Consider the following 53,606-nt stretch of genomic DNA (forward strand, 5'->3'; position numbering starts at 1 on the left):
AGAGGAGCAACTTTGTGGAGTTACTTGATGAGATTGCTTCGTTCCTCGCAATGACTAGCTTTGTGGTAAAAATCAGAAAGTTCTAATGGTTTTATTTGTTATAACTTTCTTGTTTTTTACAAAAACCTTCTAAACTTCTGTTCATTTGCTCTTTTTTCTTCCCTCTTTTCTCTAATTTCCTCAAAATTCCTTACTTTCGCACCTCGTTTAAGAAAAGGATAAAATGAGCACAAAATTTACTGAGTACAAAGGACTTGACTTGCCAACAGTAGCGTCGGAAGTTCTGGATTTTTGGAAGAAAGAAAATATATTTGAAAAGAGTGTAACTACTCGCGAAGGTGCTGAGCCTTACGTGTTTTTTGAAGGGCCACCTTCGGCAAACGGATTACCGGGAATTCACCACGTGATGGCACGTGCCATTAAAGATATTTTTTGCAGGTATAAAACCCAAAAAGGTTTTCAGGTAAAGCGTAAAGCAGGTTGGGATACTCATGGTTTGCCAGTAGAATTAGGTACTGAGAAGGAATTAGGAATTACCAAAGAAGATATCGGGAAAACCATTTCGGTAGAAGAATATAACGAAGCCTGTAAAAAAACAGTAATGCGTTATACGGACGTATGGAATGATTTGACCGAAAAAATGGGATATTGGGTAGATATGGAAGATCCGTATGTGACTTACAAACCCAAATATATGGAATCGGTTTGGTGGCTTTTGAAACAAATCTACGATAAAGGTTTGTTGTACAAAGGATATACAATTCAGCCCTATTCTCCAAAAGCAGGAACAGGATTATCTTCTCACGAAGTAAACCAGCCAGGAGCTTACAGAGATGTTACAGATACTACAATTGTAGCGCAGTTTAAAACTTTGCCAGAAACGCTTCCGGGTTTTTTACAAGGATTTGGAGATATTCATATTTTGGCCTGGACGACAACACCTTGGACATTACCTTCGAATACAGCGTTGACAGTTGGGCCAAAAATCGATTACGTTTTAGTGAAAACTTTCAATCAATATACATTCGAAGCTGTAAATGTTGTTTTGGCTAAAAATCTAGTTGGAAAACAATTCGGAAAAGGATTTTTCGCAAGCGAAGATGATGCTGATTTTGACAAAGTAAAAAATGGCGACAAACAACTTCCGTACAAAATATTGGCAGAAGCAAAAGGAGCAGATTTAGTTGATATTCGTTATGAGCAATTATTGCCATACGCTTTACCATACCAAAATCCTGAAAACGCATTTAGAGTAATTACAGGAGATTTCGTTACCACCGAAGACGGAACGGGAGTGGTACATACCGCACCCACTTTTGGTGCTGATGATGCTAAAGTAGCAAAAGAAGCTAAGCCGGAAGTGCCACCAATGTTGGTTTTAGACGAAAATGGAACTGCAGTTCCATTGGTAGATTTACAAGGAAAATTCACTTCTCACATGGGAGAATTGGCTGGTAAATATGTTAAAAACGAATATTATGATGCTGGACAAGCGCCAGAGCGTTCTGTTGATGTTGAAATTGCTATTCGATTAAAAGAAGAAAATAAGGCTTTTAAAGTTGAAAAATACGTACACAGTTACCCACACAGCTGGAGAACTGATGAGCCGTTATTGTATTATCCGTTAGATTCCTGGTTCATCAAAGTAACTGATGTAAAAGATAGAATGTTCGATTTGAACGAAACTATCAATTGGAAACCAAAATCTACTGGTGAAGGACGTTTTGGGAATTGGTTAAAAAATGCCAATGACTGGAACTTATCCCGTTCTAGATATTGGGGGATTCCGTTGCCAATTTGGAGAACGGAGGACAAAAAAGAAGAAGTGCTGATTGGTTCTGTTGAAGAATTGTACAATGCGATCGAAAAATCTATCGAAGCTGGTTTTCAAAAAGAAAACCCATTCAAAGGTTTTGAAATCGGAAATATGGAGGAATCTAACTATGATTTAATCGATTTGCATAAAAATGTAGTGGATGAAATCACTTTAGTTTCGGCTTCAGGACAGCCCATGAAACGCGAAAGTGATTTAATTGATGTTTGGTTTGATTCCGGAGCAATGCCGTATGCACAATGGCATTATCCTTTTGAAAACAAAGATAAAATTGACGAGAACAAAGATTTCCCTGCGAATTTCATCGCCGAAGGTGTCGATCAAACCCGTGGATGGTTTTATACATTACACGCTATCGGAACGTTAGTTTTTGATAAAGTAGCTTATAAAAATGTAGTTTCGAATGGTTTGGTTTTGGATAAAAACGGACAAAAAATGTCGAAACGTTTAGGAAACGCGACAGATCCTTTTGAAACCATTGCTGAATACGGTCCAGATGCCACGCGTTGGTACATGATTTCGAATGCAAATCCTTGGGATAACCTGAAATTTGACATTGAAGGAATTGCTGAGGTGCGTCGTAAATTCTTTGGAACTTTATACAACACTTATTCTTTCTTTTCATTGTATGCTAATATCGACGGATTCAAATATGATGAAGCCGAAGTGCCTTTGAATGAAAGACCAGAAATTGACCGTTGGATTTTATCCGAATTACATACTTTAATCAAATTAGTTGATGAAGCTTATGCGGATTATGAGCCTACGAGAGCTGCTCGTGCCATTTCTGATTTCGTTCAGGAAAACCTGAGCAACTGGTACGTTCGTTTGTGTCGCCGTCGTTTTTGGAAAGGTGAATATGCTCAGGATAAAATCGCTGCTTACCAAACTTTATATACTTGCTTGTTAACGATAAGTAAATTGAGTGCTCCGATAGCTCCGTTCTTTATGGACAAGCTTTACAGAGACTTAACTTTGGCAACACAATCGGAAAAATTTGATAGTGTACATTTGGCGAAATTTCCAAAATACGTTGAAAACTTTGTTGATAAATCGTTAGAGAGCAAAATGCAGAAAGCACAGACCATTTCATCACTAGTTTTATCACTGCGTAAGAAGGAGATGATTAAGGTGCGTCAACCGTTGAAAAAGGTAATGATTCCAGTACTTGACGAGAAACAAAGAGTTGAAATTGAAGCCGTTTCTGAGCTAATAAAAGCAGAGGTAAACGTGAAAGAAATCGAACTTTTAGACGATGCTTCGGGAGTATTGGTGAAACAAATTAAGCCTAATTTTAAAGCACTTGGGCCGCGTTTTGGTAAAGATATGGGATTGATTTCCAAAGAGATACAATCTTTTTCTCCAGACCAAATTAATCAATTGGATAAGGAAGGAAGTATAAATATTGTTATTGCAGGAAAAGACGTAACTTTATCATTAGCCGATGTAGAGATAACTTCTCAGGATATTGAGGGTTGGCTTGTTGCCAATTCTAATGGAATTACCGTTGCGCTTGACATCACAATTTCGGAAGAATTGAAAAAAGAAGGAATTGCAAGAGAGTTGGTAAACCGAATTCAGAACATCAGAAAAGATTCTGGATTTGAAGTAACCGATAAGATTAAAGTCTATTTGCAAAACAATGCTGTTTTAGAAGCAGCTGTTAATGAGAATAACGCTTACATTAAATCAGAAACCTTAACGGAAGAGTTAGTTTTTGAGGAAAAAATGGAAAGTGGCACAGAAATTGAATTTGATGACATTAAAACTAAAATAACGATTACTAAATAACATTGATTATGGTAGATGAAGCAACACGATACTCAGACGCCGACTTGGCAGAGTTCAAAGAGATAATCCAAAAGAAAATTGAAAAAGCACAAGCTGATTTAGATTTGATAAAAAGCGCTTATATGAATGATTTGAACAATGGTACCGATGATACATCACCAACATTCAAAGCTTTTGAAGAAGGTAGCGAAACCATGTCTAAAGAAGCGAACTCTCAATTAGCTATTCGTCAGGAAAAATTCATACGCGATTTAAAGAATGCTTTATTCCGTGTAGAGAACAAAACGTACGGGATTTGTAAAGTAACAGGTAAATTAATTGGTAAAGAAAGATTAAAAATTGTTCCTCATGCTACAATGAGTATCGAGGCTAAAAATCTTCAACGATAATAATTAAAATTTCAATCTTTAAATTCCAAATTCCAATCTTAATTTTAAAATTATTGGAATTTGGAATTTAATTTTTTATAAATTACCTATTTTTGCGCACTTAAATTTTTTAAAATGTCATTAACAAAAGCCTATCTGCTTATCTTCATTGTATTACTAGTAGATCAGATTTCTAAAATATACGTAAAAACTAATTTTATATTAGGAGAGGAAGTTGAGGTTTTCAATTGGTTTAAAATTCATTTTATTGAAAATGAAGGAATGGCTTGGGGAACACAAATTCCAGGAACTTACGGAAAATTGTTTCTTACCTTGTTTCGATTAGTGGCTGTGGGTGGAATTGGATATTGGTTGTGGGATTCTATAGAAAGAAAACACAGTTCTAATTATTTAATTGTAGCCATCGCTTTAATTCTGGCAGGAGCATTCGGAAACATTATTGACTCGGTTTTTTATGGGGTAATTTTTGACGATAGTAGTTCGCAATTAGCCACCTTGTTTTCAGATCAGCCTTACGGCAAATATTTTCATGGAAAAGTAGTCGATATGTTTTACTTCCCATTTTGGCATGGAAACCTTCCTAGTTGGTTACCTGTTTGGGGCGGAAGAGATTTTACTTTTTTTAATGCTATTTTTAATGTTGCCGATATGGCTATTTCAACAGGAGTTGGGATTTTAATTGTTTTCAACAAGCAAGCGTTTCATAATAAAGAGGCATAAATTTAGTTATACAAAACATAAAAAAGAAAGACCTATTTCGTCGTGAAATAGGTCTTTCTTTTTTTAGGATTACTTGTTTTGTCCTGGAGCATAACGTTTGGCGCTTTTTGCACCAGTAATTTTTTTGGCTTGTCCTGGTGGAAGTGCTTTTGATTTAGAATTTGTACTTCTGGTTCCAATTCCGACAGCGCAATTGGATAAAGAGATAGAAAATATGGCAATCAAAATAATTGTAATACATCTTGGATTTTGAATCTTTTTCATAACTATTATGGGGTTTTGTGTGCTACGAAGGTATAGATTTAAATTGAGATTAATTTTTAAGTTTAAAAATGATAAATTTTATTCGGTGTAACGCAATAATCCAATTGCATATCGCCTTCGTGAACATCATCTATTATTTCTTCGGCTTCAAAGAAGGAAAGCCCTATTTTAATCGTTTCGACCTGGCATTCGCTTAAAAATTTATCATAAAAACCTTTGCCATAACCCACGCGATGCCCTTTTTTATCAAAGGCTAAAAGAGGAACAAAAACTACTTCTATTTTTTTTGATGGCACTTCTATTCCGTCCACGGGTTCAGGAATATTGTATTGGTTTTTTTTAATTTTGGTATTATCGGTTAAAAGATAATGCGTCATTTCCCGCGTTTCAAAATTAGATTTCGAAATGAGAATTTCTTTGTCTTTTCCTGAAAGAAGATGTAAAATTAATTCGGTGTCTACTTCCTGGTATTCTTCAATGGGTAAAAAGATATGAAAGTAGTTTTTGTCCCAAATATCGAGTTGTAGCAGTTGGTTGCTTATACCTAAACTCATTTCTTCTCTTTCATTTTCTGAAAGTTGCTTTCGCAGTGTTTTGTATTTTAGGCGTAATTCTTTTTTAGTGTTGCTCATTAACTAAGGTGTTTGAAATATGATAAATAGCATCTCCTTGGTAAACAATAGGCGAATGATTGGCATTAATAATATAGCCGTCATTTGGTGCTTTTACTTTTCGTTCAAATTTACCAAACGGATCAGTAATAGTAGCGAGTACCATTCCTTTTTTGACAAATGTGCCAATGCTATTCGAATTGTGTAATAAACCCGAATGGTTGGCTCTAATCCAGGTTGATCTTGTGATATAGATGCTATTTTCTTTGCTTTTAGTTGCGGTGTGTTTGGGATTAAGCATGTCCAGATGTTCTAAAAAACGTTTTACACCTTCTAGACCAATATTTGCAATTTCATTATTAATGTCCAATGATTTTCCTCCTTCAAAAAGCAACATTTTCACATTGGATTTTTGACAGGCATTTCTAAACGAACCCGCAATGTTTTTAGAATATAAAGTAAAAGGAGCATTAAAAACATCGGCTAAGGTCTTAAGCGCTTCATTGTTGGGTTCAAGGCGTATTTGCGGAGCATTAAATCGACTGGCTCCTCCGGCATGAAAATCGACTGCGTAATCAACAATAGGCATTATTTCAGTTAAGATGTGATGTGCAAATTGGCTAGCGAGCGAACCTTTTTTACTTCCTGGAAAAACCCGGTTTAAATCTCTGCCGTCTGGAAACTCTCTGGATTTATTAATAAAACCAAACATATTAATAATAGGAATACAAATGATAGTTCCTTTTTTAGGTTTATTAATCTTCTTAGTGATGATTTGGCGTACAATTTCCGTTCCGTTGATTTCATCGCCATGAATTCCTGCTGAAAATAATACTACAGGACCATCAATTTTAGAACGCTGAATGATTATTGGGATTTTTAACTTGGCAGAGTTGTGCAGCTTAGCAATTTCCATATCAATGGTTTTGCTTTCGCCAGCTAAAATAGTCTCTCCTAGAATTGTAATTGGTTTTGTGTTTCGCATTGCAGAATTAAAAAGCTAAAAGTAGAAATTAAATTGCTGCATCATTTTAAAAATTGCTAATTATTTCAAACTCTTTAGTTTTATCTTTTTTCTCAGAAACTGAATTTAAAAACTGCTCTAACTCCAGAGTCAATGGCAATTGATTTTGATTGTTCCAAAAATCTTTAGAATAAGGGAATTTAGCTCTAAAAATATCGTTATAGATTACAAAATTAGACTTTATTTTTTCGTTTGTGGGGCTGTTTGTAGCAAAGAAATCCATAGTGAAATCATAATAGATATTCTTTTTAGATTCTTTATAGACTAACATTTCCACTTGATTATCAATTTTTATATTGCTGGGATAATATTTGTTGGATTTTGAATCTTTAGTAAATTGGGTAAATTTTGTCCATTTGGTTGTTCTGTATTCCTCTTTTGAAAGCAGTATTTTTTTATAAGGAATTTTTTCAGGATCATCGATTAATGTGAGTGAATATTCTACTACTGCATAATCTTTACGGTTAATAATAAAATAGCCTGTCCAAATTTGACCTGATTGGACTCTTTCATTCGTTTTAAATATTATTTTCTTAAAATTGTTATCATTAAAAGGTATTTCTACAAAATTGCATTTTTCAATTTGAGGAACGATGATGTGGAATAAACCATCAAAATCTGGAAATTGAAAATGAATTTTATCCTTTTTTTCAAAAAGACTCGTTTTTCTCATATTCAAAATTTCAATAGTTAAATTGTTTTTTAGACTTGCATTTTTGTTTTTTCGAGCATAAATATCTTGTAAAAGAATGTTGACTTGGTCTTTTTTAAATACGTTTCTTAAAAAAAAGTTTAGAGTATAATTTTGAAGAAGATTATCTTGAAATTTGTCATATACCTTTTTCATAAATGCTTCCGTATTGCTTATCACTACTTCTCGCAATTCAAAGGTTTTAATTTCCATGAAAATAGTATCTTTCTCATTCTTTAGTTTTTCAAAGGTGGTTTTAATCTTATTATAACCCAATAGGTTCAAATTGATTTCATTTTGTTGAGAAACAAAAAGAAATTTCCCTTCTGAGTTTGTTATTGAGTTGTCATTTTCATTAGAAATTATTACATTTTCTAAGGGCGCTTTAGTGTTTTTATCGACAACTAGTTTCTGAATTTGAAAGTTTTGTGCGTACGAAAATGAGCAAATAAAAATGATTTGCAATGCTATTATATATTTCATGGTTTTATCATCAGTATTAAAAATAGCTTTTAGTTTTTTTGCTAATATATCAATTTTTCTTGTTAAAATAATAAATAATGAAATAGCTGTTTACGTTTTGTCTTCTAATTTCTTTTACCATAAAGGCATAAAAATCATTTTGGTTTAGGAGAGTGTTATGACATTAGTTATTCTGTTTTATCCCAATCGTTTAGATATAACGTCACTTTATATTTGATTTGATTTAATTTTTATTGAGTTAGTATGGGATAAAAGACGGTATTATTTGTAAATTTGGAAAAATGAAAAATTAGTATTTATTTACTGCAACAGACTAATTTTCAGAAGATTTTTTAAAATGATTAAGCCAAATTTAGATCTGCAAATACAAACGCTCCCCGATGGTCCCGGAGTTTATCAATATTATGATAAGGAAGGTAAAATCTTGTATGTAGGTAAAGCCAAGAATTTAAAAAAACGAGTTTCGTCTTATTTTAATAAAATTCATGATACGGCCAAAACTAATGTGCTGGTTAAGAAAATTGTAACCATAAAACACATTGTGGTTCCTACGGAGACTGATGCACTTTTGTTAGAAAATAATTTGATAAAAACACTTCAGCCGCGCTACAATGTATTGTTGCGGGATGATAAAAGTTATCCCTGGATTTGTATTAAGAAAGAACCTTTTTCGAGAATATTTTCTACCCGAAGAATGGTCAAAGATGGTTCGGAATATTTTGGACCTTATACCAGTTTTAAAACGGTTCATACTATTTTAGATTTAATTAAAGAATTGTATCCGCTTCGAACTTGTAATTATGATTTAAGCGAATCCAATATTGAAAGTGGCAAGTTTAAGGTTTGTCTCGAATTTCATATTGGAAACTGTAAAGGCCCTTGTGAAGGCTACGAATCATTAGAAGAATATCAAAAACAAGTCAACGCCATCCGAGAAATTCTGAAAGGAAATTTCAAAGAAAGTATGAAGGATTTCAAGAAATTGATGATGGATTTGGCACAGCAAATGCATTTTGAAGAAGCGCAAAAAATAAAAGAAAAAATAGAAGTTTTAGAAAATTACCAATCGCGTTCTACGATTGTAAATCCTAAAATCACCAATATTGATGTGTTTTCTATTGTTTCTGACGAAAGTGCTGCTTATGTCAATTTTTTACAAATTTCTCACGGTTCGATTATTCGTTCGCATACTATGGAAATCAAGAAAAAATTAGACGAAACGGATGAAGAATTATTAGAATTAGCGGTAATAGAATTGAGAGAACGATTCCAGTTATTATCGAAAGAAGTCATTGTGCCTTTTGCAGTTGATTTAGGTGAAAATATAAAAGTCACCGTTCCGCAATTAGGCGATAAAAAGCAAATTTTGGATTTGTCTGTTCGAAATGCAAAATTTTATCGCATCGAACAATTGAAACAATTACAAATTGTAGATCCTGATAGACATACTAATAGAATTATGGCACAAATGCAAAAAGATTTGCGTTTGCCTGTGGAGCCAAGGCATATTGAGTGTTTTGATAATTCGAATATTCAGGGAACCAATCCAGTTTCGGCCTGTGTGGTTTTTAAAGATGGAAAACCAAGTAAGAAAGATTACCGTCACTTTAATATAAAAACGGTAGAAGGTCCTGATGATTTTGCGTCGATGGAAGAAGTAGTGTATCGTCGTTACAAACGCTTGTTAGACGAAGAACAGCCTTTACCGCAATTAATTATTATTGATGGAGGAAAAGGGCAATTGTCATCGGCATTGAAAAGTATTGATGAGTTAGGTTTGCGAGGGAAAATTAGCATTATTGGTATTGCCAAAAGATTAGAAGAATTATTTTATCCGGGTGATTCGGTTCCGTTATATCTGGACAAAAAATCAGAAACGTTGAAAGTAATTCAGCAATTGCGAAATGAAGCGCATCGTTTCGGAATTACACATCATAGGGATAAAAGAAGCAAAGCTGCATTGAATTCTTCGATAGAATCCATTCCGGGAATTGGCGAAAAAACCATGTTGACTTTAATTCAGCATTTTAAAAGTGTTAAAAGATTGAAATTGGCAACAGAAAAAGAGATTTCGGACGTTGTAGGAGTATCAAAAGCCAAAAAAATTACCGATTTTTACAAAGCCACAACACATTGATTTGATTGTAAGCATTTAATGTTTAAAATGAAGACTATTTTATGAAAAAATATATCCTTTTTTTACTTGTTTTTTTTAGTGGCTTGACTGTGTTTTCCCAGAAAAAAGACAGACCAAAAATTGGATTGGTTTTAAGTGGTGGCGGTGCAAAAGGTTTTGCTCATATTGGTGTTCTTAAAGTTATTGAAGAGGCTGGAATTAAGATTGATTACATCGGCGGAACCAGTATGGGAGCGGTAGTGGGTGGTTTGTATGCTTCGGGTTATAATGCAGCACAGCTAGATTCTATTTTTAATGAAACCGATTTTGATGAACTTTTAAGTGATTATATTCCGAGGGAAACAAAGAATTTTTATGAAAAAAGAAACGATGAGGTTTATGCACTCGTTTTGCCTTTCAACAAATACAAAATCGGAATTCCTGATGCGCTTTCTAAGGGTTTGTATAACTTTAATTTATTAAGCCGAATTACCAGAAATGTTAGGCATGTGAGCGATTTTAATAAACTCCCTATTCCGTTTTTATGTATTGGTTCAGATATTGAAACTGGAGAACAAGTGGTTCTAAACAAAGGAAATTTGGCTCGAGCCATGATTGCAAGTTCTGCTTTTCCATCGTTATTTTCTCCTGTAGAATATCAAGATCGGTTTTTAGTTGATGGAGGAGTGGTTAATAATTACCCAATCGACGAAATAAGAAAACTAGGTGCTGATATTATTATTGGTGTCGATGTGCAAAATGATTTATTGGACAGAAAAGGACTTAATGATGCTACAAAAATTTTAGTCCAAATTACCAATCTTCATTCTATTGATAAAATGAAGGAGAATGTTTTAAAAACGGATATTTACATTCGACCGGATATTAAAAATTATGGGGTAATGTCTTTTGATAAAGGCAAGGAAATTGTGGCTAAGGGAGAAGAAGCTGCTTTTTCGGTTTTTGAACGATTGAAACAACTGGGAGTTAAATCTAATAATTATAAAAAGCCAAGACTTAAAAATCCTGTAGATAGTTTACAAATTGTGAATATCAATTGCAATAGACTAAACAATTATACTAAGGATTATATCTATGGAAAACTGCAGTTTAAACCCGATACTAAAATTAGTTATGGGCAATTGCAAAAAGGAATCAATAATTTAAATGCAACAGAGAATTTTAGCGCAATTGATTATTATTTTGAAAAAAATGATGAAAATGTCGATTTGAATTTGAATTTAAAAGAGAATCCTACGGATACTTATTTAAAATTCGGGTTGCATTATGACGGACTTTATAAGAGCGCTGTCTTAGTCAATATGACGCACAAGAAGAATTTTTTTAAAAATGATGTGGCTTCTCTGGATGTTATTTTAGGGGATAATTTCAGGTATAATTTTGATTATTACATTGAAAACGGTTATAATATTAGCCTTGGATTTAAATCCTATTTGAATAAGTTTAACCGAAATGTTCAGGGACAAATAACTAATTTGGATTTTGAAGATTTAGGAGTTAATACCTTAAATGTAGATTTGTTTGATTTGACTAATGAAATGTATTTTCAAACCATGTTTGCACACCGTTTCTTAATTGGTGGTGGTTTAGAATATAAATATTTGAACATTAAATCGAGTACTTTGGCTAATGCCGATCCTATTATAGACAAAAGTGACTATGTAAGTATTTTTGCCCGCTTGAATTATGATTCTATGGATGATAAATTTTTCCCTAGAAAAGGCTGGTATTTTTCTGGAGATATTCACTCCTATTTGTATTCTTCAGATTATACTAAGGAATTTGAACCGTTTTCAATTGCTAAGGCTAATTTTGGAGTGGCATTTCAATTATTCAAATCAGCAACAGTAAAACTGCAATCTGAAGCTGGATTTTCAATGGGTGAGAAAAGTGTACCTTTTTTTAATTTTATTCTGGGAGGATTTGGATATAATGTTTCCAATAATTTCAGTCATTTTTATGGTTATGATTTTCTGAGTATAGGAGGTAATAGTTACATCAAGTCTTCGATAAATCTGGATTACGAAATTTTCAAAAAGAATCATATTAATATTACGGCTAATTATGCGAATATTGGAGAAGATATTTTTCAAACTATAGATTGGATTTCAATTCCTAAATTTTCTGGTTATGCAGTGGGTTATGGATTAGAAACTGCGATAGGTCCAATTGAAATAAAACGCAGTTGGTCTCCAGAAACGCATAGTGGCTATACTTGGTTTAGTGTAGGATTTCCGTTCTAATTTTCGAAAAAAATAAAAGAAATAAAAATTTTTTAAAGTTAAAAAGGAGCTATTTTTTAGAAAAATTCAAGCGATTTTAATGTTAAAAAAAGTCTTTCAGTCAAAAATGAAAGACTTTTTTATTTTTCAAATAAAACGAAAATTATCACTTTAATTTTTTATCACTACTTTTTTTATGATATGTAAAAAAAAACACGTTTTCTTCAGAATCTTATTTTAAAATTTTGTTAAACTGCATTTTTACTATAGAAATCGCATTTTCTTGCCGTATCTTTGTCATATCAAAACAAAAGGGGTGGTTTCCTTTTGGTTTTATATAAATTTAATAATTTATAATTTTTTGGTTGGTTAATAGCATAAAAACTCAGTCATTATTTGACTGAGTTTTTTTGTTTTAATATATTTGGAACAAAATTTGCAAGTTTGAATCAATAAAACAATTAAAGTAAATTATGAAAAAAATAATCCTACTCTTATTATTGATTTTAACCGTAAGTTTCGACTCTTCTCAAGAAGATGCTTATGATGTAGGCGAATGGTTTAAATTTCGAATTCACTACGGATTTGTTAATGCTGGATATGCTACACTTGAAGTTAAAGATGCAACCTTACATAATAAAAAAGTTTTTCACGTTGTAGGTAAAGGTTACACTACTGGTGTGTCTCGCTTTTTTTTCAAAGTAGTTGATGTTTATGAAAGTTATATTGATAAAAATTCTGGTAATCCTTATCAATTTGTTCGAAATATAAACGAGGGAGGTTATACTAAAAATCAAGAAGGTTTCTTTAATCAATCATCAAATAGAATTACGGTAAAAGATCATAAAAGAAAAACCGAAAAAACTTTTGTAATTCCTGATAATACTCAGGACATCTTGTCCACTTTCTATTATCTTCGAAATCATCCTACAATTGATAAAATTAAGCCAGGAGAATATATCACTATTGATATGTTTTTTGATGACGAAACCACAAAATTTAAGTTAAAGTTTATGGGACGCGAGAATATTACAACTAAATTTGGCGTCGTGTCTACAATGATTTTTAGACCTTTAGTACAATCAGGACGTGTTTTTAAAGAACAAGAGAGTTTAACCGTTTGGGTTTCAGACGATGAAAACAGATTGCCAATACGCATCAAGGCCGATTTAGCTGTAGGTTCACTCAAGGCCGATTTGGATGCTTTCAAAGGATTGAAAGGTCCATTTAAAATAAAAAAGAAGTAATGAATATTAATGAGAATACAGCAGGTATTTTAAAAGAAATAGAGCAAAAATACGAATCCATCAATCAAAAAACGGATACGCAATTAGAAGGCTTACTTTGGTCAAAACCCACTACTTATTGGGATTATATCCAAACTGATGCGTTGTTGAATTTACAAATTCAAAGAACCGTATTGCCTGATGAAATGGTCTTTATTCTCTATCATCAAACTAACGAATTAATATTCAAAATGATACTTTGGGAGATGAACCAAATTTCCAGTTCCCAAAATATTCAAGCCGATTTTTTCATCGACAGACTTACACGCGTTAGTCGTTATTTTGATATGCTTACTACTTCATTTACCATTATGGAGAATGGTATGGATGTAGATCAGTACATGAAATTTAGAAATACACTTACTCCAGCCAGCGGTTTTCAAAGTGCACAATACCGTTTAATTGAATTTTGTGCTACCGATTTAGTTAATTTAATTGATAGTCGTTTTAGAGCTTCTTTTGATTATACTATTTCGAATGAAAATGCGTTTGAAATTTTGTATTGGCAAGCAGCTGGGAAAGATTATCAAACTGGAAAAAAATCGTATACCTTAGAGGTTTTCGAAAAAAAATACAAAGCCACTTTTTTAAATTATATGGAAGAGTATAAAACCATCAATATTTGGCAAAAATACAAACAACTTCCTGTTCAAGATCAAGAGACTCCAGCTTTAAGAGAAGCTATGCGTCATTTTGATTACACTGTAAATATCACTTGGGTAATGCAGCATCTAAATGTTGCCATTAAGTATATTGATCAAAGCGGTATGGGCGATGGTGAAGCAACAGGCGGAAGCGATTGGCGTAAATACATGCATCCAAAATATCAAAAAAGAATATTTTTTCCAGAATTATGGAGTGCAGCTGAATTGGCTAATTGGGGACAAGAATAATAAAAAATAAAGTAGAATTGAAAAATAGATAAAGTTTGAAGTACCTATTAACGTTTATAATTGCATTAACCTTAGTAATTTCCTGTAAAGATTCCGACAAAGAGCCTGTAAAAAAAGCAGTCGTTAAGAAAATAAATCCTAAGAAAGATCATTCTGATTTTGGATTTAATTTTGCCGACTATAATGTGGTTCAGGATACCGTTAAAAGAGGGGATACTTTTGGAACAATTTTAAACAAACAAAATATTGGAGATCGAAAAATTCATGAAATTGTAAACAGTATTAGAGATACGTTTGATGTACGCAGTATTCGACCAAATAGGACTTTTACAATGTTACGTTCTAAAAATAAAACCAATAAGCTTCAGGTTTTTATTTATCAACCCAATGATTTAAGTTATTATATTTTTGACCTTCGCGATTCGGCGGTAGTGGCTCGTAAAAAAGTAAGACCAGTTACAATTAAACGAAGAGTAATTACAGGAGTTTTAAAAGGATCCTTATCAGAAACTTTATCAAATTCAGGTGTTGAACCTAATCTGGCCAATAGAATTACAAAAATTTATTCCTGGTCCATTGACTTTTTTAAATTAAAAAAAGGAGATCGATTTGGTATTGCTTTTAATGAACGTTATATCAATGATTCGATTTATAATGGAGTTGCTGATATTGAAGGCGCTTTTTTTGAATACAAAGGTAAAATTATGTATGCTTTTCCATTTGTACAAAACCAATCTTCAGGAAAAGTAGAATATTATGATGAAGAGGGAAAAACAATGAAAAACCTTTTCTTGAAATCGCCTATTAAATTTAGCCGAATTACTTCCCGATTTACTGCCAGTAGATTTCATCCAGTACAACATAAATGGAAAGCACACAAAGGAACTGATTATGCAGCTCCCACCGGAACACCTATTATGACTACGGCTACTGGAGTTGTGGAAAGAACAGGTTATACTGCGGGTAATGGAAACTATGTAAAAGTAAAACACAACGGAACTTATTCTACACAATATTTACACATGTCAAAAATTCTGGTTAGACGTGGTCAGCATGTAAATCAAGGAGATGTCATTGGTCGGGTAGGAAGCACAGGTTTAGCTACAGGACCTCATGTTTGTTATCGTTTTTGGAAAAATGGTGTTCAGGTAGATGCCTTAAGATTAAAACTGCCAACGGGAACAACTATGGAAAGTAGCAACAAGTCAAAATTCCTAAAGAAAATAGAGCCTTTAAAACGAGAATTAGACAGCATCGGAAATTTATAATCAAAAAAATAAGGCGTTTTTAATTCGAAATAAAACAGGAAAAGCAATAGGATTCCCATTGTTTTTCCTGTTTTATTATTGAGATATAGCTCATATCTCTTCTGCTTTTACAACTAATTTCATTATTTTTACGACCAAATCTTAAAATACTAAAAACAAAAATATAAATGGCTTTAAGTACTCTAAACCCAACGGAAACAGCTTCTTGGAAGAAGCTCGAAAAACATTTTGACCAATTGCAAAATGTTTCTATGCAGGAAATGTTTAAGCAAGACGCTTCAAGAGCAGAAAAATTCAGCATTTTGTGGAATGATTTTTTAATTGATTATTCTAAAAATATAGTGAATCAGGAAACAATGACTTTGTTGCTTGAGTTAGCTAATGAAATGGGATTGAAAGATGGAATTCAGGATTATTTTGGGGGAGGAATAATCAATCAAACAGAAAACAGAGCAGTGCTTCATACGGCATTAAGAGCTATGGAATCGGCTGTGATTAATGTAAACGGAGTGAATGTAATTCCAGAAGTTTATGAAGTAAAAAATAAAATTAAAGGTTTTACTAATGAGGTTACTTCAGGAAAAAGAACGGGTTATACTGGAAAAGCTTTTACTGATGTAGTTAATATTGGTATTGGCGGTTCTGATTTAGGACCAGCAATGGTTGTAGAAGCTTTGCAATATTATAAAAACAATTTGAATGTTCATTTTGTTTCTAATGTTGATGGAGATCATGTGAATGAAATCATTAAAAAACTAAATCCGGAAACGACTCTTTTTGTAATTGTTTCCAAAACTTTTACGACTCAGGAGACTTTAACCAATTCTGAAACTATTAGAAAATGGTTTTTACAGTCGGCATCGCAGGAAGATGTAGCCAAGCATTTTGTGGCAGTTTCTACTAATTTACAAAAAGTAACTGAATTCGGAATCAATCCTGACAATGTTTTTCCAATGTGGGACTGGGTTGGAGGACGTTTTTCGCTTTGGAGTGCCGTAGGTTTGTCTATCAGTTTGGCTGTTGGTTTTGATAATTTTGAAGAATTATTAAATGGAGCAAATGAAATGGATGAACATTTTAAAACAGCTGATTTTAATCAAAACATTCCAGTAGTTTTAGCTTTATTAAGCGTTTGGTATAATAATTTCTTTGGAGCGGAGAGTGAAGCTTTAATTCCGTATACTCAATATTTACAAAAATTAGCACCTTACTTACAACAAGGAACAATGGAAAGTAATGGTAAAAGTGTAGGTCGTGACGGTAAAGCGGTCAATTATCAAACGGGAACAATTATTTGGGGAGAACCAGGAACCAATGCACAACATGCTTTTTTTCAATTAATTCACCAAGGAACGAAATTGATTCCAACTGATTTTATTGGTTACGTTCAACCTTTGTATGGCGATAATAACCATCATGATAAGTTGATGTCTAACTTTTTTGCACAAACAGAAGCTTTATTGAACGGAAAAGAAGAAACTAAAGTTCAGGCAGAATTTGACAAACAAGGATTATCGGCTGAAGCGGCTGCGTTTCTTTTGCCATTTAAAGTTTTTGCTGGAAACAAACCTACAAATACGTTCTTGATTCAAAAATTAACACCTAAATCTTTGGGTTCATTGATTGCTGCATACGAACACAAGATTTTTGTTCAAGGATTTATCTGGAATATTTTTAGTTACGATCAATGGGGAGTGGAACTTGGAAAACAATTAGCTAATTCTATTCTGGACGAAATCAACTCGAATGAAGTGAAAAATCACGACAGTTCTACGGCTTCTTTATTGGGTCATTTTTTAAGAAATAAATAACATTTTGCTGTTTTTAGTTAAGTATTTGATTTTCAATTGCTATTAAAAACTATATTGATTCTAAATTACGAAAACCTCATTTGCTGTTAGCATTATGAGGTTTTTTTTATGGCTTTTTTGTTTATATTTGTTAAAAAAACACCAAAAAACATGTACGCATTTATTCAAAAATTTCATTCAGGTTGGGCTTATATAGCACTTTTATTATTAGTGATTGCGGTAGTTAATTCCATCATTGGGTTGGCTTCAAAAAAAGAGTTTACAGCTAAAGATAGAAAAATTGCCATTTTTGGATTAATAGGTACACATACTCAGTTATTAATCGGTTTGATTTTATACTTTGTTTCTCCACTTGGCTTTGGTTCTTTAGGGCAAATGTCAGAGAAAATGTTACGTTTAACTTCATTAGAACATCCGTTAATTAATCTTATTGCGATTACTTTAATTACTATTGGATGGTCAAAACATAAAAAATTAACCACCAGCGAATCAAAATTTAAAACTTTCTCCATTTTTTACGGATTAGGATTAGTACTTATACTAAGTAGAATACCTTGGTCGTTATGGTTTAAATAAAAACGCAAAAAGTCCTTTTTCAGGACTTTTTTTATCTAGGTATAGTTTTTGTTTTTATAAAGATTCGAACTAAAAAGTTAATATGAAAAAATCAATTACACTATTTCTTTTATTTGTTACTGTTGTTTTTACAATTGCTCAAAGTAAAATTTCTGAAAACCCAAAGACACTTGTATCAAAGCCTTCTGTTCAAAACCTTGATACACTTCAAAAAAAATTCACTTTAACCAATAATAAACGGGGAGTTGTAAAAGACACTCTTCATGATGAAGTTGTTGGTAAATTAAAAGTGTATAAAAAGAGTGTTCATGCTTCTTATTATGCAGATAAATTTAACGGGAGGCGTACAGCCAGCGGCATAAAATTCAGTAACAGTGATTATACTGCAGCGCACAAAAAATTTCCTTTTGGGACTATGTTAAAAGTCACCAATGAAGTTAACGGAAAATCAATTTATGTAGAAGTTATTGATCGGGGACCTTTTGTAAAATCAAGAGAAATTGATTTAACCAAAAGAGCTTTTATGGAGATTGCATCAAATAAAAACTCAGGTTCAATGAAGGTAACTATCGAAGAAGTAGTCAAATAAATTTCCAGTTTTTAAAAGGATTTTTGCTTAAATAAGAGTTGTAATAGCGTTTATCATTAGTTACTTCATCTCCCAGCCAATCTGGTTTTTTAAATAATTCTGTTTCCGATTGTAGTTCAATTTCGGCCATTTCTAAACCTTCATTCTCTCCGTAGAATTCGTCTATTTCATAGATGTGTTTGCCCACTTTTACTTCAAAACGCGTTTTATCTATTACGCCTTTTTCGCAAAGCAATAATAAATTTTGGGCTTCTTCAACTGAGATTTCTTTTTCCCATTCAAAACGAGACATACCTGAAGCATTTGAAATGCCTTTTACGGTCAAATACCCTTTGTTTTCTTTTATTCGAACACGAACTGTGCGTTCAGGATTAGAATTCAAATAACCTTGAGTAATCCTTTTTTTAGAAAAAGCTTCTTTTTTATAAGAATCTGAAGTGATTAAAAATTTTCTTTCTATTTCTAACATTTTCTATTGACTTTCTGGTTTTGTTTAAATCAGACCTATTTTGGATAAAGGTATTATTTTTTTCTGTTTTCCAAATTCAATAATAAAAGGAATCTTTTTTCAATGAATTAACTTACATTAGATCGATTTTGAAAATGATTAGGGCTAAAATATTTTTGTTTTTCAGTTATTTTTTTGTGAATAATTTGATTGTATTTCATTGTCGGATTTGTATTTTTACACCAATAGAATAGATTCATTATGCCATTTTTCAAAGTAAAAACTAAGCCATCCATAACGGAACTATTAAAAAATTTTTTTAAAGGTAGTTCGTCTTGGCGTGATGAAGAAAATAATTTAGAACCCCTAGTCGAATTAATCCAGCTGATTAGACCTTTAAAAATTAAAAATTTACAAACCGTAAATTTGCATGAGCTGATTTCTTTTTTGAGAGAAAATCAATCTTACCGAAAAGAACTTTCCATATATCTTAAGGAGATTTTAAAAAACAGAAAATTCAATAAGATTTTTTCGGATGCTGCCATTTTGCGTGATGTGGATTTTTTCTTTGAAGTTAAAAAAAGAATTTTAGCTAAAATTTTACCTTATCAGCCACAAAAAGAGACTTTAGAGTATGTTTTAAATCAGGTTTTTTATTTAGCTACTGACAGTGTTTGGGTTAATAAAATTCCAATGGATCAGCTGGAAGAATTGTACGATCTTTTAGAGTTCGAATCAATTTACGAAAACGTCGAACCTAATTCAAGTTTATCTGAACTATTAATTGCAATGCATTTAATCACACAGCGAATTAGTGGTCGTGCGATGGAAACAGATGTAATCAAGATGGTTCCTGAATTTGACGATTTAGAAAGTCCTTTTTCTGCATTCGAGAAGGAATTGTTCTTGATCGAAGACGAAATTAGAAATTCGGAAAAACATTATATTCTGTCAGATGATTTGTCTTTGGCTCAATTGTTAGTCTTGCTCAAGCATTGTGAAGGTTTTGTAGAAAAAGCTTTTCGAAACAGCTCTAAATACGGGATTTCGCTTCGGGTGAATCAGAATTTATTAAAAATTAAACAGCAATTAGAAAGACTTAGATTTCTTATTTCATTACTAAAAGTGGAAAATGAAAAGGATGAAAAGAATAACGGAATTGTGATGGCTTTGCAATTGATAGAATTCAATTGTTATAAAAATAATGTTCGAAAGTTTATTGCTCAAAGCATTCAGTTGATTTCTTATGAAATTACCCAACATACTGCAAAAACAGGTGAAAAATACATTACCGAAAACCGAAATGAATATTTTAAAATGTTCTGGAATGCCCTGGGAGGTGGTTTTATTGTGGGTATTATGTGTATCATTAAAATTTTCCTTTCAAAAATTGATACTAGTATTTTTGGTCATGCATTTCTTTATAGTATGAACTATGCTTTTGGATTCATTACTATTTATATTTTAGGATGTGCTTTAGCTACAAAACAGCCAGCTATGACAGCTTCAGCTTTGATAAAAGCTATTGAGGAAGGAATGTCAAAACAAGGAAATAATACCCAGAAATACAATGCTTTTGCTATTCTTTTTGCAAGGGTTTTTCGTTCTCAGTTTATAGCGTTTGTGGGGAATGTGATTATGGCTTTTCCAGTATCTTTATTTGGAATTTGGCTAATTGATTATGCTTTTCATTATAATATCGCTGCTACTAAATGGGAAAGATTACTTACTGATACAAGTCCGATACACTCTTTGGCAATTTTTCATGCAGCCATTGCGGGAGTATTTTTGTTTATGTCTGGAATCATTTCAGGAAGTGTTGCCAATAGAGACAAACACAATCAGGTTTATTTCCGTATTGCCGAACATCCTTTGTTAAAAAAGAGTATTGGAAAAGTTAGAACATTAAAATTATCTGCTTGGTATGAAAAAAAATGGGCTGGTATTGTTTCTAATTTCTGGTTTGGAGTTTTCATGGGTAGTACGGCTTCCATAGGTTTGTTTTTAGGGCTAAATTTAGATATTCGACATATTACTTTTGTGAGCGGAAATTTAGCGTTAGGATTGTACGGAGCAAATTTTGAGGTTACTGATTCTATGTTGGTTTGGGGTATTGTTGGAATTGGAGTTGTTGGATTGGTTAACTTTATGGTTAGTTTTAGTCTTTCTTTAGGATTGGCTTTTCGTTCCCGGGCGATTTCTTTGTTTGAATTGCGTTTTGTAACGGCTGCTATCTGGAATCATTTCAAAGCAAATCCGTTTAGTTTCTTTTTTCCAACAGAAAGAAAATCAAAATCAGAAGTGGTTGAAAATTATCTACACACCGAAAAAGATAAATAAGGTATCAGGTACACTTGTTTAAGATGCTAGAATTAAATCCAAATAGAAAAATTATACACGTAGACATGGATGCTTTCTATGCTTCAGTTGAGCAAATGGATAATCCTGAACTTCGCGGAAAACCCATAGCTGTAGGTGGTTCAGAAAGCCGAGGTGTTGTGGCCGCTGCCAGTTATGAGGCTAGAAAATTTGGAGTTCGTTCGGCAATTAGTGGTGTTTTGGCAAAGAAAAATTGTCCCGAATTGATTTTTGTTCGTCCAAGATTTGAGCGATACAAGGAAATTTCGAATCAAATTCATAAGATTTTCCGAGATTATACAGATCTGATAGAACCTCTCTCTTTAGACGAAGCTTATTTGGATGTGACTCAAAATAAAAAGGGAAATCCGAGTGCTAGTCTTTTGGCACAAGAGATTCGGAGTCGTATTTTTAATGAAGTGGGATTGACGGCTTCGGCGGGAATTTCGATTAATAAATTTGTTGCCAAAATTGCCAGTGATTACAATAAACCTAATGGGCAAAAAACAGTTACTCCAGAAGAAGTGATTCCGTTTTTAGAAGTTTTACCCATCCGAAAGTTCTATGGTGTAGGGAAAGTTACCACCGAAAAAATGTATCAATTGGGTATTTTTACTGGATTGGAATTAAAAAGTAAATCTTTGGAATTTTTGGAGAAGTATTTTGGTAAATCTGGAAGTTATTATTACCAAGTAGTTCGCGGAATTCACAATAGCGAAGTAAAATCCAGTAGGATTGCAAAATCAGTTGCTGCCGAACATACTTTTGAAGTCAATCTTTCTTCGGAAATTTTTATGCTGGAACAACTAGAAATTATTGCCAATAGTTTAGAACGAAGGCTTAAAAAACATAATGTTTCAGGGAAAACAGTAACTTTAAAAATAAAATACAGCGATTTTACCCAGCAAACCCGCAGTAAGACTTTGCCTTATTTTATTGCTGATAAAGGATTGATTCTGGAAGAGGTAAAAGAATTATTGTATCAGGAACGAATGAAAGATTCGGTTCGTTTACTTGGAATTTCGATGAGTAATTTGAATACCGAAGAGAAGAAATCAGTTGTTGCAGTTCAGTTAAAATTTGATTTTTAGAAAAAGAAAACCCTTCTTTTTGGGAAGGGTTTGAAATTTTTATATTCGTTTAAACTAGTCTTTACTTGAAAGTTTAGACAGCAATCTTAGAAACTCGATATACAACCAAACTAGAGTAATCATCAATCCCATGGCACCAAACCATTCCATGTATTTTGGCATTCTTTGTTGCACTCCTTGTTCGATACGATCAAAATCCAAGAATAAATTTAATGCAGCAATTACAATTACAAAAACACTAATTCCAATACTCCACATCGAATTTCCATAATGTACTGGCTGGTAACCAGAAAACATAGAAAATAACCAAGAGATTAGGTAATAAGTAGCAATAGCTAATGTTGCTGCTATAACAACTGATTTGAATTGCTCTGTAACTTTTACAATTTTAAATTTATATAATCCTAAACAAACGGCAAATGTTACAAAAGTAGCACCTACAGCCTGAATGACAATTCCAGGATATTGAACTTCAAAAATGGCCGAAATTCCTCCAATAAACAAACCTTCAAACAAGGCGTAACCAGGAGCTAAATAACCTGAATATTGAGGTTTGAAAGCGGATATTACAACTAAAATTAATCCAATGATTGCACCACCAATAGCTGGAACAATTGGATTCATACCATTAAAAGCCAACCACCAAATTACCATTGCCGACGCTGTGAGCAATAAGAATAGTAAAACGGTTTTGTTAATAGTTCCCGAAAGGGTCATGTCTTGGTCGTAACCAATTACAGTAGCTTGGTGAACTTGCTCTACTCTGGATGTTGGAGAGAAGCTTTTATTGTTTAAGAATGGGTTTTTAGATTTAAAGTTCATAACAATACATTTTATGTTGGCCAAATATAATTCAAATTTTTTAGGATAGTTGTTTAATTCTTCTTAATTTTTTTGAAAGCATGTTCGTTGAAATTATCAAAAAGAACTAGATTATGGTAGAAGTTTTAGTGTTATTTATTGAAATAGTCAACTACTAAGTTAGCTGAAAATCAGACATAAAAAATCTTGATTAAGAAACTTGAGTTATTTCCTTAATTTGTAATTTTACTGCATCATTTTATTTTAAATACCCCCACATATTATAATGTTTCAAATTTTGCCGTTAGACCCAAAAACAGTGTTCCAACTTTATTTTTTGGGCAACTTTTTTGTTTGTATTCTTATTTTTGGTTATTCGTTTTCTTATGCTACTGTCGATAATAGGAAGATATTAAAATGGTTTGGCTATGGGAAATTATTACTAACCATTGGTTGGATTTTCCTTTTTTTAAGAAACGTCATTCCTGATTTTATTTCGATCAATATTGCTAATATGATTGTTTTTTCGGCCTGTTGTTTTGAAACGATAGCAATATTAACATTACTTAAATCCAAATCGAATAAAGCGTATCGCTTACAAATAAAAATCACTATTGTTGCCATGTTAGTTTTCAATATAGCAACAGTATTAAATAGTACCATCAATACTCGAGTTTTAATTGCGTCATTGGGATTGTTTGCTATTTATTTACCACCAACTATTAGTTATTTTTCTGAAAAAGGACATAATTTTTTTCGAATTTCCTACGGAATTTGTTATGCTGCCTTTGAAGTTTTGATTGTTATTCGAGTTGTTTTTAACTACTTGAATCCACAAAAGGATTTTTTTTCATACACAATTTTTGATAGTCTGTACAATATTGCTTTGTTTTTGCTTTCGCTAATTAGTACGGTTGGATTTTTATTATTGGTAAAAGAAAAGCAAGATCTTAAAATTCAGAAACTTTTAAAAGATAGAAATCAGTTCTTTTCTATCATAGCTCATGATTTAAGAGGACCATTAGGAGCATCGGTTGGGCTTTCAGAAATATTAGCCGAAAATATTGAGGAATGCAGTCATGAAGAAATTAAGGAAATTACCGAAATGCTTCATCAATCGAATAAAAACAGTTACAAATTATTAGAAAATCTCTTAGATTGGTCTCAGGTACAAACTGGAATGATAGAATACAATCCGAAAAAAGTAGCTTTAAGCGAATTGATTAAAGAAAATATCGAACTGAACAAAAATGCGGCATTAAATAAGAATATTGCTCTTTCATTTGAATCAACTGAATTTATTGAAGTCGAAGCAGACAAAAACATGATTGATACCATTGTACGTAACTTGCTCACTAATGCTATTAAATTCACCAATAAAAACGGAGAAATAAAGGTAAAAATGTACAAAGAATCTAAAAAAGCTGTTGTTTCGATTACGGATAGCGGAATTGGAATTCCAGATGATATTAAAGAAAAATTGTTTAAAACCAACGGAAAAGTAACTCAAAAAGGAACTGAAGACGAATTGGGAACCGGACTTGGATTGTTACTTTGTAGTGAATTTGTTAAAAAACATAAAGGAGAAATTTGGGCAGAAAGCGAACCTGGAAAAGGCAGTACTTTTAAATTTACTTTGCCATTGGAAATAAAGAAAAACTAGTTTTTTATAAAGCAAAAAATCCGTCTCGTTAAGAACAAGACGGATTTTGTATTTTGCTAAATAGCTATTAGATAATTTCAGAAACTCTCATAGTGTTTACCATTCCTTTTTCTGTAATAGGCATAGATGCTAAATTGATGATATAATCACCTGGTGCAACATGTCCTTTTTCTTTAGCGATTCTGTTAATGTCAATTACTGTAGTATCTGTACTTTCTTCTTTGTCATAGAAATAAGTTCTAACTCCCCAAAGTAAACTTAACTGAGTAAGGATTCTTTTGTTTGAAGTAAAAACTAAAATTTCAGCGGTATTAGGTCTCCAAGCAGATAATTGGAAAGCAGTATATCCACTATTAGTCATTGTGGAAATAGCTTTTGCTTCAATAGAATTAGCCATAACTGCAGCCTGACGACAAATAGTTTTAGTGATAAAACGTTTTGTTTTAATTTGTGGTGTATTTTGTGGTACTTGAATTAATGCAGAGTTTTCTACAGCCTCACAAATTTGAGTCATTTTTTGGATTACTTGTACTGGGTAATTTCCAGCAGCAGTTTCTCCAGAAAGCATTACTGCATCAGCACCATCCATTACTGAATTTGCTACGTCATTCACTTCAGCACGTGTAGGTGTTAAGCTAGTAATCATCGTTTCCATCATTTGTGTTGCAACAATAACTGGAATACGGGCTATTTTAGCTCTACGGATTAGGTCTTTTTGTACCAATGGTACTTCGTGAGCAGGAAGTTCAACTCCTAAATCTCCACGAGCAACCATTAAAGCATCACAATAAGCTACAATTTTATCCATGTTCTCTAATGCTTCTGGCATTTCGATTTTGGCAATAATTGGAATTTTGTTTTCAGCGTGCTCAGCAATTAAGTCTTGAAGATCTTTTAAATCTTGAGGTGTTTTTACAAAAGAAAGTGCAATCCAATCTACTTTTTGCCCAATAGCAAAAATAGCATCAGCAATATCTTTTTCAGTCAAAGCTGGAAGAGAAATTTTGGTATTTGGTAAGTTAACTCCTTTTTTAGATTTTAACTCTCCACCTTGAATTACTCTTGCAACAACTTCAGTATTTTTATCAGTTGAAACGATTTCGAAAATTAATTTTCCGTCATCTAATAAGATTCTTTCACCAGGATTTACATCATTAGGAAAGTTTTTATATTTCATGAAAACTCTTTCGGCAGTACCTAGAATGTCTTCAGCTGTAGTAAATGTGATGATATCACCATCATTAACAACAACACCTTCGGTCATCATTCCAACACGAAGTTTTGGACCTTGTAAGTCGGCAAGTATTGCAGTAGTATAACCGAATTCTTCATTAAGTTCTCTGATGATTTTAATTCTGTTTTCTACATCGGCATAATCAGCATGAGAGAAATTAATTCTAAATACGTTTACACCAGCTTCAACCATGTCCTTTATGATTTCTCTTGTGCTGCAAGCAGGCCCAAGGGTAGCCACAATTTTAGTTTTCTTGTTTGTAGTAATCATTTGCATTAAAAAATTAGATTGTTTTTAGATTTTATTTGTTTTGTTTCAACAGTATATACGGTTGTTATGTTTTCTATAGTGTTTAATATCATTTTTATTTGATGGGCATCAATGCTGTCATCGGTATTGTCTATTTTTAAAAAATAATCAGCTTTTTTAAATTCAGGCAATAAATACACTTTTGTCGAAATGCCTTCAGTCGAATTTGAAAATAAGTCTTGAACTTGTTTGTTTTGTTCTTGAATAACCTCGTTTTTATTCTGAACTAAGTTCCATGCTACCGTATTTTCTTCGTCATAAAAATAAAATCTCGAAAATTTTGTTTCTCCTTCTTTGATATTTATTTGAACTTCATCAGCACTCTTTGCTAGATTTATAGGAAGTTTTTGATTGATAAAATATGCCAATCGGTAATCTTCTAAAGAAGTATGAATTGCGATTAGATTGTAATCAATCTCATCAAATTCGTCAAGACTTAATTTATGAATAGCCATCTTCATTAAAAATAAAGATGTAAATATACTATTTCTGTCGAAGTATAAGTGTTGAAAATATAATGATTTCGTTAAATTTAAAACGAAAACGTTGTAGTTTTGAGGAATTTAGTATTATTTTTTGTTCATTTTTTCCTGAAATGCAAAATAGGCACGTTGAGACGCTTTTTCTTCGGCTTTCTTTTTTGAAGTTGCTCGTGCTTTTGCAATCACTTTTTCATCGATGCTTAATTTAACCCCAAACAGGCGTTGTCCGTCTATAGCATTGTCTTCAAAGATGTCATAATGAAAATGCCTTTTCTCTTTTTGACACCATTCAATAATCAAACTTTTGTAGCTTATTACCTTTCCTTCAAGTCTGGAAATATCAACATAAGGAATGATTACTTTTTGCTGAATGAATTTTTCGCAAAAAGGATATCCTTTGTCCAGATAAATTGCTCCAATCAAGGATTCGAAAATATTGCCATGTATGTTTTCGCCAAAATGCTGTACAGGAACTTTGCTTTCTACAAACCGAATTAAATCCAAATCTTTCCCTAATTCATTCAAGTGTTCTCTACTTACAATTTTAGAACGCATCTTAGTAAGATAACCTTCATCTCCGTATGGTGCTTCGTTAAATAAATGCGCAGCAATAACCGAACTTAACATAGCGTCACCTAAAAACTCTAAACGTTCGTAACTAATAGGGTTTCCAGTAGCATCCATTTTGCTTGAAGAGCGATGAGTAAAGGCTTTTTTATAGTGATTCAAGTCGCCAGGAGGAAAGCCAAGTATTTTTTGGATAGTATCAAAAAAAATCCCGTCTTCTTGAGAACGACGGGATTTTGTAAATATTTTTTTGAATATACTCATAGTATAAAATTAGAATCCTAATTTTTTTACTAATACACAAGCATTGTGACCTCCAAAACCAAAAGTATTACTCATAACAACGTTCATCTCTCTTTTTTGAGCTACATTGAAAGTGAAGTTTAACTTAGGGTCAATTTTTTCATCATCTGTAAAATGATTAATCGTAGGAGGAACTATTCCATGTTTTATAGAAAGAATAGCAGAAATTGTTTCAATTGCTCCAGCAGCTCCTAATAAGTGACCTGTCATAGATTTTGTTGAATTCAAGTTCATGGTATAAGCATGTTCTCCAAAAACTTGTTCGATTGCTTTACTCTCAGCCATATCTCCAAGAGGAGTTGACGTTCCGTGCATGTTTACTCCATCAACATCAGTTGGTTTTAAACCAGCGTCTCTCAAACAGTTTAGCATAACATTTTTTGCCCCTAATCCTTCTGGATGTGGAGCTGTAATATGGTGTGCATCTGCGGACATTCCTCCACCACCAATTTCGCAATAAATAGTTGCTCCACGGGCTATGGCATGTTCGTATTCTTCTAATATTAAAGCACCAGCACCTTCGCCTAAAACAAAACCGTCACGGTCTTTGTCCATAGGTCTGGAAGCAGTTTTTGGATCGTCATTTCGTGTCGAAAGGGCGTGCATTGCATTAAATCCTCCCATTCCGGCAATTGTTACTGCAGCTTCAGAACCACCAGTTACCATGACATCGGCATGACCTAATCTAATGTAATTGAAAGCGTCAATAATAGCATTTGTTGATGAAGCACAAGCAGAAACAGTTGTGAAATTTGGTCCTCTAAAACCGTATTTAATAGAAATGTGACCACCAGCTATATCGGCAATCATTTTTGGTATAAAGAAAGGATTGAATTTTGGAGTACCATCGCCAGCTGCATAGTTAAGAACTTCTATTTGAAAAGTTTCTAAACCTCCAATTCCTGAACCCCAGATAACACCAGCTCTATCTTTGTCTAATTTTTCAAAATTAAAACCAGCATCTTGTACGGCTTCATCTGCTGCAACCAATGCATATTGTGCATAACGGTCCATTTTTCGAGCTTCTTTTCGGTCTATAAAGTCTTCAACATTGAAGTTTTTTACTTCGCAGGCAAAATGGGTTCTAAATTTTGAAGCATCATAATATGTTATCGGAGCAGCTCCGCTAACTCCGTTAATAAGCCCGTTCCAATACTCCTCAATATTGTTTCCAATTGGAGTAAGAGCACCTAGGCCTGTTACAACAACTCGTCTTAATGCCATATATTCTGTATTTTGTTATCTTTAAACAAACAAAACCCACGCTTTCTTTTGTGTTTTAGTACCTAAGAGCCATGGGTGTTGTATTATGTATAATGGATTGAAATTCAATCGTACTTTTAATTTTGAAAAATAATAACACCCGATTTTTGGAAATTCCAATTTTCAAAAAACAAACTCCAAAAAATGGAATTTGGAATTTTTAGTTTGTTTTTTCTAAAATTCGGGTGTGAGTTTATTATTTTTTAGCTTCTTCGATGTAAGAAATAGCTTGACCAACAGTAGCAATGTTTTCAGCTTGATCGTCTGGAATTTGAATGTCAAATTCTTTTTCGAATTCCATAATAAGCTCAACAGTGTCTAATGAGTCAGCTCCTAAATCATTAGTGAAGCTTGCTTCTGTTACAACTTCGTTTTCGTCAACGCCTAATTTGTCTACGATAATCGCTTTTACTCTTGATGCAATGTCTGACATAATCTTTAATTTTAGAATTTAATTGGTGGCAAAAATAAAAAACTTTATTTTAAAATAACTATTAAGTTGATAAATGTGACATCTAAAATATAAAATAATTTTGAACAAAGACTTCTGAATGCTATTTAATTTCGTTTTTTATTCTTTTTTTTGTGTGACTTAAACGAGATGAATTATGAAAAAAATAGTTGTTTTTGCTTCTGGATCTGGTACAAATGCTGAGAATATTATAAAATATTTTAAAGGAAGTGCAATTGGAGAGGTTGTAGGTGTGTACACTAACAACGCAAATGCCGGGGTAATTGATAGAGCAAAAAATAATGCTGTTCCTGTAACGATTTTTACAAAATCAGAATTATATGAAAGCGAATTATTACAAAATATAAATACTATTCAGCCAGATTTAATTGTCTTGGCTGGTTTTTTATTAAAGTTTCCAGATGCAATTATTGCTGCTTATCCTGATAAGATTATAAATATTCATCCTGCCTTGTTGCCAAAATATGGTGGAAAAGGAATGTATGGTATGCACGTTCATAGAGCTATTGTTGAAAATAAAGAAAAGGAAACTGGGATAACGATTCATTATGTAAATGAAAATTATGATGAAGGGGCTACTATTTTTCAAAAGCAGGTAACAGTTTTAGGGACTGATACGCCAGAGGTTGTTGCTGAAAAAATTCACGAGTTAGAACAAAAATATTTCCCGGGAGTTGTTGAGGATTTGTTAAAATCGAAATCATAGATTTGGAATATCAAGTACATATATATACTGATGGAGCTGCAAAGGGAAATCCAGGACCCGGAGGTTATGGCGTGGTGATGGAACTGGTAGGAACTCCGCATAAAAAAGAATTTTATGAGGGATTTCGGCATACTACTAATAATAGAATGGAATTGTTGGCTGTAATTGTTGGATTAGAGAAGCTGAAAAATCTAAACATGAAAGTTCTTGTGGTTTCAGATTCTAAATATGTGGTGGATTCAGTAGTTAAGAAATGGGTTTTAGGTTGGGAAAAAAAAGCTTTTGCAGCCAGAAAAAATGCCGATTTGTGGAAACGTTTCTTGTTGGTTTATAGAAAACATCAGGTCGATTTTAAGTGGATAAAAGGACATAATAATCATCCTCAAAACGAACGTTGCGATGCTTTAGCGGTTTTTGCATCGAATCAAAAATCCTTGTCAATTGATGTTTTTTATGAAAAAGAAGAGGGCAGAATTTTGTGATAATTTTGCTTCTTCTAACTTTTGCAACTATGGAACTTATGAACTATCTTTGCACTTTAATTCGAAATTCATCAAATGAATAAATTATTGATTGTTGGAACAGTCGCTTTCGACGCAATTGAAACCCCTTTCGGTAAAACCGATAAAATTTTAGGTGGAGCTGGAACTTACATTGGACTTTCAGCCGCTTTTTTTAACTTACAATCGGCTATTGTCTCTGTTGTGGGTGACGATTTTCCTCAAGAATATTTAGATTTATTGACTGAAAGAAATATTGATATTTCTGGACTTGAAATAGTAAAAGGAGGGAAAACCTTCTTTTGGAGCGGTCGTTACCATAACGACTTGAATTCAAGAGATACATTGAATACTCAATTAAATGTTTTGGCAGATTTTCAGCCAAAAGTTCCTGAAAATTATAAAAATGCCGATGTAGTGATGTTAGGAAATTTACATCCATTAGTGCAAAGCGGTGTTTTAGATCAATTAGAAAGTAAACCAAAGTTAGTAGTTTTAGATACTATGAATTTTTGGATGGATTGTGCTTTACCTGAATTATTAGATGTAATTAAACGCGTAGACGTAATTACAATTAATGACGAAGAAGCAAGACAACTTTCTGGTGAATATTCTCTAGTAAAAGCTGCAGCAAAAATTCAGGAAATGGGACCTGAATATGTAGTGATTAAAAAAGGAGAACACGGAGCATTATTGTTTCATGGAAATAATGTGTTTTTTGCCCCAGCATTACCATTAGAAGAAGTTTTTGACCCAACAGGTGCGGGAGATACTTTTGCAGGAGGTTTTGCAGGATTTATTACTCAGAGCGAGAATGTTTCTTTTGAAAATATGAAAAATGCCATTATCTACGGTTCTAATTTAGCTTCCTTTTGTGTGGAGAAATTTGGAACAGAGCGAATGGTTAGCTTAGATAAAAAGGAGGTTGTGTCTCGATTAAAACAATTTAAGTCATTGACACAATTTGATATAGAATTATAATGCCTTGAAGCCTCGGAAACGGGGCTTTTTTAATTAGTATTATTCTTATTAGTATAAAAAAACTCACACAACACAAATACTATTACAATGAGCGACGCTTTAAAACATGAATGTGGAATAGCTTTAGTTAGACTACTTAAACCGCTTGAATTTTACAAAGAAAAGTATGGTTCTGCTTTTTACGGGATACAAAAAATGTATCTGATGATGGAGAAACAGCATAATCGTGGTCAAGATGGTGCTGGTTTTGCTAGTATCAAAATGGATGTAGAACCGGGAGAGAGATACATCAGTAGAGTACGTTCTAACCAGTCTCAACCTATTCAAGATGTATTTGCTCAAATTAATGAAAGAATTAATGAGGAGTTAACAGCACATCCTGAATATGCTGATGATGTTGCGGCACAAAAAGCAAATATTCCTTATATAGGAGAATTGTTTTTAGGACATGTACGTTATGGAACTTTTGGAAAAAATAGTATCGAAAGTGTACATCCTTTTTTGAGACAAAGTAACTGGATGCACCGTAATCTTATTTTGGCAGGAAACTTTAATATGACAAATGTTAAAGAGCTTTTTCAAAATTTGGTTGAGTTAGGTCAACATCCAAAAGAAATGGCGGATACGGTTACTGTAATGGAAAAAATAGGTCACTTTTTAGATAAAGAAGTGATGCAGTTATACCAAGATTGTAAAGCAGAAGGGTATTCTAAACAAGAAGCTTCGCCAGTAATTGCCGAAAGATTAGATGTGGCTAAGATTTTAGCCCGTTCGGCAAAGAATCTTGATGGAGGATATGCTATGGCAGGTCTTTTAGGTCATGGAGATGCTTTTGTTTTTAGAGATCCGGCAGGAATTCGTCCAGCATATTATTATCAGGATGATGAAGTTGTGGTTGTGGCATCTGAAAGACCAGTTATTCAAACGGTTTTTAATGTTCCATTTGAAAAAGTACAAGAAATAGATCCAGGAAATGCTTTGATTATTAAAAAGAATGGAACAGTTTCTATGAAAGAAATTTTGACTCCAACAGTTAAAAAATCATGTTCATTTGAGCGAATTTATTTCTCTAGAGGTAGTGATGCTGAAATTTATCAGGAAAGAAAAAAACTAGGAAAATTAATTTTGCCAGCAGTTTTGAATTCGATTGATCAAGATACTGATAATACCGTGTTTTCATATATTCCAAACACGGCAGAAACTTCTTTTTACGGATTAGTAGAAGCGGCTCAGGATTTTTTAAATCAAAGAAAGAATAATTATATTTTAGCCAATAGAAATACGCTAACAGCCGAAACTTTACAGGAATTATTAGCTGTAAAAATTAGAACTGAAAAAGTGGCTATTAAGGATGCTAAATTAAGAACATTTATTACTGCCGATGATAGTCGTGATGATTTAGTAGCTCACGTTTATGATGTGACTTATGGAGTAATTAAGCCTACAGATAATTTAGTAATTATTGACGATAGTATTGTGAGAGGAACGACTCTTAAAAAGAGTATTATCAAAATGATGGATCGTTTAAATCCAAAACGAATTGTAATTGTTTCTTCGGCACCACAAATACGTTTTCCTGATTGTTACGGAATTGACATGGCAAAACTGGAAGGTCTAGTTGCTTTTAGAGCTGCATTGGAACTTTTGAAAGAAAGAAACTTGTATCATATTGTTGATGAAGTGTATGCTAAATGTAAAGCACAAGAAAGTTTTAAAGATACGGATGTGGTAAATTATGTAACTGCAATTTATGAGCCATTTCAACCACAAGAAGTATCCGATAAAATTGCTGAAATGTTAAGTTCACCAGGAATTAAGGCCGAAGTAAAAATCATTTTCCAGACTGTGGAAGATTTGCATATTGCTTGTCCTAAAAACCTTGGAGACTGGTATTTTACAGGTGATTATCCTACTCCGGGAGGAAATAGAGTTGTAAATCGTGCCTTTATGAATTTTTATGAAGGAAAAGATGCAAGAGCTTACTAATCGGTAATTTAAGTTATTTGTCGGTTTTTTAGGTTGTTTGTCTTGAATATTTGTAGATAAGATATTACTAAGATAAATTTGTTTCACCATAATATTAGTAGGTTAAGTTTATGGTAGATTTGGGGCAAAAAAGGTGGAAGCAATTCCACCTTTTTTATTGGAATAAAGTGAGAAAGAAAATAGAAGTTTAGAGGATAGAAAAAAGATAAAACAAAATCAACTTTGTGATATAAACAAAAAAAATAGACAAACTAACTTTTCAGTCAATTTGTCTATTTTCTATAATCTTTACTCTATTTCCTTAATAGAAAAATTATTTTTCTAAAGCATATCTTCTAGATACTTCAGTCCAGTTAATTACACTGAAAAAAGCTTCAATATAATCAGGTCTTCTGTTTTGGTAGTTTAAGTAATAAGCATGCTCCCAAACGTCCATTCCTAAAATTGGAGTTCCGCCACATCCTACACCTGGCATTAATGGATTGTCTTGGTTTGGAGTACCACAAACGTCTAATTTTCCATCTTTTTGAACACATAACCAAGCCCATCCTGAACCAAATTGCGTTGCTCCAGCTTTAGCAAATTTAGCTTTGAATTCTTCAAATGATCCAAAAGCAGTTTCGATTGCAGTTAATAAATCACCTGTAGGTAATCCGCCAGCGTTTGGTGCCATTACTGTCCAAAAAAGATTGTGGTTGTAGAAACCTCCACCATTGTTACGAACAGCTCCATTAGACATATCAAGATTGATCAATATGTTTTCAATGGTTTTACCTTCCATATCAGTGCCAGCAATAGCAGCATTTAGGTTAGTTGTATACGCATTATGATGTTTTGTGTGGTGAATTTCCATTGTACGAGCATCAATATGTGGTTCTAGTGCGTCATACGCATAAGGTAATTGTGGTAATTCAAAAGCCATGATATTTTTGTTTTAAGATTTATAAATAATTTATCCAAAATTAAACATTTATGTTTGGAATTGGAAATTATGCTTCGTTAAATAAATTAAATAATATTTTTTTTTGTGATTTTAATCTGTAAATAAATGATTTTTTTCTAAAAGTTCAACAATCTCTATTTTTTGACTATTGGTTGTTTTTAGTAATTAGTATACATTAAGATTGTGCCATTGCCATACAAATGATACTGATTTTAGCTCCAGGAATCTTTAATAAAGCATGACTGCAAGCTTCCAGAGTTGCACCAGTAGTAATAACGTCATCAATAAGAATATAGTGTTTGTTGTGGTCTTTTTCGGTGTAATGAACATCAAATATAGTTTCGATACCTTCCATTCTGCCTAAAAGATTCTTTTTAGATTGGGTTTTCGAATAGACTTTTCGAAACAAAATCGTTTCGTTATAATCCAGATTCAAATTTTCCGAAAGAGATTGACCAAAAGTGGTTACTTGGTTGTAACCTCTCTCCTTATATTTTTTGGGATGCAAAGGCACTGGAATTATTTCATCTGCTTCTATAGTCAATATGATTTCTTTTAAATCTTCGGCATACCAGTCGCCTAAAATGATTCCAATATTTTCATGCCCTTTGTATTTTAAATTGTGAATTAGTTTTTGTACAATTCCCTTTTTATGAAAATAGAGAAATGCTGAGGCGTATTCGACAGGAATTCGACCATAAAATTTCTTATAAGCTTCGTTTTCTTTCAATAAATGATGATTGGTCAGCGGAATATTATGTCGGCAAATGGTACAAATTACCTTTTCATTTGCTAATAAAATACTGTCGCAACCTGAGCAGCTTTTGGGAAAGAAGAGATTAATAATGCTTTTAAACATAGAATGTGCTTTATTATTTCTAAAATTATAAAAATCAATGCTTCAAACTTTAATTATTTTCTTTTTTTTACATTCACTTTTTATATTTTTGCACCACTATGGCAAAACAAGAAGATATATTTAAGAATGTAGTTTCGCATGCAAAAGAGTACGGATTTATTTTTCCGTCAAGCGAAATTTACGATGGTTTGAGTGCAGTATATGATTATGCACAAAACGGAGTAGAATTAAAAAAGAACATACGTGAATATTGGTGGAGAGCAATGGTTCAAATGAACGAAAACATTGTTGGTCTTGATGCATCTATTTTAATGCATCCAACCACTTGGAAAGCTTCTGGACATGTTGATGCTTTTAATGATCCGTTGATTGATAATAAAGATTCAAAAAGAAGATATAGAGCTGATGTTTTGATTGAAGATTATGCTGAGAAGCTAAATCAAAAAGCAGTTAAAGAAATCGAAAAAGCAAGAGCGCGTTTTGGTGATGCTTTCAACGAACAAGAATTTGTTACTACAAATGCTCGTGTGATGGAATACAAAGCCAAAGAAAGAGAAATTCTGGAAAGAATGGCTCGTTCTCTTGGAAACGAAGATTTAGCTGATGTAAAAGCTTTAATCGAAGAATTGGAAATTGCTTGTCCTGATTCTGGTTCTAGAAACTGGACAGAGGTAAAGCAATTTAACTTGATGTTCGGTACCAAATTAGGTGCTTCTGCCGATTCTGCAATGGATTTGTATTTACGCCCAGAAACGGCTCAGGGTATTTTTGTGAATTTCCTGAACGTTCAAAAATCAGGAAGAATGAAAGTTCCTTTCGGAATTGCTCAAACGGGTAAAGCGTTTAGAAATGAGATTGTTGCAAGACAATTTATTTTCCGTATGCGTGAGTTTGAACAAATGGAAATGCAATTTTTTGTACGTCCAGGCGAAGAAATGAAACACTATGAATTTTGGAAAGAAGCCCGTTTAAAATGGCATTTATCCTTAGGATTAGGAAGAGAAAATTACCGTTTTCATGATCACGAAAAATTAGCTCATTATGCTAATGCAGCAGCTGATATTGAATTTAATTTTCCATTCGGATTTAAAGAATTAGAAGGAATTCACTCAAGAACAGATTTCGATTTAAAAGCACACGAACAATTCTCAGGTAGAAAATTACAATATTTTGATGCCGAATTGAATCAAAATTATGTGCCTTATGTGGTTGAAACTTCAGTAGGTTTAGATAGAATGTTCTTAGCGGTTTTTGCAACTTCATTACAAGAAGAAACTTTAGAAGATGGTTCTTCAAGAACAGTTTTAAAATTACCAGCTGTTTTAGCACCAACAAAAGCAGCCGTTTTACCATTAGTTAAAAAAGACGGATTGCCTGAAATTTCTAAAAAAATCATCGAGGATTTAAAATGGGATTTCAATGTGGCTTATGATGAGAAAGATGCAGTTGGTCGTCGTTATAGAAGACAAGATGCTTTAGGGACGCCATTTTGTATTACAGTAGATCATCAAACGATCGAAGATGAGACAGTAACCATTCGTCATAGAGATACAATGAAACAAGATCGCGTAAAGATTTCAGAATTAAAAAACATTATCGAAAACGAAGTTTCAATGAAAAACTGGTTGATGAAAATGTAATTTTTTTTCCAACAAATAGCGAAAGGCTCTCCAAAACGGGGAGCCTTTTTTTGTTTTTTATAGTGTTGTGTAAGAAATGATTGTAAAATTTTCAGCCTAAAAAAAAGTGGAATTCACCCTTGGTCGGATTTATTTGCCCTTTATCAATTACTATTAACACTTTATCGATTTCTAGTGCTATCCAGACAAAAAAGTAAGTTAAATGTTTATTTTTAGAATGTTAAAAATGCTGCTTTTTTAGTTAAAAATAACCTATAATAGTTTCCCCAAAACTACTATTATCTATTACTTAAATTACAGTTGAAGTAATTTTCAGCTAACACTAATGTTGTGCTATCTGATTTAATTAGGAAGTACCTCAAATGAATTATTCGTACATTATTATTGACGACAATCAAGAAAATGTTTTGGAGACTAAGGCTATTGCTGATGGTTTTTCAGAACTTTCCTTTTTGGGGTCAGCGAATAATTATGAAGAAGGGTTGAATTTGATATTAGAATACAATCCAAAATTGGTTTTTCTAGAGATTGATCCCGTCAACAAAAAGAGTAATTTGTCTCTGTTACTTATTAATGAGTTGTATCGTTATCTCAAAGTAGTTCCAAAAATTATTATTACAACCAGCAAAAAAGAATTGGCCTTTGATGCAATTCAATATGGAGTAGCCGATTACATGCTAAAGCCTGTTTCTAGAATTAACTTGGTCAAATCGATACTCAAGTTAGAAAAGTCAAATAGTATTGAAGTATCTGTTCCAATACAACCGCAGATTGAAATAGAAGCAGTTGCTGCAGATGTAATTAAGGAAGAACTTCCTAATAAAAGCGAACCACTAATATTGTGTATCAAATCTTATGGAGATTACAGGTACATAGACGCAAGAGATATCCGCTACTTGCAAGCCGATAATAATTCGACCGACATCCATTTAAATACAGGAGAAACGGTTACTGCTTTTAAAACCTTAAAACATTTTGAGAATGTTTTGTCTTTTCCTTTTGTTCGAATTCATAATAGTTATATTATAAACAGTCAATCTGTTTCCAGAATTCATACAGGAAATGCCGTTTGTTATATTAAGAATTCGAATATAAAAATACCTTTTTCCAAGTCTTATAAAACGAATATTGATCTTATAATTTCTGAAATTTCTAACGGAAATTACCTCGAAATTTAAAAAACAGTCATCTACCATGATTTGGGGTTCATTCACTCACAAACGACCGCATTCTACCATAAACACTTAAAAACACGATAATAACAAGGGTAAGCTATGTAATTTTACTACAAGAAAAAGCAATATAAGCAATTTCGCCAAGCAAGTAAAAACATTTAAAAAACATAAATTACCCAAATTATGAAAAAATCTATCGTAACAATCGGATTGTTCTCTTTAATGATGATCTTAACATCTTTCACAAACTCTGAATCTTCAACTAATGATGGAGGAGGAAAAAGAGACATTAAAACTGACTTTACATCTAATGATGGAGGAGGAAAGAGAGATATTAAAACCGACTTTACAGCTAATGACGGAGGAGGAAAAAGAGATATTAAAACTGACTTTACATATAGTGATGGAGGAGGAAAAAGAGATATTAAAACTGATTAATTATTATAAATAAAAATAAAAAAAGGCTGTCAATTTTGACAGCCTTTTTTTATTTTATAAACTTAAATTAGTATTTTTGGAAAAATTGATAAATCCTATTGGAAAAAAAATACTTGAAATCTTTCTTTTGGGTGTCATTATTTCTTTTTTTTGGGTGTGTCCAAAAAAAAGAGAATAATGAAGTTCCTAATATAGCTAACGATAGTCTTGCTATCTATTTTAATTTAGCTAATAACTTTGAGCTCCCAATAAAAAAAAGACAAGAATATATTAATAAAGCTAATGATATTGTAATTAACCAAGAGGATGATTCTTTAAATCGAGTAAATCTCTTCAAAATAGCCAATAGGTATTTTAATATTAATAATTGGAAAGATTATAAAAGGACAGTTGATTTAGTTTTAGAAAATTCCGTAAAAGCAACAGATACTATTGGTATTGCTAAGGCTTATGGGTACTTGGGTGATTATTACAGAGTAAAATTAGTTTCTGATTCTTCTTTTTTATTTTATTATAAGGCAGAAAAAATGTATGGAAGCCTTAATAATGAATTTGAGTTAGCTAAAACACTTCTTAATAAAGCTGATTTATTATTTAGAATTGGGGATTTAATAGGTAGTGAGAAGGAAATATTTAGAATATTAAGACTGGTAAAAAATTATGATAATAAGATTGTAAATGAAATTTACTATGATGCTTATAATACATTGGGTTTAGTTTATAATGCAATGGGTGAATATGAAAATGCTATTTTGTATCATAAAAAAGCATTAAAAATTTTAGATGAAACTCAAATAATAGGAAAAAGTCAAACAATGGCTATTTCTTATTTGAATCTAGGGATGGTGTATTCAAAATTAAAAGATTATAAACTGGCTAATAATTATTTCTTAAAAGGCATTGAGCAGCAAAAAATAGATAATCAAGATCCGAAAATTTATGCTTTATTATTGGATAATTTAGGATATTCAAAATTTAAATTACAGGATGATAGTGGACTGCCTGATTTATTTTATACATCTTTAAAAATAAGAGATAGTTTAAAGCTGTATTCAGAAATACCTTCAAATAAGATTCATCTTTCGGAGTATTATCACTATAAAAACGATAAGGTTAAATCTTTAAAATTTGCTAATGAGGCACTTGTGTTAGCTAGAAAGATGAACATAGCTAGAGAGACCCTGCTGGCTTTAAAACAAATTACTGTTGTTGATCCTCAAAATGCATCTAGTTACACAAAAGAATACATTCGAATTAATGAAGAGTTGCAACAATATGAGCGAAAAATCGGGGAAAAATTTTCTCGTATTCAATATGATACCGATCAGATAAAAGGCGAGAATACGGATTTAGAAACTAAGAATCGTAAACTGGTTTATTTTTTTAGTGGTTTGACCATCTTAGGTCTTTTTCTTTATATCATCAAATCACAAAAAGCCAAGACCAGAGAGTTGTTGTACAAACAGCAGCAACAAAAAGCCAATGAGGATATTTACAATTTGATGATCTCTCAGCAAAATACAATTGAGGCTAACCGCGTTCAAGAAAAAAAACGTGTTGCGCAAGAATTGCATGATGGTGTTTTAGGCAGAATGTTTGGCGTGAGAATGAATTTAGAAGGCTTAAATCAATTCAATGATGATTTAGCAGTTACTCAGCGGCATGATTATTTATCAGAATTGAAAAATATTGAACAAGATATTCGTGAAATTTCACATGATTTGAATAGGGAAAAATCAGAATTAATTAATAACTTCGTTGCAATTGTAGACAATCTTTTTGAAGAACAAAGAAAAACATTTCCTTCTAAATTGATTTCTAGCATAGATTCAACTATAAAATGGGATTTGGCTGTCAATTCAGTGAAGATTAATCTGTACAGAATTATTCAAGAATCTTTACAGAATATTAATAAATATGCAAATGCTTCAACAATAAAAGTAGAACTTAAAAAACAGGAAAATAATATTATATTAACAATTACAGACAATGGTGTTGGTTTTAATGTGAATCTTAAAAAGAAAGGAATTGGTTTGCAAAATATGATTTCACGTGCAAAAGAATGTAAAGGAGAATTTAATGTGCAATCTAAAAAAGACGAAGGAACCACAATCACTGTTAGTATTCCAATAGGATAACCCTAAATACCTATATACTAAATGACAATTGAACCAGCTGCAACAAAGCTAAAAAAGAATATCTTAATTGTTGACGATCATCCTTTTATCATTCAAGGATATAAAAATGCTATCACTAGATATAATCCAGAAAATTATGATTTTGTGATTTCAGAAGCCAAAGATTGTCAATCAGCTTTTGGGTTGATTACTAATACGGATTCTTTAGTATTTGATATTGCTTTTTTAGACATCAGTATGCCATCTTATGAAGAAGAAGGATTGTATTCTGGAGAAGATTTAGCGAAGTTAATTTTGCAATACATGCCTAATTGTAAAATTATTATGCTAACCATGTTTACTGAATTTTTGAAGTTAAAAACACTCATTAATAATGTAAATCCAAGAGGTTTAGTTATTAAAAACGATTTAACTTTTGATGAATTATTGAATACTTTTGATAAGGTAATTAACGATCAAACGTATTATAGTAAGTCTATTTTAGAAATGCTTAGTTCTCATGATAATTCAATTGAAATTGATTTATTCGACAAACAAATATTATTTCATTTGTCCAAAGGAACGAAGATTCAGGACATACCTCAATTTGTGCCTATATCTTTAAATGCAATTGAATCAAGAAAAACGAATCTTAAAGAATTACTAGAAGTTGTAAACGGCGATGATGTTGATCTTGTAAAAGCAGCCAAAAATAAAGGATTAATTTTTTAAACAAAAATCCGTCTCATTTAGAATGGAGACGGATTTTTATTTTTTATTCACTCAAAGCATTCCAGCCACGCGCTTTTAATGGAATTTTAGTATTGGCACGAGTAACTAGATGAATTCCTTCACTCTCTTCGGTCATATGTCCAATGATTGAAAAATTAGGATTTCCTTTAATTTTATCAAAATCATCAATGGGGATAGTGAATAATAATTCATAATCTTCACCACCGTTGATAGCCACCGTTGTGCTGTCAATATCAAATTCTTCACATACATTGATGAATTGTGGATCAAGAGGCAATTTGTCTTCGTATAAATTACAACCCACTTTAGATTGTTTACACAAATGAATAATTTCGGATGACAATCCATCTGAAATATCAATCATCGATGTTGGTTTTATTTCTAAGGCGTGCAATAAAGTACGAACGTCTTTGCGAGCTTCTGGTTTTAATTGACGTTCAATTAAATAAGTATATAATTCTAAATCAGGTTGCGAATTTGGGTTTACCTGGAAAACTTGTTTTTCTCTTTCTAAAACCTGCAATCCCATATAAGCCGCGCCAATATCACCAGTAACTACTAATAAATCGGTTGATTTTGCTCCATTTCTATACACAATTTCTTCTTCATCTGCTTCACCTAAAACTGTAATGCTGATAATTAATCCTTTTTGAGAAGAAGTCGTATCGCCCCCAATAACATCTACTTTGTATTCATTTGCAGCAAGTGTAATTCCGTGAAACAATTCTTCCATAGCTTCTAATGGAAAACGATTGGAAACCGCAACTGAAACGGTAATTTGAGTTGCTTTGGCATTCATTGCACAAATGTCTGAAACATTCGAAACAACAGCTTTGTAACCCAAATGTTTCAACGGCATATAAGCAAGGTCAAAATGAACACCTTCGACCATAATGTCAGTAGAAACCACTACTTTTTTGTCTTTGAAATCCAAAACTGCAGCATCATCACCAATTCCTTTTAAGGTAGAAGCTTGGCTGATTTCAAAATTTTTAGTCAAATGGTCTATCAATCCAAATTCGCCCAATTGAGCAATGCTTGTACGTTGTGGGTTTTTATCTTCAATCATGGGTATTGCGAGGAACGAACTAATCTTCGTTCACTTTGATTTAATTTATTAATAATATTCAAAGGCACAAAGATACAAAGATGGAAAGGTTTTGGCTAATTAAAAAAATCCAGAAAATGAATTGTTTTAAATGGTGATTGTTATTCGGTTTTTTTGCATCTTTAATTCCAATTAAAATTTAAAAAAATGAAATCATTTGATATAGTTACACTAACAGTCAATCCAGCAATTGATAAAAGTACTCACTTGAAAGGCTTAGTTCCAGAACAGAAAATAAGATGTGAAGCGCCAAGATATGATGCTGGCGGAGGCGGAATTAATGTTTCAAAGGCTATTTCAAGATTAGGTGGAAGTTCACTAGCGTTATTTACAGCTGGAGGTTTTACAGGTAAATTACTTGAAGAATTAATCAATAAAGAAGGGATTTCGTCTAAAACTATTGAAGTTGAAGCCTGGACTAGAGAAAATTTCATCGCAGTGGATGATAATACTAATTCGCAGTATCGTTTTGGTTTTCCAGGTGGTAAAATTTCGTCAGAAGAAGCACAAAAAATATTGAATTCGATTTCCAATTTAGATACTCAGTTTTTAGTCGTTAGCGGAAGTTTGAACGAAGGATTATCCAATGATTTTTATCAAGAAATTGCAAAGAATACCAAGGCAAAATTAATTATTGATACTTCGGGCGAAGCTTTGAAAAAAGTTTTAAAAACAGGTGTTTTTTTAATCAAACCTAATGTAGGCGAACTAGCCCGATTAATAGGTAAAGAACGATTAGAGTTAAATGAAATAAATGATGCCGCAAAACAAATCATTGCGGATGGTGGTGCTGAAATCGTAGTAGTTTCATTAGGACCACAAGGAGCTGCATTGGTTACAAAAGATGTTTATGAATATGTTCCAGCACCTAATGTTGTTAAAAAAAGCACCGTAGGAGCAGGAGATAGTATGGTGGGCGGAATGGTTTGGGCTTTGTCTCAAAACAAAAGTTTAAAAGAAGTCATCCGTTGGGGAGTAGCCTGTGGTTCGGCAGCAACAATGAATGAAGGGACGCAATTGTTCAAATTAGAAGATGCCAAACGATTGTTTGAGTGGTTGCAAAAAAAATAAAATTACTACTGACAAACTGTTGTCACTAGCCGTGTCTAATTTTGAAGAAGTAAAAATTAAAACTTTAAAATTATGAAAACATTAGCTGCACAAGTAATTACTCCTGAAGATTTATTGCAACACTGGCAAGGACATCGTGCCTTAACGCGTCGTGTGATTGAGTTGTTTCCAGAAAAAGATTTCTTCGAATTTTCAATTGGAGGAATGCGACCTCTTTCGAAATTGACTGATGAGCTTTTGGCAATTGCCGTTCCTGGACTCAAGGGAATTGTAAACAAAGAAATCAAGCCATTTGCCGAGGAATCAGAGAAATTAATTTTTAAAGCGCAATATCTTGAAAAATGGGATGAAGCAACAGCAGAAATCAATCAGTATTGGGAAAAATTAGCGATAGAAGATTTTAATGAAACCTTTAATTTGTTTGGACAATATGAATTCCCTGTAATTCAAAATATTTTATATTTTATTGATAACGAAGTGCATCATCGCGGTCAAGCTTATGTATACATGCGTGCGTTAGGCATTGAACCTCCTTTTTTCTGGGAAAGATAAAAACTAAAAAAGCTCCTAAGATGAAATTCATTTTAGGAGCTTTTTTATAAAAGTCGTTGTTTATTTATTTCCAATAATTCCAGAATTCTGGTTTTCAATTTTTCTGGTTCCAATATGCTAGCATAATCTCCAAACATCAAATACCAGCGCGAAAATCCTTCCAAAGTAGCACAAGACATAAATGTCATTTCGATTTTGTCATCTATTTTCTTTTCAGAAACAAAGCCATGGTATTTTCGCTCGGAGGTTAAATATTTAGCAATTTTTTTATCTACAAGAATTCGAATTTTAGTAGTCGGAATATTTTTGCTTTTATCCAAATACGTTTCTAATGCATCGTGCTCTATAGAGAAAGGAATTTCTGTTTTTTTGATTTCGTGAATTCGATCGGCTCGAAACTGACGATAATCCTTTCGCAAATGGCAATAACCAAGCATATACCAATTGTTGTTGTCGTGAAAAAGGCCAACTGCTTCAATATTTCGTTCCGTAATTTCATCTGCATCAATGGCTTGATAGGAAAGAATTACTTGTGTTTTCTCGGCTATACTTTCAAAAATTATGGCTAAAGTATTCGGTGATTTATCATTAAAAAGTTTTTCTGAAGACTGCATTAAAACATTCGATTCAATGCTGGAAACCCAGTCTTTATCATCACTTCTAAGTACAGCTTTTAGTTTATACATCGCTGAAGCGTAATGATTTCCAAGAGTGACATCCGTAAATTTCTGCATTAGTTTTTCAGCAGCAATAAAACTGCTGGCTTCTTCTCTCGTAAACATTACAGGAGGCAATCGATAGCCGTCCATTAAAGCATAACCTACGCCCGCTTCACTGTAAATAGGAACTCCCGAAGCTTCTAAAGTGCGAATGTCACGATAAATAGTTCTCAAACTCACCTCAAACCGATTTGCCAATTCCTGTGCTTTTACAATTTTTTTGGATTGCAATTGAATAAGAATGGCAACAATGCGGTCAAATCGTTTTGGGGTTTCATCCATTTTTTGGAGGTTCTGAGTTACTAAGATTTTGAGAGGCTAAGATACAAAGCTTCGTAATAAAAAAACCTGACAATTTTCATCGTCAGGTTTCCTCTTTATTCTTTGTTCTTTCTTCTAATTTTTAGAAAAAAGATTAGTTGTTCAATTTAAAAACAGCCATAAATGCTTCTTTTGGAATTTCTAATTTTCAAGTAAAATCAAATCCAACTCTTCAATATTTTTAAATCCTTTGTCAGAAGTAATTAATGGAATTTGGAAAAGAATACACGTTGAGGCAATTATTGCATCGGGTAGTTTTATAGAATGCTTTTGTTTTAATTTGATAGTTTGAAGTTTAATGTCTTCACTAAAGTTAAAAATAAAACTATCTTTTAATAAATTTTAAGGATTTTTCTTCCTGTTTAGAAATGTTTTTATGACCAAGAAGTTCTATTTCTGAAATAAAAGAAACGCCAAAATTATAATTCAAAAAGGGTTCAATAAAAGGCTTTCCTTCATGTAAATAAATCAGGAAATTAGTGTCGGCTAAAAAATCAATCTTCATTTTTCCTTGTTTCCAATTGATATTCTAATCCGTCAATATTTCGTTTTAGTTTTCCAAAATGTTTAGAAAGGTTACCTTTTTTAGAAGCAGATTTCTCTTTTTTTTCTAAAATAGTATCAATTTCTTTTTTGGTGTTTTTCTTTTTTATAATCAAGACCATAACTAAAATTTTTATTAAAGTTAAGAAATTTAATTGAACTAAATAAAAAACCTGACAATTTTCATCGTCAGGTTTCCTCTTTATTCTTTGCTCTTTCTTCTATTTTCTAGAAAAAAGATTAGTCATTCAATTTCAAAACAGCCATAAACGCCTCTTGTGGAATTTCAACGTTTCCTACTTGACGCATACGTTTTTTACCTTTTTTCTGTTTTTCCAACAATTTACGTTTACGTGAAATATCTCCACCATAACATTTGGCGGTAACGTCTTTACGAAGTGCTTTTATCGTTTCACGAGCGATAATTTTTGCTCCAATTGCTGCCTGAATTGGAATATCAAATTGCTGTCTCGGAATCAGCTCGCGTAATTTTTCAGTCATTTTTTTACCAATGTGGTAGGCATTATCTTCGTGAATTAAAGCAGAAAGTGCATCAACATTCTGAGCATTTAATAACACATCTAGTTTAACTAATTTAGAAGTTCGCATTCCTATTGGCGTATAATCAAAAGAGGCATAACCTTTAGAAACAGTTTTTAAACGGTCATAGAAATCAAATACAATTTCGGCCAATGGCATGTCAAAATTCAATTCAACTCTTTCTGTTGTCAAATACGTTTGATTGGTAATCAAACCACGTTTTTCGATACACAAACTCATTACATTCCCAACAAAATCAGATTTAGTAATGATAGTGGCTTTAATATACGGTTCTTCCACTCGATCCAGTTTTGATGGTTCCGGTAAGTCAGAAGGATTGTTTACAATCAAAATAGTATCTGGTTCTTTTTTAGTAAACGCATGATACGAAACGTTAGGAACCGTAGTAATTACCGTCATGTCAAACTCACGTTCCAGACGTTCCTGGATAATTTCCATGTGCAACATTCCTAAGAATCCGCAACGGAAACCAAAACCTAAAGCCGCCGAACTTTCTGGAGTAAACACCAGCGAAGCATCGTTCAGTTGTAGTTTTTCCATTGACGAACGTAAATCTTCGTAATCTTCAGTATCCACTGGGTAAATTCCAGCAAAAACCATTGGTTTTACATCCTCAAAACCAGTAATCATATTGGTCGTTGGCGTTTTGGCATCGGTAATAGTATCACCTACTTTTACTTCTTTCGCTTCTTTAATTCCCGAAATCAAGTAACCAACATCACCAGTTGAAATTACATTTTTTGGAACCTGATTTAATTTCAAAGTACCTACTTCATCAGCAAAATATTCATTGCCTGTAGCCATGAATTTAATTTTTTGACCTTTTTTTATTTCTCCATTTTTTACACGGAAAATAACCTCAATTCCTCTAAAAGGATTGTAGTGAGAGTCAAAAATCAATGCTTGCAATGGTTCGTCTTTATTTCCTTTTGGAGCAGGAATTTTTTCGATAATGGCAGCCAGAATATTTTCGACACCAAAACCTGTTTTTCCAGAAGCATGAATAATATCTTCTAGTTTACATCCTAATAAATCAATAATATCATCGCTTACTTCCTCAGGATTAGCCGATGGTAAGTCTACTTTGTTTAACACTGGAATAATTTCCAGATCGTTTTCTAAAGCCAAATATAAGTTCGAAATAGTTTGCGCCTGGATACTTTGTGCAGCATCTACAATTAACAAAGCGCCTTCGCAAGCGGCGATAGAACGAGAAACTTCATACGAAAAATCCACGTGTCCAGGAGTATCAATTAAGTTCAGAATATATTCTTCGCCTTTATAGGTATATTCCATTTGGATCGCATGGCTCTTAATTGTAATTCCACGTTCGCGTTCCAGGTCCATGTTGTCTAGCAATTGCGCTTTTTCTTCACGGGCTGTAACGGTTTGAGTCGCTCCTAATAATCGGTCGGCTAAAGTACTTTTTCCGTGGTCAATATGAGCAATAATGCAAAAATTTCTTATGTGTTTCATCTTCGTAAATCCATCAATTTATAGCCAAAATAGATCAGCATTTTAATATGCAAATATAGTTCAAAGTTTTTAACATTTTTAATTAATATTTTAAGTCATAAATAGTAAAGATTAAACAAATCATAAATGTTTGTAGGTGTAAAAGATGATGTCTTTTTATTGCTAAATTTGTTACCCCTTAAATCTAAAATAAGTGAATTACGATAAGCTAAAAGACAAACTAGAAATCCTTGCTGACGCTGCTAAATATGATGTGTCTTGCTCTTCTAGTGGAGGAAATCGTAAAAATAGCAACAAGGGTCTTGGAGACTCGTCGGCTTCAGGAATTTGCCATACTTATACCGAAGATGGTCGATGTGTTTCGTTATTGAAAATTTTACTGACTAATTTCTGTATTTATGATTGTGCTTATTGCGTTACAAGAAAAAGTAACGACATTGAGCGCGCCGCTTTTACAGTCGAAGAAGTGGTGGATTTGACCATCAATTTTTATAGAAGAAATTACATTGAAGGATTGTTTTTAAGTTCCGGAATTTTTAAAAACGCCGATTATACCATGGAACGTTTGGTTCGTGTTGCCAAAAAATTGCGTTTGGAACATAATTTTAATGGATACATTCATCTAAAAAGTATTCCTGGAGCTTCCGATGATTTAATGCGCGAAGCCGGATTATATGCCGATAGATTGAGTATGAATTTAGAAATCCCAACAGAATCAGGTTTGAAATTATTGGCGCCAGACAAAAATCATCAGGACATGATTAATCCAATGCGTTTTGTGAAAAACGAGTTGATTCAATATAAAGAAGAAAAGAAAAAATTTAAAAGCACGCCAAAATTTGCTCCAGCGGGTCAAAGTACTCAGGTGATTGTGGGTGCAACACAGGAAAATGATTTTCAAATCATTCACGTTGCTGATCATTTTTATAATAATTTCAACATGAAACGGGTATATTATTCGGGTTATGTACCTATTTCTAATGATACTCGATTGCCTGCCATTGGTACTCAGGTTCCGTTAATTCGTGAAAACAGATTGTATCAGGCCGATTGGCTGATGCGTTTTTATGGCTTTAAAGCCAATGAGATTCTGGAAAAAGACAATCCATTTCTTGATTTAGATGTCGACCCAAAAATGGGTTGGGCTTTACGAAACATCACTCAATTTCCGGTAATTATTCAAAGTGCACCTTTAGAAATGATTCTTCGGGTTCCGGGAATTGGAGTAAAATCAGCACATAAAATTGTTCATGCAAGACGATTCCAAAATTTGACGATGGAACATCTTAAGAAAATTGGAGTTTCTGTAAATCGAGCCAAATATTTTATTTCGGTTAGTAATGAAAACATGCATTTAAAATTCCTGAATGCATTGAATTTAAAGGAAATTATTTTAACCGATATGAAATCTAAATTCGAAAAGCCATTTGATAACCAATTATCGCTACTCAATGACGCTACTTTCTTACGATAGTACTTTTGAAGGTTTTTTGACGGCGGTTTTTGAAATCTATGAATTCAAATATTCGAACCCGAAAATTATCAAAAAAGACGATTTACAGCAAAATCTCTTTGCCGATGCTATTGAAATTATTACCGATAATTCAAAATCAGATCGTGTTATAAAAAAACTCAATACGCAATTAGAAAGTGATGGTGTAAGAAGTTTGATTTATGCATTTTTATCTGAAAAACCAGGAATCGAAGACGTACTTTTTAATGTAATCAATTATTCGGTAGAAAATCCTAAACTCAATATTCTGAAAGATTTTGCTAACGATAATGTTTTGCAAATTGTTCAGCTTACCAAAAGTGTTGGTCGAGAAAAACACCGAATGGAAGCATTTGTACGATTCGAACAATTGAAAGATGGTATTTATTTTGCCAAAATTGATCCCGATTTTGATGTTCTGACCTTGATAATTCGGCATTTTAAAAACCGTTATCAGGATCAAAAATGGCTCATTTATGATTTACGCAGAAAATATGGAGTCTATTATGATTTGAAAGATATTGAAATTGTTTCGATGGATTTGGATATAAAATCATTAGAGGATAAAAACAATCAGGTTTTTTCAGAAACGGAACTGAATTACCAAAAACTTTGGTGGGAATATTTTGATCATACTAATATTAAAGAACGAAAAAACACCAGGCTTCACGTTCAACACGTTCCAAAACGCTATTGGAAATACCTTACCGAAAAGAAAATGTTTTAGACTTGAGAACATTTCCGTAATTTTGCAGCAAATTTCAGAAGATGATAAAGATAGGCAACATAGAATTACCCGATTTCCCATTATTACTCGCACCAATGGAGGACGTAAGTGATCCGCCATTTCGTCGTTTGTGTAAAATGCACGGAGCGGATATGATGTATTCTGAATTTATTTCTTCTGAAGGTTTGATTCGTGACGCCATCAAAAGCAGAATGAAATTGGATATTTTTGATTACGAACGTCCTGTGGGAATTCAGATTTTTGGTGGAGATGAAGAAGCTATGGCACTTTCGTCAAAAATTGTGACTACTGTAAATCCGGATTTAATTGATATCAACTTTGGTTGTCCGGTTAAAAAAGTAGTTTGCAAAGGTGCTGGCGCTGGAGTTTTGAAAGATGTTGATTTGATGATCCGTTTAACAAAAGCGGTAATAGATAGTACAAATCTTCCTGTAACGGTAAAAACTCGTTTGGGTTGGGATGACAGTTCGATTAATATTGATGAAGTTGCCGAAAGGTTGCAGGATATTGGTGTGCAAGCGTTGAGTATTCATGCTCGAACTCGTGCTCAGATGTACAAAGGTCATTCCGACTGGTCACATATTGCCAGAGTGAAAAACAATCCTAGAATTACAATGCCAATTTTCGGAAACGGAGATATTGATTCACCAGAAAAAGCATTACAGTATAAAAACGAATACGGTATCGACGGAATCATGATTGGTCGTGCCGCTATTGGTTATCCCTGGATTTTTAACGAAATCAAACATTATTTTAAAACGGGTGAACATTTAGCAAAACCTACTGTGGCTGATAGAGTGGAAGCAGTGCGTAATCACCTGACTTGGGCAATGGACTGGAAAGGAGAACGTTTAGGAATTGTAGAAACCAGACCACATTATACTAATTATTTCAAAGGAATTCATTCTTTTAAAGCCTACAAACAAAAATTAGTCACTTTAGATCGTCCCGAAGAATTATTTGCAGTTTTGAATGAAATTCAGGATGCATATTCGGGTTATGAGGTGGTGTAAGAATTTTAGAATCTAAATTAGTGTTTTCTAAATTTTCGTTATATTTGTTATAAATAGGATTCATTATGAGTGTTCAAACAGAAAAATCTCTTTTAATTGATTTACTTCAAAATATCAATGACGCTTCTATTATTCAGAAAGTGAAGAATTTTGTTTTGCACGAAATTGAACCTGCACCTTTATCAGATAATCAAAAAAAAGAACTGGATAGGAGGATAACAGATCATCGAGAAAATCCTAAATCTGGAGTAGATGCATTTGAGTTTTTAGATTCTTTAAAATCTAAATATGAGTTGTAATAAACTCATATTAAAACAAATGTAGCGGTTGAAATTGAAGATGTAATTTCTTTTTATGCTTCGAAAAATAGTATTCTAGCCAAACGAATAGAAAAAGAAATACGATTGGCTTTTAAAACTATCGTCAAAAATCCTGAAAGTTTTCAGTGTCGCTATTCAGAAATCAGAATATTTTGGTTGAATAAATTTCCTTACGGTTTGTATTATATTTGGGAAAATGACGAAGTGGTTGTTTTAGCATTTTGGCATTCTAAAGAAGATATTCCTAATAAACTTCCAAAGATTTTATAAATTATTCCAACAATTTTTTACTTACACGACTACTTGCAATAAGGGAAGCAATAAATCCAAGAGAAACAATTGTTGCCATAACAATTAGTACATTTTCTATCGAAAAAACAACAGGATAAGCTAATGTTGGAGTAATCATTATAAGTTTGAAATGCTGTTGTACAAGTACAATGATAATTCCTAAAACGAGTCCGATAATTCCACCTATAAGACTTAATAAAGTACCTTGAAGTAAAAATATTTTTCGCAAGTTTTTAATTTCAATTCCCAGGTTAAAAAGGGTTTTTAAGTTTCCTTTTTTGTCCAGAATCATCATAATTAATGCGCCAATAAGATTGAATAATGCCACTACTATTACAAGCGTAAAAATGAGGTAGACAGCAATATTCTCGGTATTCAACATTTTGTAGAGTGATTCGTTGAGTTGCGCTCTGTTTTTAATAGTTGCTTTTCCTTTAAAAACATTATTCAGCTTTTGGATAATTGCATTTTCATCGGCATTGGGTTTTTCTTTGAGCTCAATTGCCGAAATTTGATTGCTTTTGTATTCCAATAATTCCTGAGTTAAACCTAAATCGGCAAAAACATATTTAGAATCCAGATCTTCGTTGATAGCATAAATACCAATAGGGAAAATCTCCGATTTATTAAAAGCTTGTTCGGCATTTTCAATAGTTCCTTTCCCTGCTTTGGGAACTAAAACTTCTAAATGTTTGTTAAAGTCTAGTAAACCTAAGGAGAGTTTTTGAACAAAACCAAAACCCACAACTACCTGACGAGTGTCTTCTTCAAGCCATTGTCCGGTGTAAATTATTTTATCCAAATTATTGACTTTGCTGTAGTTTTTATCAACGCCTTTTAAATAAGTTACTTCTTGTTTGTTGTCAAAAGTAAATAAAACGCGTTCTTCAATAATTTTAGAATAAGAAACCAAACCGTAAATTTTCTTGATTTCGGCTTCTTGTTCTGGAGTAATAAAAAAAGATTTGCCTAGAGTGCTTGATATTTTTAAATCGGGATCAATATCATTACTAAACGAAAGACTAAAAACTTTTAGTCCGCTAAAAACCGATAAAACCACAAACAAAGCCATTGCACCAACAATGATTCCCATGCTCGCGATGCGATTAATAATGTTAATGGCATTGTTTTTACTATTGCTACGAATGTAACGTTTGGCTATGTATAGCGGAAAATTCAAACTTTATTGAAATTTACGTTTCTCTAATAAATCCCTGTTTTCAATTGGGTTTTCTTGATTTTTCAAAGCGTTGTTAATTTTTTCAATATAATCCAAAGAGTCATCGATAAAGAAAACTAAATTAGGAACTCTTCTTAATTGTTTGCTCACTCTTTGTGCTAAATCATGCTTAATCAACTGCGTATTCGATTTAATTCCGTCCAAAGTTTCCTGTGCTTTTTCTTGAGGAAAAACGCTCAAATATACTGTAGCCACAGATAAATCAGAAGTCACCGATACTTTGGATACCGAAATAACCAAATTACTAACTCCATTTTTTCTCACTTCACCTTGCAGGATATCCACCAAATCTTTTTGGATAACTCCGCCTATTTTTTTCTGTCTGTTTGTTTCCATAGTGCAAAAATACTACTTTTAAAGATTAAATAAGCAATTTTATAATTTCTGATTTTTAGGAGCTATTTCCCGCTATTCGTTTCAATCTTTTCTTGTCTCAAAAAAAGGAGACAAGAAAAGGATTTCCACTGCTATCG

The 53,606-nt window shown here is 32.7% G+C and carries 51 protein-coding genes; 30 read left to right on the plus strand and 21 right to left on the minus strand.

Annotated features, from left to right (window positions below):
* Positions 1 to 223: 223 nt before the first annotated feature.
* From ileS to AAGV33_RS14110, 3 genes are all read left to right on the plus strand, one after another.
* On the plus strand, positions 224 to 3,625 hold the full coding sequence (ileS, locus tag AAGV33_RS14100) for an isoleucine--tRNA ligase (RefSeq protein ID WP_373392804.1): 3,402 nt from the start codon (positions 224 to 226) through the stop codon (positions 3,623 to 3,625).
* 8 nt (positions 3,626 to 3,633) lie between these two features.
* Positions 3,634 to 4,014: a TraR/DksA family transcriptional regulator gene (locus tag AAGV33_RS14105; protein WP_161642048.1), complete on the plus strand. Its 381-nt coding sequence runs from the start codon at positions 3,634 to 3,636 to the stop codon at positions 4,012 to 4,014.
* A 114-nt stretch (positions 4,015 to 4,128) separates the two neighbouring features.
* Positions 4,129 to 4,734 carry a lipoprotein signal peptidase gene (locus AAGV33_RS14110; RefSeq protein WP_373392806.1) on the plus strand — a complete coding sequence of 202 codons (606 nt, stop codon included), beginning with the start codon at positions 4,129 to 4,131 and terminating at the stop codon, positions 4,732 to 4,734.
* A gap of 69 nt (positions 4,735 to 4,803) precedes the next feature.
* Here AAGV33_RS14110 and AAGV33_RS14115 read toward each other — a convergent pair whose 3' ends face one another.
* The 4 genes from AAGV33_RS14115 to AAGV33_RS14130 form a co-directional block, all read right to left on the minus strand.
* Positions 4,804 to 4,998 carry a hypothetical protein gene (locus AAGV33_RS14115; RefSeq protein WP_373392807.1) on the minus strand — a complete coding sequence of 65 codons (195 nt, stop codon included), beginning with the start codon at positions 4,996 to 4,998 and terminating at the stop codon, positions 4,804 to 4,806.
* A 62-nt stretch (positions 4,999 to 5,060) separates the two neighbouring features.
* Complete coding sequence (locus AAGV33_RS14120; RefSeq protein WP_373392808.1) at positions 5,061 to 5,630, minus strand: 5-formyltetrahydrofolate cyclo-ligase; 570 nt, start codon at positions 5,628 to 5,630, stop codon at positions 5,061 to 5,063.
* Positions 5,617 to 6,594 carry a succinylglutamate desuccinylase/aspartoacylase family protein gene (locus tag AAGV33_RS14125; protein WP_373392810.1) on the minus strand — a complete coding sequence of 326 codons (978 nt, stop codon included), beginning with the start codon at positions 6,592 to 6,594 and terminating at the stop codon, positions 5,617 to 5,619. Before AAGV33_RS14125 ends, AAGV33_RS14120 begins: the two co-directional genes overlap by 14 nt.
* A 46-nt stretch (positions 6,595 to 6,640) precedes the next feature.
* Positions 6,641 to 7,807 (minus strand): peptidase associated/transthyretin-like domain-containing protein, encoded by a 1,167-nt coding sequence (locus AAGV33_RS14130; protein ID WP_373392812.1) that lies wholly within the window; start codon positions 7,805 to 7,807, stop codon positions 6,641 to 6,643.
* Between the two features lie 337 nt (positions 7,808 to 8,144).
* Here AAGV33_RS14130 and uvrC point away from each other — a divergent pair, with 337 nt between their 5' ends.
* The 8 genes from uvrC to AAGV33_RS14170 all read left to right on the plus strand — a co-directional run bounded on the left by uvrC (position 8,145) and on the right by AAGV33_RS14170 (position 18,589).
* Entirely contained in the window at positions 8,145 to 9,944 is a 1,800-nt protein-coding gene (uvrC, locus tag AAGV33_RS14135) for an excinuclease ABC subunit UvrC (protein ID WP_373392814.1), read from the plus strand.
* Positions 9,945 to 9,985: 41 nt separating this feature from the next.
* A complete protein-coding gene (locus AAGV33_RS14140; protein ID WP_373392816.1) occupies positions 9,986 to 12,187 on the plus strand; it encodes a patatin-like phospholipase family protein in 2,202 nt (733 codons plus the stop codon).
* A gap of 452 nt (positions 12,188 to 12,639) precedes the next feature.
* Positions 12,640 to 13,413 carry a DUF3108 domain-containing protein gene (locus tag AAGV33_RS14145; RefSeq protein ID WP_373392817.1) on the plus strand — a complete coding sequence of 258 codons (774 nt, stop codon included), beginning with the start codon at positions 12,640 to 12,642 and terminating at the stop codon, positions 13,411 to 13,413.
* Positions 13,413 to 14,345, plus strand: coding sequence for a tryptophan 2,3-dioxygenase family protein (locus AAGV33_RS14150; RefSeq protein ID WP_373392819.1), 933 nt, complete (start codon positions 13,413 to 13,415; stop codon positions 14,343 to 14,345). The genes AAGV33_RS14145 and AAGV33_RS14150 overlap by 1 nt, the downstream gene beginning before the upstream one ends.
* A 35-nt stretch (positions 14,346 to 14,380) precedes the next feature.
* Entirely contained in the window at positions 14,381 to 15,613 is a 1,233-nt protein-coding gene (locus tag AAGV33_RS14155) for a peptidoglycan DD-metalloendopeptidase family protein (RefSeq protein ID WP_373392820.1), read from the plus strand.
* 167 nt (positions 15,614 to 15,780) lie between these two features.
* Positions 15,781 to 17,424: a glucose-6-phosphate isomerase gene (gene pgi, locus AAGV33_RS14160; RefSeq protein ID WP_373392822.1), complete on the plus strand. Its 1,644-nt coding sequence runs from the start codon at positions 15,781 to 15,783 to the stop codon at positions 17,422 to 17,424.
* A 150-nt stretch (positions 17,425 to 17,574) separates the two neighbouring features.
* Positions 17,575 to 18,000 (plus strand): hypothetical protein, encoded by a 426-nt coding sequence (locus AAGV33_RS14165; RefSeq protein WP_373392824.1) that lies wholly within the window; start codon positions 17,575 to 17,577, stop codon positions 17,998 to 18,000.
* An 82-nt stretch (positions 18,001 to 18,082) separates the two neighbouring features.
* Positions 18,083 to 18,589, plus strand: coding sequence for a septal ring lytic transglycosylase RlpA family protein (locus AAGV33_RS14170; RefSeq protein WP_373392825.1), 507 nt, complete (start codon positions 18,083 to 18,085; stop codon positions 18,587 to 18,589).
* Here the strand turns inward: AAGV33_RS14170 and AAGV33_RS14175 are convergent.
* Entirely contained in the window at positions 18,582 to 19,058 is a 477-nt protein-coding gene (locus AAGV33_RS14175) for a CYTH domain-containing protein (protein WP_373392827.1), read from the minus strand. The genes AAGV33_RS14170 and AAGV33_RS14175 overlap by 8 nt on opposite strands.
* A 240-nt stretch (positions 19,059 to 19,298) precedes the next feature.
* Here AAGV33_RS14175 and AAGV33_RS14180 point away from each other — a divergent pair, with 240 nt between their 5' ends.
* Both AAGV33_RS14180 and dinB read left to right on the plus strand, forming a co-directional pair.
* Positions 19,299 to 21,377 carry a recombinase gene (locus AAGV33_RS14180; protein ID WP_373392829.1) on the plus strand — a complete coding sequence of 693 codons (2,079 nt, stop codon included), beginning with the start codon at positions 19,299 to 19,301 and terminating at the stop codon, positions 21,375 to 21,377.
* Between the two features lie 23 nt (positions 21,378 to 21,400).
* Complete coding sequence (gene dinB / locus AAGV33_RS14185) at positions 21,401 to 22,486, plus strand: DNA polymerase IV (protein ID WP_373392830.1); 1,086 nt, start codon at positions 21,401 to 21,403, stop codon at positions 22,484 to 22,486.
* Positions 22,487 to 22,540: 54 nt separating this feature from the next.
* Here the strand turns inward: dinB and AAGV33_RS14190 are convergent, their stop codons facing one another.
* Entirely contained in the window at positions 22,541 to 23,308 is a 768-nt protein-coding gene (locus tag AAGV33_RS14190; protein WP_373392831.1) for a Bax inhibitor-1/YccA family protein, read from the minus strand.
* A gap of 316 nt (positions 23,309 to 23,624) precedes the next feature.
* On the opposite strand from AAGV33_RS14190, the gene AAGV33_RS14195 reads away from it, so the two are divergent.
* Complete coding sequence (locus AAGV33_RS14195) at positions 23,625 to 24,950, plus strand: sensor histidine kinase (RefSeq protein WP_373392832.1); 1,326 nt, start codon at positions 23,625 to 23,627, stop codon at positions 24,948 to 24,950.
* A 67-nt stretch (positions 24,951 to 25,017) separates the two neighbouring features.
* On the opposite strand, the gene pyk is transcribed toward AAGV33_RS14195, so the two are convergent.
* The 5 genes from pyk to AAGV33_RS14220 form a co-directional block, all read right to left on the minus strand.
* Positions 25,018 to 26,451: a pyruvate kinase gene (gene pyk / locus AAGV33_RS14200; RefSeq protein ID WP_373392877.1), complete on the minus strand. Its 1,434-nt coding sequence runs from the start codon at positions 26,449 to 26,451 to the stop codon at positions 25,018 to 25,020.
* Between the two features lie 8 nt (positions 26,452 to 26,459).
* Complete coding sequence (locus AAGV33_RS14205) at positions 26,460 to 26,948, minus strand: IPExxxVDY family protein (RefSeq protein WP_373392833.1); 489 nt, start codon at positions 26,946 to 26,948, stop codon at positions 26,460 to 26,462.
* 114 nt (positions 26,949 to 27,062) lie between these two features.
* Positions 27,063 to 27,806: a ribonuclease III family protein gene (locus tag AAGV33_RS14210; RefSeq protein ID WP_373392834.1), complete on the minus strand. Its 744-nt coding sequence runs from the start codon at positions 27,804 to 27,806 to the stop codon at positions 27,063 to 27,065.
* 9 nt (positions 27,807 to 27,815) lie between these two features.
* Positions 27,816 to 29,069: a beta-ketoacyl-ACP synthase II gene (fabF, locus tag AAGV33_RS14215; RefSeq protein WP_373392836.1), complete on the minus strand. Its 1,254-nt coding sequence runs from the start codon at positions 29,067 to 29,069 to the stop codon at positions 27,816 to 27,818.
* A gap of 235 nt (positions 29,070 to 29,304) precedes the next feature.
* Positions 29,305 to 29,541, minus strand: a complete 237-nt coding sequence (locus tag AAGV33_RS14220) for an acyl carrier protein (RefSeq protein WP_007137004.1) — start codon at positions 29,539 to 29,541, stop codon at positions 29,305 to 29,307.
* A gap of 175 nt (positions 29,542 to 29,716) precedes the next feature.
* Here AAGV33_RS14220 and purN point away from each other — a divergent pair, with 175 nt between their 5' ends.
* From purN to AAGV33_RS14240, 4 genes are all read left to right on the plus strand, one after another.
* Complete coding sequence (gene purN, locus AAGV33_RS14225; RefSeq protein ID WP_373392840.1) at positions 29,717 to 30,286, plus strand: phosphoribosylglycinamide formyltransferase; 570 nt, start codon at positions 29,717 to 29,719, stop codon at positions 30,284 to 30,286.
* Positions 30,287 to 30,288: 2 nt separating this feature from the next.
* The gene (gene rnhA / locus AAGV33_RS14230) at positions 30,289 to 30,768 is read left to right on the plus strand and encodes a ribonuclease HI (protein ID WP_373392841.1); all 480 of its coding nucleotides are present in this window, start codon (positions 30,289 to 30,291) and stop codon (positions 30,766 to 30,768) included.
* A gap of 75 nt (positions 30,769 to 30,843) precedes the next feature.
* The gene (locus AAGV33_RS14235; protein ID WP_373392842.1) at positions 30,844 to 31,767 is read left to right on the plus strand and encodes a PfkB family carbohydrate kinase; all 924 of its coding nucleotides are present in this window, start codon (positions 30,844 to 30,846) and stop codon (positions 31,765 to 31,767) included.
* Between the two features lie 87 nt (positions 31,768 to 31,854).
* Positions 31,855 to 33,753: an amidophosphoribosyltransferase gene (locus AAGV33_RS14240; RefSeq protein WP_373392844.1), complete on the plus strand. Its 1,899-nt coding sequence runs from the start codon at positions 31,855 to 31,857 to the stop codon at positions 33,751 to 33,753.
* Positions 33,754 to 34,066: 313 nt separating this feature from the next.
* On the opposite strand, the gene AAGV33_RS14245 is transcribed toward AAGV33_RS14240, so the two are convergent.
* Positions 34,067 to 34,675: a superoxide dismutase gene (locus tag AAGV33_RS14245; protein ID WP_373392845.1), complete on the minus strand. Its 609-nt coding sequence runs from the start codon at positions 34,673 to 34,675 to the stop codon at positions 34,067 to 34,069.
* Between the two features lie 196 nt (positions 34,676 to 34,871).
* Positions 34,872 to 35,555, minus strand: coding sequence for a ComF family protein (locus AAGV33_RS14250; protein WP_373392846.1), 684 nt, complete (start codon positions 35,553 to 35,555; stop codon positions 34,872 to 34,874).
* Positions 35,556 to 35,653: 98 nt separating this feature from the next.
* On the opposite strand from AAGV33_RS14250, the gene AAGV33_RS14255 reads away from it, so the two are divergent.
* From AAGV33_RS14255 to AAGV33_RS14275, 5 genes are all read left to right on the plus strand, one after another.
* Positions 35,654 to 37,195, plus strand: a complete 1,542-nt coding sequence (locus tag AAGV33_RS14255) for a glycine--tRNA ligase (protein WP_373392848.1) — start codon at positions 35,654 to 35,656, stop codon at positions 37,193 to 37,195.
* A 362-nt stretch (positions 37,196 to 37,557) separates the two neighbouring features.
* Complete coding sequence (locus tag AAGV33_RS14260; RefSeq protein WP_373392849.1) at positions 37,558 to 38,373, plus strand: LytR/AlgR family response regulator transcription factor; 816 nt, start codon at positions 37,558 to 37,560, stop codon at positions 38,371 to 38,373.
* A gap of 219 nt (positions 38,374 to 38,592) precedes the next feature.
* On the plus strand, positions 38,593 to 38,808 hold the full coding sequence (locus AAGV33_RS14265; RefSeq protein WP_373392851.1) for a hypothetical protein: 216 nt from the start codon (positions 38,593 to 38,595) through the stop codon (positions 38,806 to 38,808).
* A 98-nt stretch (positions 38,809 to 38,906) separates the two neighbouring features.
* Complete coding sequence (locus tag AAGV33_RS14270; protein ID WP_373392852.1) at positions 38,907 to 40,946, plus strand: tetratricopeptide repeat-containing sensor histidine kinase; 2,040 nt, start codon at positions 38,907 to 38,909, stop codon at positions 40,944 to 40,946.
* Between the two features lie 21 nt (positions 40,947 to 40,967).
* Entirely contained in the window at positions 40,968 to 41,657 is a 690-nt protein-coding gene (locus AAGV33_RS14275) for a response regulator (protein ID WP_373392853.1), read from the plus strand.
* Positions 41,658 to 41,700: 43 nt separating this feature from the next.
* On the opposite strand, the gene thiL is transcribed toward AAGV33_RS14275, so the two are convergent.
* The gene (gene thiL, locus AAGV33_RS14280; protein ID WP_373392855.1) at positions 41,701 to 42,747 is read right to left on the minus strand and encodes a thiamine-phosphate kinase; all 1,047 of its coding nucleotides are present in this window, start codon (positions 42,745 to 42,747) and stop codon (positions 41,701 to 41,703) included.
* 186 nt (positions 42,748 to 42,933) lie between these two features.
* Between thiL and AAGV33_RS14285 the strand changes: the two genes are divergently transcribed.
* Together AAGV33_RS14285 and AAGV33_RS14290 are read left to right on the plus strand one after the other, a co-directional pair.
* Positions 42,934 to 43,857: a 1-phosphofructokinase family hexose kinase gene (locus tag AAGV33_RS14285; protein WP_373392856.1), complete on the plus strand. Its 924-nt coding sequence runs from the start codon at positions 42,934 to 42,936 to the stop codon at positions 43,855 to 43,857.
* Between the two features lie 72 nt (positions 43,858 to 43,929).
* Positions 43,930 to 44,409 (plus strand): DinB family protein, encoded by a 480-nt coding sequence (locus AAGV33_RS14290; RefSeq protein ID WP_373392858.1) that lies wholly within the window; start codon positions 43,930 to 43,932, stop codon positions 44,407 to 44,409.
* A gap of 44 nt (positions 44,410 to 44,453) precedes the next feature.
* Here the strand turns inward: AAGV33_RS14290 and AAGV33_RS14295 are convergent, their stop codons facing one another.
* The 5 genes from AAGV33_RS14295 to lepA all read right to left on the minus strand — a co-directional run bounded on the left by AAGV33_RS14295 (position 44,454) and on the right by lepA (position 48,029).
* Positions 44,454 to 45,410: a helix-turn-helix transcriptional regulator gene (locus AAGV33_RS14295; RefSeq protein WP_373392860.1), complete on the minus strand. Its 957-nt coding sequence runs from the start codon at positions 45,408 to 45,410 to the stop codon at positions 44,454 to 44,456.
* Between the two features lie 180 nt (positions 45,411 to 45,590).
* Entirely contained in the window at positions 45,591 to 45,770 is a 180-nt protein-coding gene (locus AAGV33_RS14300) for a PIN domain-containing protein (protein WP_373392878.1), read from the minus strand.
* A gap of 4 nt (positions 45,771 to 45,774) precedes the next feature.
* Entirely contained in the window at positions 45,775 to 45,954 is a 180-nt protein-coding gene (locus AAGV33_RS14305; protein ID WP_373392861.1) for a PIN domain-containing protein, read from the minus strand.
* Positions 45,944 to 46,114, minus strand: coding sequence for a hypothetical protein (locus AAGV33_RS14310; protein WP_373392863.1), 171 nt, complete (start codon positions 46,112 to 46,114; stop codon positions 45,944 to 45,946). Before AAGV33_RS14310 ends, AAGV33_RS14305 begins: the two co-directional genes overlap by 11 nt.
* Positions 46,115 to 46,232: 118 nt before the next feature.
* Positions 46,233 to 48,029, minus strand: coding sequence for a translation elongation factor 4 (gene lepA, locus AAGV33_RS14315; protein ID WP_373392865.1), 1,797 nt, complete (start codon positions 48,027 to 48,029; stop codon positions 46,233 to 46,235).
* A 193-nt stretch (positions 48,030 to 48,222) separates the two neighbouring features.
* On the opposite strand from lepA, the gene AAGV33_RS14320 reads away from it, so the two are divergent.
* From AAGV33_RS14320 to AAGV33_RS14340, 5 genes are all read left to right on the plus strand, one after another.
* Complete coding sequence (locus tag AAGV33_RS14320; RefSeq protein WP_373392866.1) at positions 48,223 to 49,503, plus strand: putative DNA modification/repair radical SAM protein; 1,281 nt, start codon at positions 48,223 to 48,225, stop codon at positions 49,501 to 49,503.
* Positions 49,481 to 50,248: a TIGR03915 family putative DNA repair protein gene (locus AAGV33_RS14325; RefSeq protein WP_373392868.1), complete on the plus strand. Its 768-nt coding sequence runs from the start codon at positions 49,481 to 49,483 to the stop codon at positions 50,246 to 50,248. The genes AAGV33_RS14320 and AAGV33_RS14325 overlap by 23 nt, the downstream gene beginning before the upstream one ends.
* A gap of 41 nt (positions 50,249 to 50,289) precedes the next feature.
* Positions 50,290 to 51,282 carry a tRNA dihydrouridine synthase DusB gene (dusB, locus tag AAGV33_RS14330; protein ID WP_373392870.1) on the plus strand — a complete coding sequence of 331 codons (993 nt, stop codon included), beginning with the start codon at positions 50,290 to 50,292 and terminating at the stop codon, positions 51,280 to 51,282.
* 65 nt (positions 51,283 to 51,347) lie between these two features.
* Positions 51,348 to 51,581, plus strand: a complete 234-nt coding sequence (locus AAGV33_RS14335; protein WP_373392872.1) for an addiction module protein — start codon at positions 51,348 to 51,350, stop codon at positions 51,579 to 51,581.
* A 33-nt stretch (positions 51,582 to 51,614) separates the two neighbouring features.
* Positions 51,615 to 51,872 (plus strand): type II toxin-antitoxin system RelE/ParE family toxin, encoded by a 258-nt coding sequence (locus AAGV33_RS14340; protein ID WP_373392879.1) that lies wholly within the window; start codon positions 51,615 to 51,617, stop codon positions 51,870 to 51,872.
* A 1-nt stretch (position 51,873) separates the two neighbouring features.
* On the opposite strand, the gene AAGV33_RS14345 is transcribed toward AAGV33_RS14340, so the two are convergent.
* Together AAGV33_RS14345 and rbfA are read right to left on the minus strand one after the other, a co-directional pair.
* Complete coding sequence (locus tag AAGV33_RS14345) at positions 51,874 to 53,073, minus strand: ABC transporter permease (protein WP_373392874.1); 1,200 nt, start codon at positions 53,071 to 53,073, stop codon at positions 51,874 to 51,876.
* 3 nt (positions 53,074 to 53,076) lie between these two features.
* Positions 53,077 to 53,469, minus strand: coding sequence for a 30S ribosome-binding factor RbfA (rbfA, locus tag AAGV33_RS14350; RefSeq protein ID WP_373392875.1), 393 nt, complete (start codon positions 53,467 to 53,469; stop codon positions 53,077 to 53,079).
* Positions 53,470 to 53,606 lie beyond the last annotated feature (137 nt).

Origin of the sequence: Flavobacterium magnesitis, from assembly GCF_041729735.1 — a bacterium.
In the GTDB taxonomy this organism is placed as follows: domain Bacteria; phylum Bacteroidota; class Bacteroidia; order Flavobacteriales; family Flavobacteriaceae; genus Flavobacterium; species Flavobacterium magnesitis.

Coding starts and splice junctions, on each gene's coding strand:
- ileS (WP_373392804.1), top strand. CDS start 224: ATGAGCACAAAATTTACTGAGTACAAAGGACTTGACTTGCCAACAGTA.
- AAGV33_RS14105 (WP_161642048.1), top strand. CDS start 3,634: ATGGTAGATGAAGCAACACGATACTCAGACGCCGACTTGGCAGAGTTC.
- AAGV33_RS14110 (WP_373392806.1), top strand. CDS start 4,129: ATGTCATTAACAAAAGCCTATCTGCTTATCTTCATTGTATTACTAGTA.
- AAGV33_RS14115 (WP_373392807.1), bottom strand. CDS start 4,998: ATGAAAAAGATTCAAAATCCAAGATGTATTACAATTATTTTGATTGCC.
- AAGV33_RS14120 (WP_373392808.1), bottom strand. CDS start 5,630: ATGAGCAACACTAAAAAAGAATTACGCCTAAAATACAAAACACTGCGA.
- AAGV33_RS14125 (WP_373392810.1), bottom strand. CDS start 6,594: ATGCGAAACACAAAACCAATTACAATTCTAGGAGAGACTATTTTAGCT.
- AAGV33_RS14130 (WP_373392812.1), bottom strand. CDS start 7,807: ATGAAATATATAATAGCATTGCAAATCATTTTTATTTGCTCATTTTCG.
- uvrC (WP_373392814.1), top strand. CDS start 8,145: ATGATTAAGCCAAATTTAGATCTGCAAATACAAACGCTCCCCGATGGT.
- AAGV33_RS14140 (WP_373392816.1), top strand. CDS start 9,986: ATGAAAAAATATATCCTTTTTTTACTTGTTTTTTTTAGTGGCTTGACT.
- AAGV33_RS14145 (WP_373392817.1), top strand. CDS start 12,640: ATGAAAAAAATAATCCTACTCTTATTATTGATTTTAACCGTAAGTTTC.
- AAGV33_RS14150 (WP_373392819.1), top strand. CDS start 13,413: ATGAATATTAATGAGAATACAGCAGGTATTTTAAAAGAAATAGAGCAA.
- pgi (WP_373392822.1), top strand. CDS start 15,781: ATGGCTTTAAGTACTCTAAACCCAACGGAAACAGCTTCTTGGAAGAAG.
- AAGV33_RS14165 (WP_373392824.1), top strand. CDS start 17,575: ATGTACGCATTTATTCAAAAATTTCATTCAGGTTGGGCTTATATAGCA.
- AAGV33_RS14170 (WP_373392825.1), top strand. CDS start 18,083: ATGAAAAAATCAATTACACTATTTCTTTTATTTGTTACTGTTGTTTTT.
- AAGV33_RS14175 (WP_373392827.1), bottom strand. CDS start 19,058: ATGTTAGAAATAGAAAGAAAATTTTTAATCACTTCAGATTCTTATAAA.
- AAGV33_RS14180 (WP_373392829.1), top strand. CDS start 19,299: ATGCCATTTTTCAAAGTAAAAACTAAGCCATCCATAACGGAACTATTA.
- dinB (WP_373392830.1), top strand. CDS start 21,401: ATGCTAGAATTAAATCCAAATAGAAAAATTATACACGTAGACATGGAT.
- AAGV33_RS14190 (WP_373392831.1), bottom strand. CDS start 23,308: ATGAACTTTAAATCTAAAAACCCATTCTTAAACAATAAAAGCTTCTCT.
- AAGV33_RS14205 (WP_373392833.1), bottom strand. CDS start 26,948: ATGGCTATTCATAAATTAAGTCTTGACGAATTTGATGAGATTGATTAC.
- AAGV33_RS14210 (WP_373392834.1), bottom strand. CDS start 27,806: ATGAGTATATTCAAAAAAATATTTACAAAATCCCGTCGTTCTCAAGAA.
- fabF (WP_373392836.1), bottom strand. CDS start 29,069: ATGGCATTAAGACGAGTTGTTGTAACAGGCCTAGGTGCTCTTACTCCA.
- AAGV33_RS14220 (WP_007137004.1), bottom strand. CDS start 29,541: ATGTCAGACATTGCATCAAGAGTAAAAGCGATTATCGTAGACAAATTA.
- purN (WP_373392840.1), top strand. CDS start 29,717: ATGAAAAAAATAGTTGTTTTTGCTTCTGGATCTGGTACAAATGCTGAG.
- AAGV33_RS14235 (WP_373392842.1), top strand. CDS start 30,844: ATGAATAAATTATTGATTGTTGGAACAGTCGCTTTCGACGCAATTGAA.
- AAGV33_RS14240 (WP_373392844.1), top strand. CDS start 31,855: ATGAGCGACGCTTTAAAACATGAATGTGGAATAGCTTTAGTTAGACTA.
- AAGV33_RS14245 (WP_373392845.1), bottom strand. CDS start 34,675: ATGGCTTTTGAATTACCACAATTACCTTATGCGTATGACGCACTAGAA.
- AAGV33_RS14250 (WP_373392846.1), bottom strand. CDS start 35,555: ATGTTTAAAAGCATTATTAATCTCTTCTTTCCCAAAAGCTGCTCAGGT.
- AAGV33_RS14255 (WP_373392848.1), top strand. CDS start 35,654: ATGGCAAAACAAGAAGATATATTTAAGAATGTAGTTTCGCATGCAAAA.
- AAGV33_RS14260 (WP_373392849.1), top strand. CDS start 37,558: ATGAATTATTCGTACATTATTATTGACGACAATCAAGAAAATGTTTTG.
- AAGV33_RS14265 (WP_373392851.1), top strand. CDS start 38,593: ATGATGATCTTAACATCTTTCACAAACTCTGAATCTTCAACTAATGAT.
- AAGV33_RS14275 (WP_373392853.1), top strand. CDS start 40,968: ATGACAATTGAACCAGCTGCAACAAAGCTAAAAAAGAATATCTTAATT.
- thiL (WP_373392855.1), bottom strand. CDS start 42,747: ATGATTGAAGATAAAAACCCACAACGTACAAGCATTGCTCAATTGGGC.
- AAGV33_RS14285 (WP_373392856.1), top strand. CDS start 42,934: ATGAAATCATTTGATATAGTTACACTAACAGTCAATCCAGCAATTGAT.
- AAGV33_RS14290 (WP_373392858.1), top strand. CDS start 43,930: ATGAAAACATTAGCTGCACAAGTAATTACTCCTGAAGATTTATTGCAA.
- AAGV33_RS14295 (WP_373392860.1), bottom strand. CDS start 45,410: ATGGATGAAACCCCAAAACGATTTGACCGCATTGTTGCCATTCTTATT.
- AAGV33_RS14305 (WP_373392861.1), bottom strand. CDS start 45,954: ATGAAGATTGATTTTTTAGCCGACACTAATTTCCTGATTTATTTACAT.
- AAGV33_RS14310 (WP_373392863.1), bottom strand. CDS start 46,114: ATGGTCTTGATTATAAAAAAGAAAAACACCAAAAAAGAAATTGATACT.
- lepA (WP_373392865.1), bottom strand. CDS start 48,029: ATGAAACACATAAGAAATTTTTGCATTATTGCTCATATTGACCACGGA.
- AAGV33_RS14325 (WP_373392868.1), top strand. CDS start 49,481: ATGACGCTACTTTCTTACGATAGTACTTTTGAAGGTTTTTTGACGGCG.
- dusB (WP_373392870.1), top strand. CDS start 50,290: ATGATAAAGATAGGCAACATAGAATTACCCGATTTCCCATTATTACTC.
- AAGV33_RS14335 (WP_373392872.1), top strand. CDS start 51,348: ATGAGTGTTCAAACAGAAAAATCTCTTTTAATTGATTTACTTCAAAAT.
- rbfA (WP_373392875.1), bottom strand. CDS start 53,469: ATGGAAACAAACAGACAGAAAAAAATAGGCGGAGTTATCCAAAAAGAT.